Source organism: Phaeobacter piscinae, assembly GCF_002407245.1.
In the GTDB taxonomy this organism is placed as follows: Bacteria; Pseudomonadota; Alphaproteobacteria; order Rhodobacterales; family Rhodobacteraceae; genus Phaeobacter; species Phaeobacter piscinae.
The window spans coordinates 685,770-742,593 of record NZ_CP010681.1 but is presented as its reverse complement, the minus strand read 5'-3'; the positions used below and the strand labels follow the sequence as shown (position 1 = coordinate 742,593).

At 59.5% G+C, this 56,824-nt stretch carries 53 protein-coding genes (2 of these 53 only partly in view); 33 read left to right on the top strand and 20 right to left on the bottom strand.

Annotation, left to right across the window (positions count from 1 at the left end):
• Positions 1-846 carry the final stretch of a monovalent cation:proton antiporter-2 (CPA2) family protein gene (locus phaeop14_RS03385; RefSeq protein ID WP_096788751.1) on the top strand. It extends 1,047 nt beyond the left edge of the window, so 846 of the gene's 1,893 nt are visible here — the last part of the coding sequence; its start codon lies beyond the left edge, outside the window; it ends in the stop codon at positions 844-846.
• Positions 847-918: 72 nt separating this feature from the next.
• Here phaeop14_RS03385 and cobT read toward each other — a convergent pair whose 3' ends face one another.
• Positions 919-1,935 (bottom strand): nicotinate-nucleotide--dimethylbenzimidazole phosphoribosyltransferase, encoded by a 1,017-nt coding sequence (gene cobT / locus phaeop14_RS03380; RefSeq protein WP_040172577.1) that lies wholly within the window; start codon positions 1,933-1,935, stop codon positions 919-921.
• Between the two features lie 99 nt (positions 1,936-2,034).
• On the opposite strand from cobT, the gene cobS reads away from it, so the two are divergent.
• Positions 2,035-2,793: an adenosylcobinamide-GDP ribazoletransferase gene (cobS, locus tag phaeop14_RS03375; RefSeq protein ID WP_040172458.1), complete on the top strand. Its 759-nt coding sequence runs from the start codon at positions 2,035-2,037 to the stop codon at positions 2,791-2,793.
• A 634-nt stretch (positions 2,794-3,427) separates the two neighbouring features.
• Here the strand turns inward: cobS and phaeop14_RS03370 are convergent.
• The 5 genes from phaeop14_RS03370 to phaeop14_RS03350 all read right to left on the bottom strand — a co-directional run bounded on the left by phaeop14_RS03370 (position 3,428) and on the right by phaeop14_RS03350 (position 8,728).
• Complete coding sequence (locus tag phaeop14_RS03370) at positions 3,428-3,940, bottom strand: CarD family transcriptional regulator (protein WP_014873844.1); 513 nt, start codon at positions 3,938-3,940, stop codon at positions 3,428-3,430.
• A gap of 362 nt (positions 3,941-4,302) precedes the next feature.
• On the bottom strand, positions 4,303-4,641 hold the full coding sequence (gene fdxA / locus phaeop14_RS03365) for a ferredoxin FdxA (protein WP_014873843.1): 339 nt from the start codon (positions 4,639-4,641) through the stop codon (positions 4,303-4,305).
• Between the two features lie 64 nt (positions 4,642-4,705).
• The gene (locus phaeop14_RS03360) at positions 4,706-5,071 is read right to left on the bottom strand and encodes an RNA-binding S4 domain-containing protein (RefSeq protein WP_040172575.1); all 366 of its coding nucleotides are present in this window, start codon (positions 5,069-5,071) and stop codon (positions 4,706-4,708) included.
• A gap of 28 nt (positions 5,072-5,099) precedes the next feature.
• Complete coding sequence (locus phaeop14_RS03355; RefSeq protein ID WP_040181484.1) at positions 5,100-8,117, bottom strand: helicase-related protein; 3,018 nt, start codon at positions 8,115-8,117, stop codon at positions 5,100-5,102.
• Between the two features lie 41 nt (positions 8,118-8,158).
• On the bottom strand, positions 8,159-8,728 hold the full coding sequence (locus phaeop14_RS03350; RefSeq protein ID WP_040172452.1) for a tetratricopeptide repeat protein: 570 nt from the start codon (positions 8,726-8,728) through the stop codon (positions 8,159-8,161).
• Between the two features lie 97 nt (positions 8,729-8,825).
• Between phaeop14_RS03350 and phaeop14_RS03345 the strand changes: the two genes are divergently transcribed.
• The 3 genes from phaeop14_RS03345 to phaeop14_RS03335 all read left to right on the top strand — a co-directional run bounded on the left by phaeop14_RS03345 (position 8,826) and on the right by phaeop14_RS03335 (position 12,064).
• Positions 8,826-9,113: an SCP2 sterol-binding domain-containing protein gene (locus phaeop14_RS03345; protein ID WP_040172450.1), complete on the top strand. Its 288-nt coding sequence runs from the start codon at positions 8,826-8,828 to the stop codon at positions 9,111-9,113.
• Positions 9,113-10,075, top strand: coding sequence for an alpha/beta hydrolase (locus phaeop14_RS03340; protein ID WP_096788750.1), 963 nt, complete (start codon positions 9,113-9,115; stop codon positions 10,073-10,075). Before phaeop14_RS03345 ends, phaeop14_RS03340 begins: the two co-directional genes overlap by 1 nt.
• Before the next feature lie 144 nt (positions 10,076-10,219).
• The gene (locus tag phaeop14_RS03335) at positions 10,220-12,064 is read left to right on the top strand and encodes a M3 family oligoendopeptidase (RefSeq protein WP_096788749.1); all 1,845 of its coding nucleotides are present in this window, start codon (positions 10,220-10,222) and stop codon (positions 12,062-12,064) included.
• Between the two features lie 99 nt (positions 12,065-12,163).
• Here phaeop14_RS03335 and phaeop14_RS03330 read toward each other — a convergent pair whose 3' ends face one another.
• Positions 12,164-12,433 carry a DksA/TraR family C4-type zinc finger protein gene (locus tag phaeop14_RS03330; protein WP_040172442.1) on the bottom strand — a complete coding sequence of 90 codons (270 nt, stop codon included), beginning with the start codon at positions 12,431-12,433 and terminating at the stop codon, positions 12,164-12,166.
• Between the two features lie 253 nt (positions 12,434-12,686).
• Here phaeop14_RS03330 and phaeop14_RS03325 point away from each other — a divergent pair, with 253 nt between their 5' ends.
• Together phaeop14_RS03325 and phaeop14_RS03320 are read left to right on the top strand one after the other, a co-directional pair.
• Positions 12,687-13,301 (top strand): glutathione S-transferase family protein, encoded by a 615-nt coding sequence (locus tag phaeop14_RS03325; protein ID WP_096790214.1) that lies wholly within the window; start codon positions 12,687-12,689, stop codon positions 13,299-13,301.
• 51 nt (positions 13,302-13,352) lie between these two features.
• Complete coding sequence (locus phaeop14_RS03320; protein WP_096788748.1) at positions 13,353-13,949, top strand: SDR family oxidoreductase; 597 nt, start codon at positions 13,353-13,355, stop codon at positions 13,947-13,949.
• A 65-nt stretch (positions 13,950-14,014) separates the two neighbouring features.
• Here the strand turns inward: phaeop14_RS03320 and phaeop14_RS03315 are convergent, their stop codons facing one another.
• Together phaeop14_RS03315 and phaeop14_RS03310 are read right to left on the bottom strand one after the other, a co-directional pair.
• Entirely contained in the window at positions 14,015-15,076 is a 1,062-nt protein-coding gene (locus phaeop14_RS03315; protein ID WP_096788747.1) for an ABC transporter ATP-binding protein, read from the bottom strand.
• 18 nt (positions 15,077-15,094) lie between these two features.
• A complete protein-coding gene (locus phaeop14_RS03310; RefSeq protein ID WP_040172432.1) occupies positions 15,095-15,886 on the bottom strand; it encodes an IclR family transcriptional regulator in 792 nt (263 codons plus the stop codon).
• 134 nt (positions 15,887-16,020) lie between these two features.
• Here phaeop14_RS03310 and phaeop14_RS03305 point away from each other — a divergent pair, with 134 nt between their 5' ends.
• From phaeop14_RS03305 to phaeop14_RS03260, 10 genes are all read left to right on the top strand, one after another.
• Positions 16,021-17,271 carry an ABC transporter substrate-binding protein gene (locus phaeop14_RS03305; RefSeq protein WP_096788746.1) on the top strand — a complete coding sequence of 417 codons (1,251 nt, stop codon included), beginning with the start codon at positions 16,021-16,023 and terminating at the stop codon, positions 17,269-17,271.
• A 155-nt stretch (positions 17,272-17,426) separates the two neighbouring features.
• Entirely contained in the window at positions 17,427-18,365 is a 939-nt protein-coding gene (locus tag phaeop14_RS03300; RefSeq protein WP_175304840.1) for a carbohydrate ABC transporter permease, read from the top strand.
• The gene (locus tag phaeop14_RS03295; protein ID WP_040172426.1) at positions 18,365-19,213 is read left to right on the top strand and encodes a carbohydrate ABC transporter permease; all 849 of its coding nucleotides are present in this window, start codon (positions 18,365-18,367) and stop codon (positions 19,211-19,213) included. Before phaeop14_RS03300 ends, phaeop14_RS03295 begins: the two co-directional genes overlap by 1 nt.
• Positions 19,210-21,309 (top strand): alpha-galactosidase, encoded by a 2,100-nt coding sequence (locus phaeop14_RS03290; RefSeq protein WP_096788745.1) that lies wholly within the window; start codon positions 19,210-19,212, stop codon positions 21,307-21,309. Before phaeop14_RS03295 ends, phaeop14_RS03290 begins: the two co-directional genes overlap by 4 nt.
• Positions 21,306-23,021, top strand: coding sequence for an IlvD/Edd family dehydratase (locus tag phaeop14_RS03285; protein ID WP_096788744.1), 1,716 nt, complete (start codon positions 21,306-21,308; stop codon positions 23,019-23,021). Before phaeop14_RS03290 ends, phaeop14_RS03285 begins: the two co-directional genes overlap by 4 nt.
• Positions 23,021-23,791 carry an SDR family NAD(P)-dependent oxidoreductase gene (locus tag phaeop14_RS03280; RefSeq protein ID WP_096788743.1) on the top strand — a complete coding sequence of 257 codons (771 nt, stop codon included), beginning with the start codon at positions 23,021-23,023 and terminating at the stop codon, positions 23,789-23,791. Before phaeop14_RS03285 ends, phaeop14_RS03280 begins: the two co-directional genes overlap by 1 nt.
• Entirely contained in the window at positions 23,788-24,756 is a 969-nt protein-coding gene (locus tag phaeop14_RS03275) for a 2-dehydro-3-deoxygalactonokinase (RefSeq protein WP_096788742.1), read from the top strand. Before phaeop14_RS03280 ends, phaeop14_RS03275 begins: the two co-directional genes overlap by 4 nt.
• Positions 24,753-25,364 (top strand): 2-dehydro-3-deoxy-6-phosphogalactonate aldolase, encoded by a 612-nt coding sequence (locus tag phaeop14_RS03270; protein WP_096788741.1) that lies wholly within the window; start codon positions 24,753-24,755, stop codon positions 25,362-25,364. Before phaeop14_RS03275 ends, phaeop14_RS03270 begins: the two co-directional genes overlap by 4 nt.
• Positions 25,354-26,226, top strand: a complete 873-nt coding sequence (locus tag phaeop14_RS03265; RefSeq protein ID WP_096788740.1) for an SMP-30/gluconolactonase/LRE family protein — start codon at positions 25,354-25,356, stop codon at positions 26,224-26,226. Before phaeop14_RS03270 ends, phaeop14_RS03265 begins: the two co-directional genes overlap by 11 nt.
• An 8-nt stretch (positions 26,227-26,234) precedes the next feature.
• Positions 26,235-28,154, top strand: a complete 1,920-nt coding sequence (locus phaeop14_RS03260; protein ID WP_096788739.1) for a beta-galactosidase — start codon at positions 26,235-26,237, stop codon at positions 28,152-28,154.
• Between the two features lie 58 nt (positions 28,155-28,212).
• Here phaeop14_RS03260 and phaeop14_RS03255 read toward each other — a convergent pair whose 3' ends face one another.
• From phaeop14_RS03255 to phaeop14_RS03245, 3 genes are all read right to left on the bottom strand, one after another.
• Complete coding sequence (locus tag phaeop14_RS03255) at positions 28,213-28,998, bottom strand: ATP-binding cassette domain-containing protein (protein WP_096788738.1); 786 nt, start codon at positions 28,996-28,998, stop codon at positions 28,213-28,215.
• A gap of 1 nt (position 28,999) precedes the next feature.
• Positions 29,000-30,121, bottom strand: coding sequence for an ABC transporter permease (locus phaeop14_RS03250; protein WP_040172408.1), 1,122 nt, complete (start codon positions 30,119-30,121; stop codon positions 29,000-29,002).
• Between the two features lie 62 nt (positions 30,122-30,183).
• Complete coding sequence (locus phaeop14_RS03245) at positions 30,184-31,134, bottom strand: sugar ABC transporter substrate-binding protein (RefSeq protein ID WP_040172405.1); 951 nt, start codon at positions 31,132-31,134, stop codon at positions 30,184-30,186.
• Between the two features lie 225 nt (positions 31,135-31,359).
• On the opposite strand from phaeop14_RS03245, the gene phaeop14_RS03240 reads away from it, so the two are divergent.
• Positions 31,360-32,361 carry a LacI family DNA-binding transcriptional regulator gene (locus phaeop14_RS03240; protein ID WP_040181517.1) on the top strand — a complete coding sequence of 334 codons (1,002 nt, stop codon included), beginning with the start codon at positions 31,360-31,362 and terminating at the stop codon, positions 32,359-32,361.
• Positions 32,362-32,427: 66 nt separating this feature from the next.
• Here the strand turns inward: phaeop14_RS03240 and phaeop14_RS03235 are convergent, their stop codons facing one another.
• From phaeop14_RS03235 to phaeop14_RS03225, 3 genes are read right to left on the bottom strand one after another with little or no spacing between them, the layout of a single operon-like run.
• Positions 32,428-33,585 carry a Gfo/Idh/MocA family protein gene (locus phaeop14_RS03235; RefSeq protein ID WP_096788737.1) on the bottom strand — a complete coding sequence of 386 codons (1,158 nt, stop codon included), beginning with the start codon at positions 33,583-33,585 and terminating at the stop codon, positions 32,428-32,430.
• Positions 33,586-33,596: 11 nt separating this feature from the next.
• The gene (locus phaeop14_RS03230; RefSeq protein WP_040172397.1) at positions 33,597-34,490 is read right to left on the bottom strand and encodes a sugar phosphate isomerase/epimerase family protein; all 894 of its coding nucleotides are present in this window, start codon (positions 34,488-34,490) and stop codon (positions 33,597-33,599) included.
• Between the two features lie 22 nt (positions 34,491-34,512).
• Positions 34,513-35,616 carry a Gfo/Idh/MocA family protein gene (locus phaeop14_RS03225; RefSeq protein WP_193438259.1) on the bottom strand — a complete coding sequence of 368 codons (1,104 nt, stop codon included), beginning with the start codon at positions 35,614-35,616 and terminating at the stop codon, positions 34,513-34,515.
• 119 nt (positions 35,617-35,735) lie between these two features.
• Here phaeop14_RS03225 and iolD point away from each other — a divergent pair, with 119 nt between their 5' ends.
• The 5 genes from iolD to iolG are packed head-to-tail and all read left to right on the top strand — an operon-like array spanning position 35,736 to position 41,288.
• A complete protein-coding gene (gene iolD, locus phaeop14_RS03220) occupies positions 35,736-37,610 on the top strand; it encodes a 3D-(3,5/4)-trihydroxycyclohexane-1,2-dione acylhydrolase (decyclizing) (RefSeq protein ID WP_096788735.1) in 1,875 nt (624 codons plus the stop codon).
• Positions 37,610-38,602 carry a 5-dehydro-2-deoxygluconokinase gene (gene iolC, locus phaeop14_RS03215; protein ID WP_096788734.1) on the top strand — a complete coding sequence of 331 codons (993 nt, stop codon included), beginning with the start codon at positions 37,610-37,612 and terminating at the stop codon, positions 38,600-38,602. The genes iolD and iolC overlap by 1 nt, the downstream gene beginning before the upstream one ends.
• Before the next feature lie 12 nt (positions 38,603-38,614).
• The gene (locus tag phaeop14_RS03210) at positions 38,615-39,472 is read left to right on the top strand and encodes a 5-deoxy-glucuronate isomerase (protein ID WP_040172390.1); all 858 of its coding nucleotides are present in this window, start codon (positions 38,615-38,617) and stop codon (positions 39,470-39,472) included.
• Entirely contained in the window at positions 39,469-40,308 is an 840-nt protein-coding gene (locus tag phaeop14_RS03205; protein ID WP_096788733.1) for a class II fructose-bisphosphate aldolase, read from the top strand. The genes phaeop14_RS03210 and phaeop14_RS03205 overlap by 4 nt, the downstream gene beginning before the upstream one ends.
• Entirely contained in the window at positions 40,302-41,288 is a 987-nt protein-coding gene (iolG, locus tag phaeop14_RS03200) for an inositol 2-dehydrogenase (protein ID WP_096788732.1), read from the top strand. The genes phaeop14_RS03205 and iolG overlap by 7 nt, the downstream gene beginning before the upstream one ends.
• Positions 41,289-41,300: 12 nt before the next feature.
• Here the strand turns inward: iolG and phaeop14_RS03195 are convergent, their stop codons facing one another.
• A complete protein-coding gene (locus phaeop14_RS03195) occupies positions 41,301-42,485 on the bottom strand; it encodes a phytanoyl-CoA dioxygenase family protein (protein ID WP_096788731.1) in 1,185 nt (394 codons plus the stop codon).
• A gap of 86 nt (positions 42,486-42,571) precedes the next feature.
• Here phaeop14_RS03195 and phaeop14_RS03190 point away from each other — a divergent pair, with 86 nt between their 5' ends.
• The 6 genes from phaeop14_RS03190 (at position 42,572) to phaeop14_RS03165 (ending at position 49,200) form a co-directional block, all read left to right on the top strand.
• Entirely contained in the window at positions 42,572-43,609 is a 1,038-nt protein-coding gene (locus phaeop14_RS03190; RefSeq protein ID WP_244905803.1) for a LacI family DNA-binding transcriptional regulator, read from the top strand.
• Positions 43,610-43,835: 226 nt separating this feature from the next.
• Positions 43,836-44,801, top strand: coding sequence for an NAD(P)-dependent oxidoreductase (locus phaeop14_RS03185; RefSeq protein ID WP_096788729.1), 966 nt, complete (start codon positions 43,836-43,838; stop codon positions 44,799-44,801).
• Between the two features lie 183 nt (positions 44,802-44,984).
• Positions 44,985-45,797, top strand: a complete 813-nt coding sequence (locus phaeop14_RS03180; protein WP_040181539.1) for an IclR family transcriptional regulator — start codon at positions 44,985-44,987, stop codon at positions 45,795-45,797.
• 21 nt (positions 45,798-45,818) lie between these two features.
• Positions 45,819-47,129, top strand: coding sequence for a methanethiol oxidase (gene mtoX, locus phaeop14_RS03175; RefSeq protein ID WP_040172376.1), 1,311 nt, complete (start codon positions 45,819-45,821; stop codon positions 47,127-47,129).
• A 71-nt stretch (positions 47,130-47,200) separates the two neighbouring features.
• On the top strand, positions 47,201-47,950 hold the full coding sequence (locus phaeop14_RS03170; protein WP_040181541.1) for an SCO family protein: 750 nt from the start codon (positions 47,201-47,203) through the stop codon (positions 47,948-47,950).
• Entirely contained in the window at positions 47,947-49,200 is a 1,254-nt protein-coding gene (locus phaeop14_RS03165) for a cytochrome-c peroxidase (protein WP_096788728.1), read from the top strand. The genes phaeop14_RS03170 and phaeop14_RS03165 overlap by 4 nt, the downstream gene beginning before the upstream one ends.
• Positions 49,201-49,204: 4 nt before the next feature.
• On the opposite strand, the gene phaeop14_RS03160 is transcribed toward phaeop14_RS03165, so the two are convergent.
• The gene (locus phaeop14_RS03160; protein WP_024098143.1) at positions 49,205-49,660 is read right to left on the bottom strand and encodes an Lrp/AsnC family transcriptional regulator; all 456 of its coding nucleotides are present in this window, start codon (positions 49,658-49,660) and stop codon (positions 49,205-49,207) included.
• Between the two features lie 147 nt (positions 49,661-49,807).
• On the opposite strand from phaeop14_RS03160, the gene phaeop14_RS03155 reads away from it, so the two are divergent.
• Together phaeop14_RS03155 and phaeop14_RS03150 are read left to right on the top strand one after the other, a co-directional pair.
• A complete protein-coding gene (locus phaeop14_RS03155; protein WP_096788727.1) occupies positions 49,808-50,242 on the top strand; it encodes a universal stress protein in 435 nt (144 codons plus the stop codon).
• A gap of 19 nt (positions 50,243-50,261) precedes the next feature.
• A complete protein-coding gene (locus phaeop14_RS03150; protein ID WP_040172368.1) occupies positions 50,262-51,806 on the top strand; it encodes an alanine/glycine:cation symporter family protein in 1,545 nt (514 codons plus the stop codon).
• A gap of 53 nt (positions 51,807-51,859) precedes the next feature.
• Here the strand turns inward: phaeop14_RS03150 and phaeop14_RS03145 are convergent, their stop codons facing one another.
• Entirely contained in the window at positions 51,860-54,217 is a 2,358-nt protein-coding gene (locus phaeop14_RS03145) for a Hint domain-containing protein (protein WP_096788726.1), read from the bottom strand.
• A gap of 407 nt (positions 54,218-54,624) precedes the next feature.
• On the opposite strand from phaeop14_RS03145, the gene mscL reads away from it, so the two are divergent.
• Positions 54,625-55,059 (top strand): large conductance mechanosensitive channel protein MscL, encoded by a 435-nt coding sequence (gene mscL / locus phaeop14_RS03140; protein WP_040172364.1) that lies wholly within the window; start codon positions 54,625-54,627, stop codon positions 55,057-55,059.
• A 129-nt stretch (positions 55,060-55,188) separates the two neighbouring features.
• Positions 55,189-55,995 (top strand): mechanosensitive ion channel family protein, encoded by an 807-nt coding sequence (locus phaeop14_RS03135; protein WP_096788725.1) that lies wholly within the window; start codon positions 55,189-55,191, stop codon positions 55,993-55,995.
• Positions 55,996-56,048: 53 nt separating this feature from the next.
• Here the strand turns inward: phaeop14_RS03135 and phaeop14_RS03130 are convergent, their stop codons facing one another.
• Both phaeop14_RS03130 and phaeop14_RS03125 read right to left on the bottom strand, forming a co-directional pair.
• A complete protein-coding gene (locus tag phaeop14_RS03130) occupies positions 56,049-56,576 on the bottom strand; it encodes a GNAT family N-acetyltransferase (protein WP_040181545.1) in 528 nt (175 codons plus the stop codon).
• Positions 56,573-56,824, bottom strand: partial view of a YtoQ family protein gene (locus phaeop14_RS03125; RefSeq protein ID WP_096788724.1) — the 3' portion only. It continues 198 nt past the right edge of the window; 252 of the gene's 450 nt are visible here — the last part of the coding sequence; its start codon lies beyond the right edge, outside the window; it ends in the stop codon at positions 56,573-56,575. Before phaeop14_RS03125 ends, phaeop14_RS03130 begins: the two co-directional genes overlap by 4 nt.

Below are 56,824 nucleotides of genomic sequence, written 5' to 3'. Positions count from 1 at the left end.
CACTGGCTGTTTACGCTGGGCCTTGCGCAGGCGGGTGAGTTCGGATTTGTCCTGCTGGCATTTTCCCGGCAGCTCAATGTGGTGCCACCCGAACTGTCAGAGAAATTGCTTCTTGTGATCGCGCTATCCATGCTGATCACACCGCTGCTGTTCATCCTCCATGACCTGCTGTCGAAATACAGCAAGGACAGCCCCAAGGAACAGGCCGCAGATGAGATCGACGAAGAAGGTCCGGTCATCGTGGCCGGGATTGGACGCTTCGGTCAGATCGTCAATCGCCTGGTCCGTGCCAGTGGGTTCAATACCGTGGTTCTGGACAGCAACATGGCATCCGTGCAGCTGATGCGGCGGTTTGGCGTCAAGAGCTTCCTCGGTGATCCGACCCGCCCCGAACTGCTGAAAGCAGCAGGTATTGCAAAGGCTAAGGTTCTTGTTGTGGCACTTGACGACAGAGAGGCGGCGCTCAGGCTGGTTGCCCATGCCCGCCGCGGCTATCCGGATCTGCATATTATTGCGCGCGCATTTGATCGCAACCACGTGTTTGAGCTCTACAGGGCAGGGGCGAATGATATCGTGCGTGAGATGTTCGACAGTTCCCTGCGCGCCGGACGCTATGTTCTAGAGCAGATCGGGCTGAGCGAATATGAGGCGGCGCAAGCCGAACAGACGTTCTATGCCCATGATCGTCAGACCGTGCGTGAACTGGCGAGCCTCTGGATCCCCGGAACGCCAACCAGCGAAAACCCGGCTTATATCGCCCGCGCCCGTGAGCTGGAAAAAGATCTGGAAACAGCGTTGCTCGAGCTTGCTGAGGCCAAGAAGTCCTCCGACCAGAAGTCAGCATGACCGCGCCGCTGCGTCGCGCGGCCGGTCAGAAGGCGCTACGGCTAGGTGGTATCGGCGGCATATAGCAACGGCTCAACTGCCGGTAACGCCCGCCTCTTCAAAAGTTGCCATGCCGCTGTGGCACGCGACAGCCGCCCGCAGCACCTGGATGGCCAAGGCCGCACCAGACCCCTCCCCAAGGCGTAGATCCAGCGAGAGAAACGGTGGCTTACCAAGATGGGTCAGCAATGCGGCATGGGCGCTTTCGGCACTCTGGTGACCGGCGACGACATGATCCAGTGCCGCCGGGTGGGTCCGCATCAAGCAGGCGGCCGCCGCACAACAGATAAATCCGTCCAGAATGACCGGAATTTTCATCATGCGAGCCGCGGTCATGGCCCCGGCCATGGCGGCAATCTCGCGCCCGCCGAGGCGGCGCAGCGCCTCAACACCGTCGGTGATGGCCGGGCCGTGCAACGCCACCCCTTCCGCCACAACGCGAGTTTTGTTCGCAAGGCCCGTGTCATCGACACCAGTCCCACGTCCGGTCCAATCCCCGGCGTCACCGCCGAACAGCGCGCAGGCCAGCGCCGCGGCCGGTGTGGTATTGCCTATGCCCATCTCTCCCACCACAAGCAGATCGGCGGAGGGATCAACCGATTTCCACCCGGTTTGCAGCGCGCTAAGTAATTCAGCGCTGTCCATGGCCGCGTCTTTGGTAAAATCCTTCGTTGGCGTTTCCAGATCGAGACTATGGACATCAAGACGGGCGCCCGCCAGCTTGGCCAGCTGGTTGATCGCGGCGCCGCCGTGTTTGAAGTTGGCGACCATTTGCGCGGTCACCTCGCTGGGAAAGGCCGAGACCCCCTGTTGCACGATCCCGTGGTTGCCTGCAAAGACGATCACCTGCGGCGCGCGGATCACAGGACGCTCTGTGCCACGCCAGCTGCCATACCAAATCGCCAAATCCTCGAGCCGCCCAAGCGAACCCGGCGGTTTGGTCAATTGACTGTTGCGTTCGGCCGCCGCCGTTTCAGCCCGTTCATCCACGCCCGGAGCCTGCGCAAGCTGCGCACGAAAGTGATCAAGCGAAAAGAGCGGTGACAGCATGGAAAGCCTCATTGCATCGAAGGGGTCGTCGCAGGTAAAGCGGGTCATCCGTATGTACCGGTTCATCTTGACACCGCAAGCCCTCCGTGAGGCCCGCAAATGCGAAAAAACGACATATCTGGGGTAGATTTTCTGCTTGTGTTGATCTTGTTAACACGGTTGCCCATGCCAGTGTTGCAAAAACAGCGGTTTGCGCGGCATGCGCACGCGACATGGGCATTTCCCTTCGCCGGGGTTGCCGTTGCGGTACCGGCGTGTCTTTCTGCGGCGATCCTGCTTAGGGCGGGCCTGAATCCGATGCTGGCGGCTGGGATTGCGCTACTTATGCAAACGCTACTGACGGGTGCCATGCACGAAGACGGATTGGCGGACACCGCAGACGGGTTCTGGGGGGGCTTCACCCGTGAGCGGCGGTTGGAGATCATGAAGGACAGCCAAATCGGCACTTATGGTGTACTGGCGCTGATCCTGACAATTGGTCTGCGCTGGATGGCCTATGCGGGCCTGCTGGCGGCAGGTGCAGTGTGGGCGCTCTTGCCGGTGGCTATGCTGAGCCGGGCTATGATGCCGGCCGTTATGGCCGCTCTGCCAAATGCGCGCGCCACCGGCCTGTCCTCCGCCGTCGGGCGCCCTCCCTGGCGCAACTGCGGATTGGGGCTGGCGATTGCAACGCTAGCTGCCGTTCTAATCCTTGGCTGGACCGCCTGGGGACCCCTCCTGGCAATGTGTGTTGTGACTGCCGTCATCGCCGCCACCGCCCAGACCAAGATCGGTGGGCAGACCGGAGATGTCCTGGGGGCGACGCAGCAACTAAGTGAGCTTGTCGGACTGCTCTGCCTGACGGCCGCGCTGAGCTGAACGCCTCTATGTATTCAACTCTGTTGATGCTGATCTCTGCCTGCCCGTTACGGTGTTGACGACATCCTGTACCCAAACCAAGGCGGGGCAGCCCACTTTGGTTACAAGTATAGACAACTCGCTGCAGATTAAAGATCACTGCGTCAGCCGTACGAATAAGCCCCCCAACTCTAGAAAGAATACCAACTATATTTCGCCAACAAGCCTCCCCATGGTGAAGACGCTACTGCCAGTGGTTTCAGCCCCGCACCGCTGCCGCAGTTGAGAGGAGTGGATCAGTCTCATTCCCGCAAAATGCAAAAAAGGCACCCCTTCGGGCAGAGTGGTTTCCAAAAACAACCTCAACACAACGATGTGTGCCAACGAGTGGACGGATGAGCCAGAATCTAATGCTGGCGCCCGTTTTAGCTCCGCACGGCCATGCAGATCAGCTAGGCGAGGACTTTTGCCCATTATCCATGGACTCAGTTGTTCGGGGGAATCGTAGGTTGCACAGCCTTGTCAAATCCACGCGGCAACATCAGGTGGGGCTAGAACATAGGCCCAAGAATAAAAGGCCACGCCCTGAGACGCAGCCTTTGTTTTGATTCCCAAAATATACAGCAGACTAGATCAACGCTGTATTAGGTGATGATCACGCTGCAGCGCGGGAGGTCAGCACCTCGTCAACCTGCTTTGCAGCAGAAATTTCATCGCCACCAGACACCGCAGCGACCTCACGTGTCAGACGCTCAAGCGCGGCCTCATAAAGCTGACGTTCCGAATAGCTCTGCTCACGCTGATCATCGGTGCGGTGCAGGTCGCGGACCACTTCCGCGATGGAAATCAGATCACCCGAGTTGATTTTCTGCTCATACTCTTGGGCACGGCGCGACCACATCGCGCGCTTTACTTTCGCCTTACCCTTGAGCGTGGTCATCGCTTTGGCGATCACATCGGGGGAGCTGAGCGACCGCATGCCAATTTCGGTTGCCTTGTTGGTCGGCACCCGCAGGGTCATCTTGTCCTTCTCGAAGGTGATCACAAACAGTTCCAGCGCGAAGCCGGCCACTTCCTGCTCCTCGATCGAAATGATCTGGCCAACGCCATGGGCGGGGTACACAACATAGTCGTCGGGGCGGAATTCAGGCTTCTTCGATTTAGTCATACAGGTCTTTCCTCGCTATGTGCCGATGTCAGGATCGGCTGGGCTGCCACAGGTCCACACGCGCGATGATCCGAAGATCCGCGTCGCAGACATGTCGCAGGAAAACCGCCAACAGACCCGTGCGACATAAGGCGCACAGCCAAGGCGGACATCCGTGATTGGTCATTTGCTGACTGAGTATATCACATTTTTTGCCTTACAAAAAGGCGAGGACCCGTGAAACCTCATGGTGGCGGGCTATCGGACCATAGAAAACACCGCAAAACGGGCTCACCTTCCAGCGCATCCCTGGCAGCAGCGCCAAGAACACCGGAGGTGAGTCGCCGCTCACATGATGCGATAGTCCTGCCAGGAGCCTTGGCTCAGCCGCCTTCGCCTGGAGCCTCGGAGAAATATTTCTCCAGCTTGCCCTCTTCGCCGTCGCGCTCTTCCGCCTCGGGAAGCGGGTCTTTCTTGGAGACGATGACCGGCCACATTTCAGAATATTTGCGGTTGAACTCAACCCATTTATCCATGTCCGGTTCCGTATCGGGGCGGATCGCGTCCGCCGGGCATTCCGGTTCACAAACACCGCAATCAATACATTCATCAGGGTGGATCACCAATGTGTTCTCACCCTCATAGAAGCAATCGACCGGACAGACTTCGACGCAGTCGGTGTATTTGCAGGCGATGCAGTTATCCGTAACAACATAAGTCATGGTTGGCCGAGTCCCGTAGCTGTTTGGCTTGTAGCTAAATCACCGAAGCGCCGGCTTCAAGATGTCAAAACGCACCATCCCGGCGACTAAGATCAAGCGCTCTGCGCTCCTTCTTATCCGGGCGACCTTTTCCCTCGTAGCGCGGGTTGCGCGGCACGGGGTCCTGTTTTTCGGTCAAATCAAAGTACAGCGCCTGTGCCTCTGGGGCTGGTCCGCGCCGTGTTCCGAGGGCTTCGATCCGCACGGTTCGGATGATGCGGCCCTGCGGGAAGGTCAGAACATCCCCGGAAGAGACGTTCTGAGCCGGTTTAGCGATTTTGTTGCCATTGAGACGAAGATGACCACCACTGACCATTTTGGCGGACAGGCTGCGGGTCTTGAAGAACCGCGCCTGCCACAACCATTTGTCAATTCTGATCTTCTCGCTCACCAGCACACACTTTGGTTTCAGCAGCCGATCAATCGGATTGCTTCAACCCCATCAGCGCTGCGGCAAAGGGGTTGTCGGGGTCAATCTGCTTTTCCTTCTTCGGCGGGCGCGCCGAATAGGTCTTGCTGCCCTGATCCTGACGGCCGCCCTTTTTGCCGGGTTTGCCATCACGACCGCCCGGCTTACCGCCGCGCGGTTTACCCTTGCCACGCGGGGCATCACCACCGCGTTTGGCACCGCCACGGTCGCCACCAGCCTCCTGACCACGCCGATTGCCGTTGCGGTTGCCACCGGTCTTGCGAGCGCGGCCCCAGGTGAAGGTATAGAAAACCTCGGTTTCCTGTTCCTCAACCTTCGCATCCGCCGCATCGCCGACAGGTGTCTCAATTTCTGCGGTTTCCGGGATCGGATCGGCAGCAACCGGATCAGCGAGCTCTTCCGCCACAGGCGCAACGCCGGCATCTTCGATCCCGGTGACCTCAACCGGAACGTCAGCAGGCGCGGCCGGGTCGGCGACCACAGCGTCGGTGGTCGCAGCGGTGTCAGCCTCATCCGGCGCAGCGGCAGGCGTGTTCTCAACCTGCTGAGCGGCATCCATGACAGGAACATCGGCTTCGGGCGTACCGGTTTCAGTCACCACGGCATCAACAGCCTTGGCTTTCACCCGCTCGCCCTTGTCAGCCTGGTAGCCAAGCCCCTGCATCAGATCGGCAAACTGCTCCAGCGTCATGCCGGTGATCGACAGCATGTCGGCCTTGGCTTCAAAACCGCCACGGCTGTCTTCGGCCCGCAGCATATCTGCAAGGCGTTCCAGCATATCGATACGGATCATGCGTTCGCCTGCATTGCGATACCCGCACATGGTATCATACCCCTGCGGTGCATCCTTGATGACCGGCACGGTCACCAGACCAGCTGGTGGTGCATCCGGGAACTCCCCCAGACCTTCGGCAAGCGCCCAGAGCACCAGACGCAGGCGCGTCGGCGCCGGCTTCAGCAGCAGCGGCATGAAGATGGTGAACTGGCCAAACCGAATGCCGTGCTTGCGCAGCGCGCCACGGGCATCCTGATCCAGATCCTTCACCTCTTGTGCGACGGCTCCACGCGGCAGAAGACCCAGCCCCTCGACCATGCGGAAGGCAAAGCCACGCGCAAGGCCGGTCAGCTCTTCGTCCCGCTGCAGGTTGAGCAGCGGTTCAAACAGCGCGTTGACCTTGCGGGAGATGAAATGCTGCAGGCGGCGTTCGACTTTCTGAGCGACGTCTGCCCCAGCAGCGTCATCGACAAAAACCTCGATGCGTGGGTTCAGCGGATCTGCGCCGGCCACCAATTTGCCGACAGCATGCTCGCCCCACATCAGGCCGCCCTGATCGGTAAAATCAATTTCAGTATCCGGCGCGTTGTAAAAACGGTCAGCCCGGAGATGGAAATGCGGTGCGAGTGCTTGCAGGGAGGCGGATTTCAACGCCTTTGCCTCGGCGCCCTGAGCGCTCTTGTCCGGCGAGAACCGGAACCCTTCAAGACGACCAACGAATTCACCTTCGACGGTCACTTCACCCTTGTCATTCACTTCGGCCAAAAGGGCCTCCTTCTGTTTGAGCCGGCGCAAAAGCACGGATGTGCGCCGGTCCACAAATCGCTGAGTCAGACGTTCGTGCAAGGCGTCCGACAATCTGTCTTCTACAGCGCGCGTCTCTCCGCGCCAATGACTTTCATCACGGACCCAGCCGTTCCGTTGTGCAACGTAGGTCCAGGTTCGGATAAAGGCCAAACGTTTCGACAATGCGTCAATGTCGCCATCAACCCTATCGATCCGTTTTATCTGTCGTGCCAGCCAATCGTCCGGCACCACACCGGACCCGTGCAGATACTGGAACAAAACGCCCAAAAGGCCAGAATGTTCCGACTGAGAGATGCCGCGAAAATCGGGAACCCGGCAGACATCCCACAGCAGTCGCACAGAGGGGGCGTTGGTTGTCCGCGCCAGAATTTCATCCTGTTGGGAAAGCGATTTCAGCGCGATAAGATCATCCGCTTCGCGTGCACGGACCAGATTCTGATCCTCTGGTGCTGATTCGAGGGAACGGATCAGCGCCTCTACAGTGCCAAATTGAAGCTTGGAGGACCGCCAGTTCAGCTTTTTCAGCGGCGTGAAACGATGCTCCATGATGGCCTGCGCCACACCATCGTCCAGTGGCGGCGCGTCGCCGGTCACCCCGAAACTGCCGTGGCTCATGCCGCGCCCTGCCCGCCCGGCGATCTGCGCCAGCTCATTGGGCGCCAGCTGCCGCATCCGGCGCCCATCAAATTTGGTCAGGGAGGAAAAGGCAACGTGATCAATATCGAGGTTGAGGCCCATGCCGATGGCATCGGTCGCAACCAGATAGTCCACCTCTCCGTTCTGGTATAGCTCCACCTGGGCGTTCCGCGTCCGTGGGCTGAGCGCGCCCATGACCACCGCCGCGCCGCCCTTTTGACGGCGCAACAGCTCAGCGATGGCATAGACATTGTCGATGGAAAACCCGACGATGGCTGTGCGCGCGGGCATCCGGCTGAGCTTCTTTGAGCCAGAATAGACCAGATCCGAAAGCCGCTCCCGGCGCAGAAACTGGACACCGGGGACCAGTGCAGCGATCGGGCCGCGCATGGTATCCGCACCCAAAAACAGTGTCTCCTGCGTGCCTCGCGCCCGCAGGAGACGGTCAGTGAACACATGTCCGCGTTCCGGATCAGCGCAGAGCTGAATCTCATCTACCGCCAGAAAATCACAGCCCATGCCCTCGGGCATAGCCTCAACCGTGCAGATCCAATACTGCGCACGTGGCGGAACGATCCGCTCCTCCCCGGTGACCAGCGCCACCACAGAGGGGCCGCGGGCCGCCACCACCTTGTCATAAACCTCCCGCGCCAAAAGACGGAGCGGAAATCCCATGACACCGGTGCGGTGCCCCAACATGCGTTCGATTGCATAATGCGTCTTGCCGGTGTTGGTCGGTCCCAGAACCGCCAGGACCCGGGAGGTCCCGGAACTCTGCATGCCTGTCATGATAGTGCCCTCAACGCCCGAACCGCGCTCAATTGCCCGCTTTACAGCTCTTTGCCTTCGACTGTGGTCTTCAGCCGATCAAGCGCGCTGGTTATCGCCTCGTGATGCGGATGTATAGCCTGCGCCCTCTGGTAGGCCTCATAGGCGTTTTGCGGATCATTGAATTGTTCGAACATCGCTCCCAGCGCAAAGATCGCGTTGTAGTCATTAGGGTTCAACATCAGCGTCCGCTCCAGATCCGCCACCGCAGGCCCGAAAAGCCCCGCAGTAAAATAGGCCCGCGCACGTTCATACCAACCGGTCGCAAATCCGGGCGCGTGATCGGTCAACGCGGTCAGATGCTCAATGGCAATGCGGGTGTCGCCCCGCTCCAGAGCGTCCTTGCCTCGTTTCAGCAAAAGGTCCATCGCCGGAGAACCACTGCTCCCCCAAAGCGCCTGCAATGACCTGTCTAGGCCAATCGCCTCGCCCGGGTCGGCCTGGGCCAGCGCCGCAAGCAATCCCGCCTCATCCACGGGGTCCTCAGCGCGCGCTTGCAAAGGCACGGAAAACAGGACTGTCAAAGACGTTGCCGCCACGATAGCTTTGAGATTGGAGAATTTTGCAACCATGATGGGTTAAGTGTAACCGCGCAGCCCGCGTTTTCCAGAGCCTGGGGGCCTTCCCTCACATAAATTTGCGGCTGCGGACCAAATATGAGGACTGAACATGAGCGAAACGCTGACCCAAGCAGCAGAAACGCTGAACGAAAAAATGGACGGCGGCTTTGATGGCTCCGCCAAATTCGACATCACCGGCATGGGCACGATCATGCTCGACCAGAACGGTGCACGCGTCGCTGACGAAGAGGCCGAAGTCACCATGACTGCCGACGCCGAGACGTTCCAGTCGATCATCGAAGGGGAACTGAACCCGACCACAGCCTTCATGAGCGGAAAGCTGACCATTGATGGTGACATGGGCACCGCGATGAAACTGGCATCGGCGATGGCCTGATGGACGCGCACCTGATGGATCTGACCCCCGCCCCATTCTTTGCCGATATCGCGCGAGGACCCGACGGCGGGCAGGCCCATTGGGTAACCACCAGCGATGGCCTGCGCATCCGCGTGGGCCATTGGCGTCCGGACGGCGCCGAAAAAGGCACGTTGCTGCTGTTTCCGGGACGCACCGAATACATCGAGAAATACGGCGCCGCTGCCCAGGACCTGGCCGACCGCGGCTATGCTACATTGGCGGTTGACTGGCGTGGCCAGGGGCTTGCCGATCGGATGCTGCCCGAGCGCCTTCTGGGTCATGTCGGGGCGTTTCGCGATTTTCAGAAAGATGTCGACGCTGCGGTGAATCTGGCAGAGCGACTGGCGTTGCCGAAACCTTGGTTTGTTCTTGGCCACTCCATGGGCGGGGCCATCGGGCTGCGCGCCGTGATGGAGGGGCTGCCGGTGAAGGCCTGTGTGTTTTCCGCCCCGATGTGGGGCATTCAGATTCCCCCGGCCCTGCGCCCTGTGGCGCGGTTGCTCAGCGCGATGGGCGACCGGTTCGGCATTGGCGCGATGCGGACCCCGACAACCACCCTTGCCCCTTATGTGCAGGCCAGCCCGTTTGAGGGCAATTCGCTCACCAATGATGCGGAGATGTATCGTCTCATGCAGGATCAGCTGGCGGCACAGCCGGATCTGTCGCTCGGCGGGCCGACGGTGCGGTGGCTGGGTGAGAGTCTGCGTGAATGCGCCGACCTTGCAAAAATGCCCTCTCCCGCGCTGCCCTGCATCACCTTCCTCGGGACGCAAGAACAGATCGTCAACACCGCTGCCATCCATGATCGCATGGCCCGCTGGCCCGGCGGGGAACTGGATCTGGTCAAGAACGCGCAGCACGAGGTGATGATGGAAGGGGCTGACACACGCCGCAGCATTTTCGACAAGATGACCCGGTTGTTTGACCAATACGCCGACTAGGCTGCCCTGTGCCGTAAGATTGGATCAGAGCGCACCGCCCTGATGCTGCGCATAAATCACTGCAACACGCAGGGCGGTTGCTTGTGATCCCCTGCCCTCGCGCTTAGATGTCGAAGCAGACATAAAACAGCCTGAGGTGCCCTGATGATCAACGCTCCCTTCCTTGACCGCGACCTGATGCGAGACGTCAACGCCAATGCCACAGGTGGGGCCGGGCCGGACGGGCTGGGCAATCTGCCCGAATGGGACCTCAGCGATCTCTATACCTCCGAGGATGCGTCGGAGCTGGACCGGGACCTGGCCTGGCTGGAAGGGGAATGCGCAAGCTTCGCGGCTGATTACGAGGGCAAGCTGGCTGATCTGGATGCTGATGGCCTGCTCAATTGTGTCCTGCGCAATGAAAAGATCAACGCGATTGCTGGCCGGATCATGTCCTTTGCCGGATTGCGGTATTACCAGCTGACCACCGATGCGGGTCGCGCGAAGTTCATGTCCGACATGCAGGAGAAGATCACCATCTTCACCACGCCGCTGGTGTTCTTCACGCTGGAGATCAACCGGCTTGAGGACGCCGTGCTGGACGGCCACTTCGCCGCCAACAGCGATCTGGCCCGCTACAAACCGATCTTTGACCGGATCCGTGCGATGAAGCCTTATCAGCTGTCGGATGAACTGGAGAAATTCCTGCATGACCTGGGCGTTGTGGGCGATGCCTGGGAGCGGCTGTTTGACGAGACGATTGCCGGTCTGACCTTCACCGTGAATGGCGAAGAACTGAACATCGAGGGCACGCTCAACCTCTTGACCGAGCAGGATCGCAGCAAGCGCGAGGCCGCAGCGCGGGAGTTGGCGCGGGTCTTCTCCGACAACATCAAGATCTTCGCCCGCGTCCACAACACCCAAGCCAAGGAAAAGGAAATCCTCGACCGCTGGCGCGGGATGCCGTCGCCGCAAATGGGGCGCCACCTCTCCAACCACGTCGAGCCGGAGGTCGTGGAGGCGCTGCGCGAAGCCGTTGTTGCCGCCTATCCAAAGCTGTCGCACCGCTATTATGAGTTGAAGCGCAAATGGCTCGGTCTGGACCGCATGCAGGTCTGGGACCGCAATGCACCGCTGCCGATGGAAACCTCGCGCACCGTCAACTGGGACGAAGCCCGCAAAATGGTGATGGACGCCTATAGCGCCTTTGACCCGCGAATGGGCGAACTGGCCGAGCCGTTTTTTGACAAGGGCTGGATTGATGCGGCCGTGAAACCGGGTAAAGCGCCCGGCGCCTTTGCGCACCCGACGGTGACCGACGTGCACCCCTATGTGATGCTGAACTACCTTGGCAAACCGCGCGATGTGATGACCCTCGCACATGAGTTGGGCCACGGCGTGCATCAGGTGCTGGCAGCAGATCAGGGCGAGATGCTGTCGTCGACACCGCTGACACTGGCCGAAACCGCCTCGGTCTTTGGCGAAATGCTGACCTTCCGCAAGATGCTGGAAAACGCCAAGGATAAGACCGAGCGCAAGATCCTGCTGGCAGGCAAGGTCGAGGATATGATCAACACTGTCGTGCGCCAGATTGCATTCTACGATTTCGAGTGCAAACTGCACGCCGCCCGCGCCGAGGGAGAGCTGACACCAGACGATATTAACGCGCTGTGGATGTCAGTGCAGGCCGAAAGCCTTGGCGAGGCCTTTGACTTCATGGAAGGTTACGAAACCTTCTGGACCTATGTGCCGCATTTCGTCCATTCCCCGTTCTACGTCTACGCCTATGCCTTTGGCGACGGGTTGGTGAATGCCCTCTATTCGGTCTATGCCGAGGGGGCTGAAGGATTTGAAGACAAGTATTTCGAGATGCTGAAGGCCGGTGGATCCAAGCACCACAAGGAGCTGCTGGCGCCCTTTGGCCTTGATGCATCTGATCCCACGTTCTGGGACAAGGGATTGAGCATGATCTCCGATATGATCGACGAGCTGGAGGCGATGGAGGACTGATCCTCACGCACATCACCGAACGAGGACTGATCCTCACGCACATCACCGAACAAAGAAAGGGCGTGGTCAATCGGCTGCGCCCTTTGCTTTTTGTCGGCGTTATTTGAGCTGACTGTCCTTGCTGCCACGCCGGTTGATACCACCCCGCGCGCTGTAGGCGCTGTCGCGATCCTGCTGGCACTCGATACAGAGCTTCACTCCCGGAATGGCCTTGCGACGCGGCTCCGGGATCGGTTCCTCGCAATCGGCACAATGGGTGAGGCTTTCGCCCATCGGCGCAGGCCGAGACTTGAGACGCGCTAGCTCGTCACTGATCGACGCCTCGATCTGCTCGCTCACCGCGCCATCGCGCGCCCATCCTCCAGCCATGGTCCATCTCCTCTCGTAAGGCTACATCGTACCACATCCGGTAGGCATTTGCTGCAACTGCCCCTGATGTGATGCGATCGCTATGGGTGAAACACCTGACTGGGCATGCTGGTTCCACTCTCAATTACTTCGCTGTGCAGCTGCGGCAGGCCTCAGGAACAAAATCGCGACCCCAACCGTTGGATACACAACGGCGGCAAAAATGGCCGCCGTTCCTTTTGCGACCGACACCCCCTGTAAGGAGACGCCGCCCATGCTGACGATACATTGCCTCGCCTATTCGCGCGCAATCCGCCTGATCTGGCTGATGGAAGACCTGGGGCAACCCTACACTGTCGTCACCTATGACCGCACCGCGTCCTTCAGGGCGCCCGAAAGTCTCGCCAAGGTACATCCGCTGGGCAAATCCCCCGTGATCGAGGATGGCGACACCATGATCGCGGAATCCGCAACCTGCTTGCGCTACATTACCGACCGGTACGGAGATACGCATCATCATCCCTCTCCCGGCAGCGCAGAGGCGGTGCATCACGAGGAACTGCTCGACTATGTCGAAAGCTCCTTCGCCGAAGTTGCCATGGGCCTGCTGCTGCCTGCCCTGAAGGGTGAAGAGGCCACCGACGAGGCCAACCGTGCTATGGCTCAACACCTTGACTATCTTACCCAGAAGCTGCCCGAACAGGGGCTGCTGTTTGGCGACACCGCCACACTGGCAGATATCCAGTTTTCCTACATTCTCGCCAATTTGGCGGCTATCGGCGCGCTAGAGGACGCGCCTCGGGTGGCGCGCTATTGGGCCGATCTGCAGCAACAGCCCGGCTATCAAGCCGCAGTGGCCAAGGTGGGGCCGATGGCGCCCTCGTTCTGAGCCGCCAGCTACCGATCACCAAAATTATTCACTGGAACTAAGGAGATCACCATGCAAGTTCTCGTAGCCGGCGCCACCGGCAATACTGGTCGCCGGGTCGTTGAAAAACTCCAGCGTCTCGGCCACCACCCAATCGCCCTGATCCGCGAAGGGTCCGACACAAGCACCTTGCCGCGCGGCACGACCACCCGACACGGAGACCTCATAGATCTGCCTGCAGAGGCCTGCGATGGGTGCGATAGCGTCGTTTTTGCAGCTGGGTCCGGCGGGGACACCTCGGCGGAGATGACAGACAAAGTAGACCGTGACGGCGCAAAGGCCTTGATTGATCTGGCCAAACACGCAGGCGTCTCCAAATTTGTCATGCTCAGCTCCATTGGCGCGGATGATCCTGACCCAGACAGTGATCTTGCCCATTATCTGCAGGCCAAACATGACGCCGACGAACACCTGATGCGATCTGGCCTGGACTACGCAATCCTGCGTCCGGTCCGACTGACCGATGGCGAAGGAAATGGTGACATGCTGTTCGGTAACGATGTGGATCCCGGAGGTGTCGCAGCGCGTGGTGATGTTGCTGCTGCGCTTGCCGAAGCGGTCAGCAACCCGGCATGGACAGGCAGGACCATGCGGATGCAATCGCTGTAATCACAGAGGGTCGGCCGTGGATTGCGAAATGCCCGGGGCGCTGAAGCTCCGGGTTTTTCTCCTTTTTATCGCAGGCGCTGTTCTGTTGCTTCATCAAAGACATAGGCATCCGCATCGTTAAAGCCCAAGGCAACGGCGGTCCCCTCCGGCAAGGCTTCGACACCACGGGTTTCAACGATTAGCTTTTCACCGGTTGGCGTGCTTAGATAGTCGTAGGACACACCGCCAAGTCGCTCCCTGAGGTCCAGAACCAAGCTGCTGTCCGCGGCTGTCACGCTCAGATGCTGCGGACGCAGACCCAACAGCACCTTGCTGCCATCTGCTGGCAAGGCCACTGAGGTCGCAACCCGACGGTTTTCAAGCGCAGGCACAACGACACCGTCACCCTGCACGGTCCCTTGCAGGAAGTTCATGCTGGGCGAGCCGATAAAGCCCGCGACAAAGCGATTATCAGGGTCTGCATAAAGCTCCATCGGGCTGCCGACCTGCTCCACACGTCCAGCGCGCAGCACCACGATCTTATCCGCCAGTGTCATCGCTTCGACCTGATCATGGGTCACATAGATCATCGTCGCGCCGATTTCCTTGTGCAGGCGCGCGATTTCAACACGCATGTCGACCCGCAGTTCGGCGTCAAGATTGGACAGCGGTTCGTCGAACAGAAACACCTCAGGCCCCCGCACGATCGCACGGCCAATCGCAACCCGCTGACGCTGACCACCCGATAGGGCCTTGGGCTTGCGTTTGAGATAGTCGTCCAGCTTCAGGATCCGGCTGGCTTCGGCCACTTTCTCCCGGATCTTCTCCTTGGGGTGACCGTTCATCTTGAGGCCAAAGCCCATATTGTCCTCCACCGTCATATGCGGGTAAAGCGCATAGGACTGGAAGACCATCGCAACGCCGCGATCTGCCGCGTCAAGGCGGGTCACTTCCCGATCGCCGATATGAATATTACCGCTGCTGGTTTCTTCCAGCCCAGCAATCATCCGCAACAATGTCGATTTCCCGCAGCCCGAAGGACCAACGAAGACACAAAATTCGCCGTCGTCAATGCTGAGATCCACATCATGGATCACCTGCACATCTCCATATTTCTTGACGGCCTTGGCCAAAGTGACCCCTGTCATGCGTCTTCTCCCCTTGGGTTAACTTGGAAATTGCCAGGTCTCGGCAGCGGTTGCGATGTCCTTGGCCGTTTGCAGCAGCGCCGGGCGCAGGGCTGTCAGCCCCTCCAGCGACTGACGTTGCAGCGATGATGTGATCGACAGCCCGCCCATCACCTTGCCCGCCTCCGACAGGATCGGGGCGGCAATGCAGATGATACCCGGTTCATGCTCTTCCCGATCAAAGGCCACACCATCACGGCGGATCTCGGCAAGCTCGGCCAGCAGCGCCTCAGGTGTTGCAAGGGTGTGCGCGGTGTGGGCAAAAAACGCCTGTCTGCGAATGGCGTCGGCCTGTGCATCGGCTGACAGATGCGCAATCATGGCCTTGCCAACACCGGTGCAATAGCCCGGCCCGATCTTTCCGGCCTGGCTGAACATTTCAATCGGCGTTTCGGCATTACGCTTGTCAACATAGAGCACCTGCCCACGATCAAGCTGCGCCAGATGAATGGTTTCCCCGACGTCTGCAGACAGTTGATCCAGATAGGGACGGGCCACAGGTGCCAATGCGCTTTGCCGCCACGCAGCATGGGCCAGCCGCACTAACCGAAGGCCCGGCGCGTAGGTCTGATTGGTTTCGTCATAGGCCAACATCCCCTGATTGGTCAGGGTCTGGACCAGCCGGTACAGCGTTGCTTTCGGGTGGTCGGATGCGGCCAGCACCTCGCCAAACCGCATCGGGCGGCCAGCCTCGGCGATCTGATCCAGCACCGCCAGCGCCTTGCCGACGGTACCATCCGCCTCTCGTGATTGGGGCGCAGCTTTCGCCATCACTGTCCTTTCTCTGACCGAACCCAGCCGATGTAACTGTTGACATCCTTAGCCGAGCGCGTTCATAGTTTCAATAGTTGGAATTTGGTTCCACTATATGAAACCAAAGAACCTACGTCAACAGGGAGGACGTCATGAAGACTTTGAAAGGAACGGTTGCGGGTCTCGCTCTCAGCCTTGGCCTGGCCACTGCGGCACAGGCTGAATTGAGTGGCACGCTCAAGATTTTTTCGGACATGTCCAATCCTGCGCCCCGCGCAGTGATGGAGCAGATGGCGGAGGAATTCGACGCCATGCATCCCGATCTGTCAGTTGAACTGACCGTGATCGACCGCGAAGCCTATAAGACACAGATCCGCAACTTCCTGTCGGCGAATCCGCCCGATGTGGCCAACTGGTATGCCGCGAACCGTATGCGGCCCTACGTCTCCGCCGGCCTCTTCGAGGACATCAGTGATTTGTGGGCAGAACCTGAAATCGCCGATGCGCTGGCCTCCACCAAAGGTGCGATGACGCTGGACGGCAAGCAATGGGGCGTGCCCTATACCTACTATCAGTGGGGTGTCTACTACCGCGAAGACATCTACAATGAGCTCGGTCTCGAAGAGCCCAAGGACTGGGCAACCTTCAAATCGAACTGCCAGAAGATCCTCGATTCGGGACGCAAGTGCTTCACCATCGGCACCAAGTTTCTGTGGACCGCAGGCGGTTGGTTTGACTACCTGAACATGCGCACAAACGGCTACGACTTCCATATGGCGCTGACCAACGGCGAAGTTGCCTGGACCGATGACCGCGTGAAGCAGACCTTCGCCAATTGGCGCGAGCTGATCGACATGGGCGCCTTCATCGACAACCATCAGTCCTACAGCTGGCAGGAAGCCCTACCGTTCATGGTCAAGGGCGAGGCCGCGGCCTATCTGATGGGCAATTTTGCCGTGGCGCCGTTGCGCGAAGCGGGCCTTGGCACGGATCAGCTGGACTTCTACCAGTTCCCCAGCATCAACCCCGATGTCGAGCTGGCAGAGGACGCGCCAACGGACACCTTCCACATTCCGTCCGGCGCACAGAACAAGGAAGCCGCACGCGCCTTCCTGCGCTTTGTCGTGTCAGCTGACAATCAGACCAAAATCAACGGTGGCGCAGCCCTTGGCCAGTTGCCGGTCAACTCAGGCTCCTCCGTCGATGATGACGAGATGCTGAACCAGGGGTTTGAGATGCTGTCGTCCAATTCCCCCGGTGGTATTGCCCAGTTCTTCGATCGCGATGCGCCTGCCGAAATGGCCTCGGTCGCGATGGAAGGGTTCCAGGAGTTCATGGTGTTCCCGGACAATCTGGATGACATCCTGAACCGGCTGGAGAAGGCACGCGAGCGGGTCTACTGATCAGCGCCATTTTCCCAAACAGCAAGGCCGACAGTCGCCGGCCTTGCCCACCTCATGAGTTCCCGGCGCCCTGACGCCAGATCACCATCCGCCTGTCGGGATCCGTGACCAAACCACGCTACTGACGATAACAAGAGAGATTTCCCGTGGCCGAGATGAACCTCGCTCCAGAAACCGGATCGTCTGCCACCTCACCCGGTGTCAGTGACAGCTGGCTCAGGCGCAACCGGCAAGCCCTTGCGCCTTGGTTGTTTCTCGCACCCGGCGTGATCTTCTTTCTGTTTTATGTAATTTTCCCAATTCTGCAGAGCTTCAACCTATCGTTTTATCGCTGGGACGGTCTGGGTGACCCGCAGTTCATCGGGATGGAAAATTACCGGGAATTGATGGATGACCGCGCCTTTGAGGTCTCTCTCTGGAACAATCTCAAATGGCTGCTGCTTTACCTCCTTGCGATCCCGGCAGGCCTGTTCATCGCCTTGTTCCTCAATCAGACTGTGACAGGTATCCGCCTCTACAAATCATTGTTCTTCTTTCCGTTTGTGATCAGCCAAGTGGTTGTCGGGTTGGTGTTCAGCTGGTTCTATGACCCCACATTCGGCCTCCTTAATCAGGTGTTGGCCTGGGTCGGCCTTGGTCCGATCAATGTGCTGGGTGATCCGACGCTGGTGACCTATGGCATTATCATTGCCGGCCTCTGGCCCCAGACAGCCTATTGTATGATCCTCTACCTCACTGGCCTCAACGCGGTTGACCCCGAACAGGTCGAGGCGGCACGTCTGGATGGCGCAAAAGGCGCCAAAATGCTGTGGTATGTGATCATCCCGCAGCTGCGTCCGGCGACCTTCGTGGCGTTTGTCGTAACCATCATCGGCGCGCTGCGCAGTTTTGACCTCATCTCAATCATGACCAACGGTGGCCCATTTGGCTCAAGCCGGGTGCTGTCGTTCTATATGTTTGAGAAGGCGCTGTCCGAATATGGCTTCCGCATGGGCTATGGCGCGGCCATTGCTGTGGTTCTGTTCCTGATCATGCTCTGCTTCATCGCCTATTTCCTGTGGTCCATGTACCAAGACGACAAAGGGGCCCGCTGATGTTTCCGAAACCCATTCAGAACAGCTCGCGCGCGTGGCAGACAACCTATCAGGCGCTGGTCCCGGCGGCCCTTATCATGTGGCTGCTGCCACTGATCGCCGTGGCGATTTTCTCGATCAAGCCAGAGGCCGATTTCACCACAGGCAATTACTGGGGGGTGCCGTCATCCTTCGAAGGGATCAGCAATTATGGCCGAGTCTTCTTTGGTTCCGACATGCCGCGCTATTTGCTCAACTCTGTCCTGATCACCGTCCCTACCGTGATCGGCGCAGTCGCCCTGTCCTGCATGACGGGCTTTGCGCTTGGCGTGTATAAATTCCGCGGCAATCTGTTGCTGTTCTTTATGTTTGTGGCGGGCAACTTCGTCCCGTTTCAGATCCTGATGGTGCCAGTGCGCGATCTGACGCTGGACATGGGGCTTTACAACACGAAGACGGGTCTGGTGCTGTTTCACATTGCCTTTCAGACCGGGTTCTGCACGCTGTTCATGCGTAACTTCATCCGCGCCCTGCCTTATGAGCTGATAGAGGCGGCCCGCGTCGAAGGTGTCGCGGAATGGCGGATTTTCTGGTTCGTGGTCCTGCCGCTGATGAAGCCGGCAATTGCCGCGCTCAGTGTGCTGATCTTCACCTTCATCTGGAATGACTACTTCTGGGCCGTTGTCCTGACGCAGGGCGCCGAGAGTCAGCCCGTCACAGCAGGTATCACATCATTCAACGCGCAATACCGCGCGGCCTACCATCTGATGAGTGCGGGCAGCATTGTCGCGGCGCTGCCGCCGGTTGCGATGTTTTTCCTCATGCAGCGCCACTTTATCGCCGGTCTGACTCTGGGGGCCGTGAAGTGAGCACGATCACCGGTATCCGCTGTTGGACGCTTCAGGATCAGAGGCAAAGCCTGATTCTCGCTGCCCATGGCACAGATTTGGCAGAGATCATCTACTGGGGGCCGCGCCTGCCGGATGGGACTGATCTGGAGATGCTTGTTGCCGCCGCGCGCATGGATGTGACGGGGGGCATGCTGGATGCCGTGCCGCCGCTGTCGATCTGCCCCGAGGCCCGGCGGACCTTTCCCGGACAGCCGGGTCTGTCGCTCACAGACAGCACAGGCAATGCGCTGCTGCCGCGCTTCGCGTTTGATCGAGCGGAAGAAGGCGACCTGAGCCTCATCCTACATTACCACGACGCCGACAACGGTCTTCATTATCAGGCGATGTTTGAACTAACGCCCACAACCGGCATGATCCGTGCGCAGGCCTCGCTCGCCTCCAAACAGCCGATCAGCGTGAACTGGCTCTCTGCACCAGTCTTTCCGGGGCCTCAAAACAGTCACGAGATGATCGATTTTCATGGTCGCTGGATCGGGGAGTTTCAGACCAGCCGGACACCCTGGAGCGCCGGCGCGAGGCTCAGGGACAATCCCACCGGTCGCACCGGGCATGAATATTTTCCCGGCCTGATCGTGCCCTGCACAGGCGCCACAAACAGCCAAGGATCCGCCTACGCTTTTCACTACGGCTGGTCCGGAGGCCACAAAATGCTGGCTGAGGAACTGCCTGACGGACGGCGCCAGATCCAATGGGGACATGCAACCGGCAGCCGACGCGCCCCCGGCATCAAATTTGAAACAGCGCCACTATATGCAGTGTTCTCGGATCAGGGGATAAACGGTTGCGCCGTTGCCTTTCAGCGTCATCTGCGTGACGAGATCCTGCAGCCCCCTGCCCCTACGCGTCCGCGACCGGTGCATTACAACTGCTGGGAAGCGGTCTATTTCGACCACGACCACGCCACGCTCTGCGATATTGCAAGCCGGGCCGCAGCATTAGGAGCCGAACGGTTCGTGCTGGACGACGGTTGGTTCGGCAAACGCGATGACGATACCAGCTCCCTCAGCGACTGGACAATCGATGCGCGCAAATATCCCGATGGGCTGATGCCCCTGATCAACCATGTTCATGCAGAAGGCATGACATTCGGCATCTGGTTTGAGCCGGAAATGATCAACCCGGACAGCTATCTGTTTCACGCCCACCCCGACTGGGTTCTGGGCGATCCTGATCAGGTCCTGGGCCGACAACAGATGGTGCTGAATATCGCCCGACCAGAGGTTCAGGCCTATCTCTACGAGCGCATCTCAGCCGTACTTTGCGACCATCCCATCGACTATGTGAAATGGGATCACAACCGTGTGCTACCAGAGCCAGACAGCGCGCAGGCTGAGGCGATTTATGCATTTTTTGACCGACTGCGGGCAGGCTTCCCCTCGGTGGAATTTGAGAGTTGTTCATCCGGTGGCGGGCGTATCGACTTTGGCATTCTGTCGCGCACCCATCGCGTCTGGCTCTCTGACAGCAACGACCCGTTGGAGCGGCTGCGGATCCAGCATGATGCAGCACTTTTCCTGCCTATGGTCGTGACGGGCAGTCACGTCGGTCCACGTCAGTGCCACACCTCCGGTCGCATAACCGATATCCGCCTCCGTGCCTGGGTCGCGGCGCAGCGGCATATGGGCTTTGAAATGGACCCGCGAGAGCTGAGCGTGGATGAGGCCAAGGTCCTGCGCGATGTCACCAACTGGTGGAAAGATAACCGGTATTGGACCGAGCGGGCGGATATTCTGCGCCTCGACAGTGACGATCCGGCAGTGATCGCAGAGCTGCAACGCGCTGAGGATGGCAGTCGGTTTGTCGCCTTTGCCGGCCTCTCAGAAGCCAGTGCACAGATCCTGCCCCGCCCGCTGCGCCTCACTGGACTGGATGCGGATGCGACCTATGAGATCCGCCTGCTGAACCGCGACGACGCCCCCGGCCTGTCGCGTGGCTCGCCACTCCTGAAAACCGAAAACGCCCGCCTCAGCGGCCAATATCTGATGCACCAAGGGATCACCCTGCCCTGGACCTTCCCACAGTCGATCTGGGTGATTGAAGGAACACGCCTATGACCAAAGACAGACGAAATCGCGCCTGGTACGGCAAACTGGACAAAGACGGATTTATCCACCGCAGCTGGATGAAAAATCAGGGGTTTCCCGATCACGCCTTTGACGGCCGTCCGATTATCGGGATTTGCAACACATGGTCCGAGCTAACGCCCTGCAATTCCGGCCTGCGCGATCTCGCCGAAGGGGTGAAGCGCGGCGTTTGGGAGGCGGGCGGGTTCCCTGTGGAATTCCCGGTGATGTCGCTGGGCGAAACCCAGATGAAGCCAACCGCGATGCTGTTTCGTAATCTCCTCGCGATGGATGTGGAAGAGTCGATCAGGGCCTACGGTATCGATGGTGTTGTCCTGCTTGGCGGTTGTGACAAGACGACCCCCGGCCAGCTGATGGGCGCCGCCTCGGTTGATCTGCCCGCGATCGTGGTCAGTTCCGGGCCGATGCTGAACGGGAAATGGCAGGGCAAGGATATCGGCTCTGGCACGGATGTATGGAAATTCTCCGAAGCGGTGCGCGCGGGGGAAATGACGCTACAGGACTTCATGGCGGCAGAATCAGGCATGAGCCGGTCCAAGGGCGTCTGCATGACAATGGGCACGGCCTCCACCATGGCGTCCCTCGTTGAAGCGATGGGGATGAGCCTGCCAACAAATGCCGCCCTGCCTGCAGTGGATGCCCGTCGCATGGCGCTGGCGCATCTGACCGGCAAGCGGATCGTCGAGATGGTCGAGGAGGATATCAAACCCTCCGACGTGCTGACCCGTGATGCCTTCATCAACGCGATCATGGCAAACGCAGCAGTTGGCGGCTCTACCAACGCGGTTGTTCACCTCCTGGCGCTGGCTGGCCGCGTTGGCGTTGAGCTATCGCTGGATGACTTCGGCCTTGGCAGTGACATTCCGCTTCTGGTGAACTGCATGCCCTCGGGCAAATATCTGATGGAAGATTTCTGCTATGCTGGCGGCATGCCGGTTGTGCTGAAACAACTGGCCGACAAGGGGCATTTGCGCAGTAACATCACTGTTCTGGGCGGCGATATCATGGCCTATGCTGATGGAGCTGAGTGTTTCAACAACGACGTCATCAAGAGCTTTGATAACCCGGTAAAACCTGCAGCCGGCCTGCGTGTTCTGCGCGGTAATCTCGCGCCCAACGGTGCCATCGTCAAGCCCTCAGCCGCGACCGATCATCTGCTGGAGCACGAAGGCATCGCCCATGTGTTTGAAACTATCGAAGACATGAAAGCCAACATTGACCGCGACGATCTGCCGGTCACCAAGGACAACATTCTGGTGCTGAAAGGCGTTGGCCCCAAAGGCTATCCCGGCATGCCCGAGGTCGGCAATATGCCGATCCCGCGTAAACTGGTCCGCGAAGGGGTGCGTGATATGATCCGCATTTCCGATGGTCGCATGTCCGGGACGGCCTTTGGGACAGTTATTCTGCATGTCTCGCCAGAATCACAGGCTGGCGGCCCCCTTGGCTTGGTGCAGACCGGCGATCGGATCCGGGTCAGCGCCCAGAACGGTACGCTGGACCTTCTGGTTTCGGACGAAGAGCTGACCGCGCGGCGGGAGGCCTGGCAGCCGGACCCGCCGCATTACACACGCGGCTATGCAAAACTCTATGTCGACAGCGTGCTTCAGGCCGAAAAAGGCGCTGACCTTGATTTCCTCGTGGGCAAAGATACCCGCCCCGTCACTCGGGAGAGCCACTGATGAGCGACACTGCAATCTTTCCGGACCTGAAGGGGGCTTCGGTTTTCATCACTGGCGGCGGTTCCGGCATTGGTGCCGCGCTGAGCGAGGGGTTCCTGCGTCAGGGCGCCAAGGTCGCCTTTGTCGGACGGTCTGATGCCTCTGCTTTTGTTGCGCGCATGGAGGCTGAGACAGGCAACCGTCCCTTGTTCATCCAATGCGACATCACCGATATCCCTGCCCTGAAGTCCGCGATTGAGCAGGCGGCAGAGGCGCATGGCCCAATCACCACGCTGGTGAACAACGCCGCCAATGATCAGCGCCACGCCACATCGGATGTTGACGAAGAGTTTTGGGACTGGGCGCAGGCGATCAATCTCAAGGCCTATTTCTTTGCCTGTCAGGCGGTATTGCCGGGGATGCAGGCCGCAGGTAGTGGCTCCATCGTCAACTTCACCTCCATCAGCTACATGATGGGAAACAGCGGCTACCCTGCCTACACAACTGCAAATGCAGGCATAAATGGGATGACCCGGAGCCTCGCCCGCGAGTTCGGGCCTGACCGTGTACGGATCAATGCCTTGGCGCCGGGATGGGTGCTCACGGATAAGCAGCTGGATCAATGGGCAACGCCAGAGGCACTTGCGGCCCATCTGGAACGCCAGTGCCTGAAGGACCATCTGGCCCCTCAGGACATTGTCGGCTCCACCTTGTTCTTGGCCTCTGCAACAAGCCGCATGATCACCGGCCAGACTCTGGTGGTGGACGGCGGGGTTGTGGTGACGGGATGACAGCTCCGCCCGACCTCTCCCCAGATAGAACGTCAGACACATCTGCACCTGCATGGATCGCGGCAGACTGGGGGACAAGCCAGTTGCGGCTTTGGGTGATGGATGCCCGAAATCAAGTGATCGCCCGCCTCACCTCTGACCGTGGCATGTCACGGCTGTGCCCACAGGACTATGAACCAACACTTCTGGACCTCTTGGGCGATCATCTCCCAACGGGCGAAGACAGCCCGCTCCCCGTTATCTGCTGCGGAATGGCAGGCTCACGTCAGGGCTGGGCCGAGGCCCCCTATGCCAGCGCACCCTGCCCGCCGCCAGGCATTGCCGAGGCCACCCAGCCGGCCATCACGGATCCACGCCTCGCGGTCTATTTGCTGCCTGGCATCAAAACCACGGATCCGGCTGATGTCATGCGCGGAGAGGAGACCCAAATCGCAGGGTTTCTTTCCCAAGGCAGCAACCAACAGGAAACCCAGGTCATCTGCCTGCCCGGCACCCACAGCAAATGGGTCAGGCTTGATCAGGGGCAGGTCACCAGTTTCTCCACCTTCATGACCGGTGAGATGTTTGCCCTGCTCCGGGGACAGTCCGTGCTGCGACACTGCGTATCTGAGGAGGGTTGGGATGACGCCGCTTTTACCCAAGCCATCAGTGAGAGCCTCGCAGCTCCGGCCTCGATCTCGGCGCAGCTGTTTCGCCTGCGCGCAGATGCGTTGCTGACCGGCCAGCCACCAGAAACCGGTAGAGCCCGCCTGTCGGGCCTGTTGATCGGGGCCGAGCTTGCAGCGACCCAAAACGACTGGTCACACCAACCTATCACCATACTGGGCACCGATATGCTGGCTCGCTGCTATGAGACAGCCCTGTGCGCGCTGGGGTGCGTCCCCCAGCGCGTTGACGGCGAAACCCTGACCCTTGCCGGCCTCTCAGCCGCCTATGACCAATTGCAAAAGAGCCAAACTCCATGAGCCGAAATATTATCGCCATCCTGCGCGGCCTGCGTCCCGACGAGGCACGCCCGATGACCGATGCCCTGATTGCCGCAGGTATCACCAAGATCGAAGTCCCGCTGAATTCTCCTCAACCCTACGACAGCATCGCCGCCATGCTGGATCAGGCGAAGGGGCGCGCCACAGTCGGTGCAGGTACTGTGCTCGATACCGGTGCGGTTGCTCAGCTCTCAGCCATGGGGGCGCAGATGGTGGTGTCGCCCGACTGCAACCCGGATGTGATCCGCGCGACGAAAGCGGCAGGTCTGTTGTCCTATCCAGGGGTTTTTACCGCGTCAGAGTGTTTCTCTGCTCTCCGTGCCGGAGCGGATGGACTGAAATTCTTCCCCGCCTTCAAACTGGGATTGGACGGGTTTTCGGCGTTGAAGGCGGTATTGCCAATGGATGCTGAAACCTATGCTGTGGGCGGTGTCGGTCCTGACGACTTCTCAGCGTGGCAGAGGGCTGGCATAACCGGTTTCGGCATGGGGTCCTCTCTCTATAAACCCGGCCGCTCAGTCGAAGACGTCGCCCGTCTTGCGGCAGAAACCGTTGCGGCCTACGACGAGACCTTTGATGGCAAATGACCCAAAAATCCATGCAGCGGCGGCTCAGGTCCTCAGCGAAACCCGCTGCACCCTTGGCGAAGGGCCGTTGTGGCACCCGACCCGCAAGCAACTGTTCTGGTTCGATATCCTCGAAAAGCGGCTGTTCAGCGTTGTTGGGGAAAAGGAGATCCACTGGCAGTTCGACGATTGCGTGTCCGCCGCTGGCTGGGTCGATGAAACGACACTGATCATGGCCAGCACCAGCGCGCTCTGGCGGTTTGATATCGAAAGTGGCGCGCGGATCCATCTGGTAGATCTGGAGGCAGATCAGCCGCTGACCCGCTCGAACGATGGTCGGGCAGACCCCTGGGGCGGGTTCTGGATCGGGACTATGGGCTATAAGGCTGAGTTCGGTCTGGGCGCGATCTATCGCTACTACCGGGGCGAGCTGCGCCAACTGATAACAAACCAGACCATCACCAATGCGATCTGTTTTGCCCCAGACAAATCCTGCGCCTATTTCACCGACACCAAGACGGGCAAGATCATGCGGCAGCCATTGGCAGCAGAGGACGGATGGCCGATTGGCGAACCATCAGTGTTTATCGATCTTAGCGACGAAGATTTCGGCCCCGATGGCGCCATTGTTGACACGGAAGGCCGGTTCTGGAACGCGCAATGGGGGGCAGGCCGTGTCGCGGTCTACACCCCAACGGGAGAGCTGACAGCAATCTATCCGGTCCCGACCGCGCAGGCCTCCTGCCCAGCCCTGGGCGGGGAAGACCTGTCAGACTTGTTCATCACCACCGCCGCAGATGGGCTGAATGATCCGGCAGCGGGCAAGACCTACCGCATTCACACGACGGCCAAGGGCCAGCGCGAACACCGCGTCATTCTTTGAGGACCATCATGCAGCGCACGCTTGGAACCTGCTATTATCCCGAACACTGGCCTGAATACATCTGGCAGGGGGACGCCGCACGCATGGTCGCGGCGGGGCTCACCTGGGTCCGCATTGGCGAATTTTCCTGGTCTCGGATCGAGCCTACCCGCGGTGATCTGCAATGGGACTGGCTGGACCGGGCCATCGACACTTTGGTCGCGGCCGGATTGAAGGTGGTACTGGGCACCCCGACCGCAACGCCGCCGCGCTGGATGGTGGACCGCCACCCTGACATGTTTGCGCTGGATGCTGATGGCAAATCGCGCGGCTTCGGTTCGCGTCGCCACTATTGCTTCAGCCACCAGGGATACCGCGCAGAGGCCCGGCGGATCGTCACACTGATGGCGGAGCGCTATGGACCCGGCGAGCGCATCGCCGCCTGGCAGACGGACAATGAATACGGCTGCCACGAGACCACGATCAGCTACTCTGACGCAGCCCGTGTGGCATTCGTGCGGTGGCTGGAAGAGCGGTACGACGGTGACATTTGCGCGCTGAACAGCGCTTGGGGAAATGTGTTCTGGTCGATGGAGTATGATCGCTTTAACCAGATCGGGCTGCCGAACCTCACCGTGACCGAACCGAACCCGGCCCATATGCAGGCGTTCCGACGGTTTTCATCAGACCAGGTTGTCAGCTTCAACCGCGATCAGGTGGAGATCCTGCGCGCCCATTCCGACGCGCCGATTGCGCATAATTACATGGGACGGGTGACCGACTTTGACCATTACAAGGTCGGAGAGGATCTGGAGATCGCCAGTTGGGACAGCTACCCTTTGGGCTTTCTTGAGGACCGGGTCGGTGCCAGCGCAGCAGATCAGCGCCGATATGCGCGACAGGGTGACCCGGATTTTCAGGCCTTTCACCATGACCTCTACCGTGCTGTGGGGCGTGGGCGCTGGTGGGTGATGGAACAGCAACCCGGCCCGGTGAACTGGGCGCCCTACAATCCTGCGCCCCTGCCCGGCATGGTGCGATTCTGGACCTGGGAGGCCTTTGCCCATGGCGCGGAGGCAGTTTGCTATTTCCGCTGGCGGCAGGCGCCTTTTGCGCAGGAGCAACTCCATGCTGGGTTGCTGCGTCCCGATAGTGCAGAGACCCCCGCCATCTCCGAGGCACGTCAGGTGGCTGAGGAATTAGCAAACGCGGGTGAGGTTGCACCATCGCAGGCTCCTGTCGCGCTGATCTTCGATTATGACGCAGAATGGGCCTGGCAGGTGCAGCCGCATGGTCAAGGTCTGAGCTACTTCGACCTTGTGCTGGATCACTACCGTGCCCTGCGTCGCGCGGGTCTGTCTGTTGACATCATCCCGCCGACCCGAAGTGATTTCACCGGATATGAGCTGATCCTTGCCCCCGGCCTGATGCACCTCCCGGATGACCTGCGAAAGGCACTGGCCGAGGCGGCAGGTCTGCGTCTTTATGGTCCGCGTACAGCGGCGCGGGATGAGGATTTCAAGATCCCAACCGCCCCGTTGCCGCCCGCTCTTCAGGGGCTGGATGTGGTCATCGCAGCGGTCGAAAGCCTCCGACCGGATATGCCGCTGCCACTCGCAAACGGCGATGGCGCGGTTGTCGGCTATCTGGAAACGCTGGAGGGTGAGGCGGATGTTCTGATCGAAACCTCAACCGGTCATGCGGTCGCTGTCGCTGCGGGCAATCAGGTGTATTGTGCCGGCTGGCTGGATCCGGCGGGCCTGGACCGCTTGGTCACAACGCTCTGCGCCCGCGCGGGCGTGACCATCCGCAAAATGCCCGAGGGTGTCCGTATGCGACAGACCGCGACGGAGGAATTCTGGTTCAACCATCTCGCCGAGCCGGTAGAGACCGAGGTCGGCACGCTCCCGCCCGCAGGTGTTCTGCGCAGGGCACGCCAAGAGGTCTAAAACAAAAGCCGCCGGAACCTGCGCCCCGGCGGATTTTTTCAATGAATCTGGTATCGCCTCAGACTGTGCCGCCAAGGCTTCCCTCAAGCGTTGCCAGCTCCTGCCCGCCTGCCATCATATCCTGCAGCTCCTCGGCAGAGATTTCGCCGCGCTCTGCTGTCCCGAGGGTCTGGCCGCGGTTCAGCACCGTGAACCGGTCGCCAACGGCCAGGGCATGACGCACGTTGTGAGTGATGAACACCACGGCCACCCCCTGCTTGCGTACCTTGTCGATGGTGGCAAGCACATTGGCGGTCTGGCGCACACCCAGCGCCGATGTCGGCTCATCCAGGATCAGCACCTTCGCGCCGAAATGCACCGCACGGGCGATGGCCACAGTCTGACGCTCCCCCCCCGACAAGGTGCCAACAGCCTGATCCGGCCCACGCAGGTTGATACCCATCTTGCGCATCTCTTCCATGGTGATGCGATTGGCATAGTCATGATCAAACAGCTTTAGCGGACCGATCTTGCGGATCGGCTCATTCCCCATGAAAAAGTTGCGGCTGACCGACATCAGCGGGATCATCGCGAGATGCTGATGCACAGTGGCAATCCCTGCGGCAATTGCATCACGAGGATCCGCAAAATGCAGCGGCTGACCTTCGAACAGGATGTCGCCCTTGGTGGGTTTATGCACCCCGGACATGGTTTTGATGAAGGTCGATTTCCCGGCGCCATTGTCGCCAAGCAGGCAGTGGCATTCTCCAGGGAACACATCAACCGAGACACCGGCCAGCGCAATCACGCTGCCAAAGTGCTTTTCGATGCCCTGCATGCGGATCAAGGGTTGAGACGTAGTCATATCAGCGCTCCCCTGTGATAACGCGGCGGATATAGGTGTTGAGGATGACTGCAAACAGCAGGATCAGACCGAGGAACACCCGGAACAGAGAGCTTTCAACCCCGGCAAAGAACAGCCCCTGCTGCACCACGCCAAAGATCAGCGCACCGAGCGCCGCCCCCAGAACCGAGCCATAGCCACCGGTTAGGAGCGCGCCACCAATCACCACCGCGATGATGGCTTCAAATTCTTTCAGCAAGCCACGATCCGACCCGGCGCCGCCAAACTCCATCACCTGACAGGTTGCAAAGACGGTCGCGCAGAAAGCTGTGAACATGAACATCAGGATTTTCACGCGGTTGACAGGCACCCCGGAGTTCCGCGCAGCCTCAGCGTCACCGCCCGCCGCAAAGATCCAGTTGCCAAACCGTGTTTTGGTCAGGATGACATGACCAACGATCACCAGCAGAATAGCCCAAACGATGAGCATGGGCAGCCCCTCGACCACCGGCTGCCCCTTGCGGGTGCCGCGTTCAAAAACGGCGATCCAACCGTTGTCGCCCAACCACTGGAACAGGCCGGTCAGAATTTTACCTCCGAACAGTGCCGCCATCCAATCGCCCTCGGCGGCGTCAGCCACCCCGCCAATGATCGTCTTACGTTCAATGGTCTGCGGCAAATAGATTGCAAAGCCGCGCAGGATGAACAGGAAGGCCAGCGTGACAATGAAGCTGGGCAGCCCCGTGCGCACCACGATAAATCCATTCAGCGCACCAATGGCTGTGGCGATTGCGAAGGTCACCAGAATAGCCAACCAGACCGGCCAGCCCAGCGTTACGCTGAAAATGGCGATCAACATTCCCGCGAACCCGATCATGGACCCGACCGAGAGATCAAACTCGCCCGCGATCATCAGCAGGCAGGCCCCAACTGCGATGATCATGAACTGGGCGGAGATCTGGCTCCAGTTCATCACGCCCTGGCTGTTGAACATGCCGCTGTCACCAGCAAAAATAAGGAACATCGCGAATACGGTGATGGTGCCGATAATGCCGCCCAATTCGGGTCGGATCATGGCTTCGCGGAATTTCGAACGGGTTTTGATCCGCTCGTCTTCCGCAAATTGGGTAGGTGCGTCAGACATAGTGCTCTCTCTGAAATAAGGGGCGGCTGATGTGTCTCAGCCGCCCGCACTTGGGGAGATTATTACCGGTACTCGCCCGCGAACTCTTCGACCTTTTCCAGGCCGTCCTTGGTTACAAAACCAGGGCCAGAGTTGATGTTGTTGCCGGGCAGCACGCCGTAGCGGTGGTAGTTGGTCAGAACCACGACCGGCAGATAGGCCTGCAGGAACGGCTGCTGATCAATCCCCCAGTTGATGACACCGGCTTTCAGACCTTTGACGATTTCCTCACCCAGATCGAAGGTGCCGAAATAGATGTCGCCAGCCATGCCGTTTTCTTCCAGCGCCAGCAGGGTTGGATCCGCCGAGGTCGGACCGAGTGTCAGAATCGCATCAGTTTCCGGGTTGGTGTTGAGATAGGCCAGAACGCGGTTCTTGATTTCCGCCGGATCCTGTCCGCTGTCGATCATCTGATCGCCGAGATCCACACCCAGCCCGTCGGCAAAGCCCTGACAGCGTTCTGTTGAAGATGGCGAACTGATGTAGTGGTTCACGCAAAGAAAGCTGCCGACACCGTCCGCTTTGGCGCGCATACCCGCCGCATGGCCTGCGTCATATTCTGGCTGACCAACATACATCAGGGCGCCGACTTCGCGGGCCTGATCCGGGGTGCCGGAGTTCATGATGATCACATCCACGCCGCTGTCCACGGCTGCTTTGATCGGGCCGGACAGCACATCATAGTCGGACAGGGTTGTGATGATGCCGTTGGGCCCTGAGGCCGCGGCCTGCTCAATGATCCGCGCCATATCGGCGAGGTCACCGGTCGGCGGGTTGCGGTATTCCACCTCCACGTTCATCTGCTCGCCCGCCAGGGCGATCCCGTTCTTGATGGTGTTCCACCAGCTGTCGCTGTCGGGGGCGTGGCTGACGAGGATGTATTTTTCACCCTCGGCAGAGGCTGTTGTTGCCAGCATCATCGGCGCCGCTGCAACCGTTGTTGCGAGCATAAATGTCTTGAAGATTGACGTCATTCTTTCCTCCCAAAGTTTTACCGTCACGATCGCGTCCGGGCGGTCCCATTCGCGTCGGGGATCAGAATAACCACGAATCGATTTTTTTTGCAACCGGTTGCAATTTGTGGCAGCATTTTTTCTGCTGAACTCGATTTGGATCCGCGATAGATAATCTGATCCGGTGCGCAGCCGGTTGCACAGGTGGATGGGCCCCAGATGGCCCGGACAAGAGGAAGACCAGGAATGGCTGTAACGTTAAAAGATGTGGCAGAACGGGCGCAGGTCTCACGATCAGCGGTGTCGCGCACATTCACCGATGGCGCATCCGTCTCCGAAAAAATGCGGCGCAAGGTCGAGAAGGCCGCGCAGGAACTTGGCTACAGTCCAAACGCATTGGCCTCCTCTCTGACAACCGGACGCACCAAACTGATTGGCCTTGTCTCCAACAACTTTCACAACCCGATTTTCCTTGAGGTCTTCGATCGGTTTACGCGCCGCCTGCAGGATCGCGGCCTGCGGCCACTGCTGGTCAATCTCTCTGACGAAACCGATCCCGAAAACTCGGTCCGGATGTTGCGACAGTATTCCGTGGATGGTGTAGTCGTAGCCTCTTCGACTCTCCCGCCAGGCTTTGCCAAGGCATTTCGCGATGCGGGTGTGCCGGTGGTGCACAGTTTTGGCCGCTCGTCCTCCACCCCGCAGGTACATGTCGTGGGGATCGACAACGTCGAATGCGGCCGGATGGCTGCACGCACGCTTGTAGCCCGCGGATACAAAACGGTCGCTTTCATGGGCGGCCCGCAGACCGCAACCTCAACTCAGGACCGTTGCAAGGGCTTCACATCGGAGATGGAAACCCGTCCAGATGTCACAGCAACACATAGTTTCGCCGAGGATTACTCCTTCGAGGCGGGCCGCCGTGAAATGCTGCGCCTGCTTCGAGATGAACCGGCTGAGGCCTATTTCTGTGGTGATGACGTCTTGTCGATTGGGGCGCTTAGTGCGATCCGCGAAAAGGGCCTGCAGGTGCCGCAGGACATCGGAGTTATCGGCCTCAACGACATGGAGATGGCACGGTGGGAAAATATTGATCTCACCACCATCCACCAGCCGATTGAGCAGATCGTCAATTCTTCGATTGAACTGGTCACGGCGATGCTGGATGAACCTGATCGCTATCCAGAGGCCCGTATTTTCCCCTGTCATGTGGTAGAGCGCGGAACCCTGCGACCGCAAAAAACCTGAACCACCCGGCATCGAAGAAGGGCGCCAGAAAACCGACGCCCCTGCCCAGCTTCAGTTCAGGCTCAATCAGCGAAACATAGGTGGGCGCGCATCCACCCAAGCCCCGTCTGTCGCGCCGCTCTCCGCGACTGCAAAAACCGCCGCCATGGAGCGTAACCCGTCTTCCGCACGCGGGTAGAGATCCGCGGCAGGATCGATTGGGCGCCCGGCTTTTTCAGCCCTAATCGCTTCTGCCAAATCACTGTAAATATTGGCAAAGGCCAGCGGCATCCCCTCGGCATGACCGATGGTTACACGACTGGTGCGATCTGCCTCGGGGCTGAGATTATCCTCGCCACGCTCAATCACCTGCAGCCGCTCACCGAGGGGCATCCAATAAAGCTGGTTTGGCTGCTCCTGCGACCAACGCAAGCCACCAGTCTCTCCAAACACCTGCAGAGTCAGCCCGTGCTGGCGTCCGATCGCCACCGATGAAGTCCAGAGCCGCCCGACAGTCCCGCCATCAAAGCGCATGTTCACCATGGCGTCATCTTCCAGAACCCGGCTCTCAATACAGCTGACCGTATCAGCTGACAGGCGTTCCACCTCCTGACCAATGACAAAACTCGCCATATGCAGCGCGTGAATACCACAATCCGCGAACTGGGCAGAGACCCCGGCCTGAGCGGGATCGTAGCGCCAACGCACCCGCGGATTGTCTGCATCAGCCGCATCCGCATGGTGGCCGTGGGCGAATTCAGCCTTAACAAGCCGGATCTTGCCAAGGTCGCCGCGCGCCACCATTGCCTTCATATGACGGACCAGGGAATAGCCGGAATACCCATAGTTCACGGCGCAAATCTTGCCCTTCGTCTTGGCAATCTTTACGATTTCCTCGCCTTCTTCCACAGTCATCGTCATCGGCTTTTCGCAGAGCACGTGAAAGCCAGCTTCCAGAAACCTCTTGGTGATCTCAAAGTGCGTGGCATTGGGGGTTGCGACAGTGACCAGATCAACCCGATCCGCGCGATTGCGCTCCCCCTCCAGCATCTCCGTCCAGTCACCGTAGGCGCGGTCCGCCGCAAGCCCCAGCCGCTGACCATAGGCACGCCCCTCTTCTGGGCGATGATCCAAGGCCGCCGCCGCGAAATCGAAGGCACCATCCAGTCCTGCGCCCAGACGATGAGCCGGTCCGATCTGGCTGCCTTCGCCGCCACCAATCATGCCCCATTTCAGTTTTGCCATGGTGCCGCTCCCTAGTTGAAACCGATAGATTCGAGGTATTCGCGATTGGCCCGCGCATCACCAACGGGGTCAGGATCCAGCGTCGGGTCGCAATCCTGCTCCACCGTGCACCAGCCAGAAAATCCAGCATCAACAAGCAGTTGCCGAACGGCTGGAAAATCAACGTCGCCCTCGCCAAGATTGCAGAAAATCCCCTGCCCACAGGCATCGTAGAAATTTGTCCGCTTGGCGATCACATCTGCCTTCACCTTGGGATCGATGTCCTTGAAGTGCATATAGCTGATACGATCCATATGCCGTTTCATGAAGGCAACCGGGTCAAATCCGGCATAGGAATGATGGCCAGTATCGAAACAGATCTTCAGGATCTTGTCGTCAACTTCATCCAGCAAACGCTCCAGCTCCGGCTCAAAATCCATGAACCCCGCGGCATGGGCGTGGATGCCGACGGTCAGACCGTATTCCTCGGTCCCGATCTGGGCCACTGTGGCCAGCCGGTCGCGGAAGGCCGACCATTCTGCTTGGCTCATCTGTTCAGCCTCCGCCGCGCGACCAGCAGTCGGCGCGCGGCGCGGCGAGATGGAATCGATCAGAACCAAATGTTCCGCACCATGCGCCTTCAGCGCCTTGCAGGTGCGATGTGCCCCGTCCAGGACGTCGTCCCATTGATCAGGATCATGGAACGCCCGGAACACCACGCCGCCAATCAGTTCCAGATCATGCTCGGCCAGCGCATCCCGCAGAATTGCGGGATCTTCGGGCATGTAGCCCACAGGCCCCAACTCAATCCCCTTGTAGCCGGCCTCGGCGCAGTCCTTCAGAACGCTGCGCCAGTCCGGGTTACGGGGATCCTGTGCAAACTCTACCCCCCAGGAACATGGGGCATTGCCAATTCTGATCGTCATTTTGCAGTGCTTTCTTAGATATTTAGAACGTTGATACGGTTTGCCAGGACCGCTTCTTTGAGGCGGCCATGGCTGCAGCAATCACCTGATTTACCGCCATCCCATCCTCAAATGTCGGCCAAACCGGTGTCTGTGTTTCGATCGCGCGCAGGAAATCCCGCGCCTCAATCAGGATCTGATCCTGATACCCGGTGCCATGCCCCGGCCCCTGGCAAAACGGCAGATAATCGGGATGTGCAGGGCCTGTGAGGATCTTGCGAAAGCCGCGGGTGGCCTCGTCGCCCTCGCTGAGATAGAGCCACAGCGCGTTCTGATCCTCTTGATCAAAACGGATCGCCCCTTTTGTTCCCGTGATTTCATAAGCATAGCCCATCTTGCGACCTGTCGCGATACGGCTAAAGAACATCTGCCCCATCGCCCCATTGGCAAAACGGCACATCATCTGCCCCTGGTCGTCATTGGTGACACGGCCACCGGGGCGGTCCGTATGAACGGTCTCAACCTCTGCGATGAGTTCAGTGATCGGCCCGATCAGCGCCATCGCACCATTGATCATATGCGGCGCCAGATCGCCCATAGTCCCATTGGCTTCGCCCTCCGTGCGCCATGTCGCGGGGGCATCGGGATCGGCGTAGAAATCTTCGGTATGTTCGCCACGAAACCAGGTCACCTCTCCGATCACACCATCTGCAATCAAACGCCGCGCATATTGGCTGGCAGGGGTTCGAATGTAGTTGAACCCGACCATATTGGGACAGCCCGATGCCTCCGCCGCTGCCACCATGGCACGACTATCAGACAGCGATGCACCCAGCGGCTTTTCGCAAAAAACAGGTTTGCCCAGCGCAAAGGCTGCTTCTGCGACGATACGATGGGTCTGCTGCGGGGACGCGATGACGATCGCCTCGACCTTGGGATCGTTGACCAGCAGCTGCCAGTCGTCCGTTGCGCGTTGAAACCCATAAGCCCGCCGGTACCGCTCCGCACTGGCTGGGGTCGTGGCGCAGACCATTTCCAGACGCGGGCGCAAAGCAGTGTCAAACACCGCCCCCACCGCAGCCATCGCGACGGCATGCGCTTTGCCCATGTAGCCCCCGCCGAGAATTCCGATACCGATTTCGGTCATTCTGGCCTCCCAACCCATCAATTTCAATTTGCAACCGGTTGCAAAACTTGTATCTTGGGATTCGACATCTCGCAAGATCAAATCGACCCGACCACAGACCATCCCAGGGATCCCTGCCTATGACGACGCCGCCAAAAACGATTAAGCTGACCACCGCCCAAGCCATCATCCGATGGCTGTCCAATCAGTTCATTGAGATTGACGGCGAGGAGTTACGCCTGTGCGGAGGTGGTTTCGGCATCTTTGGCCACGGCAATGTGACCTGCCTCGGCGAAGCGCTCTATGAGGCGCGCGATGCGCTGCCGCTATATCGGGGTCAGAACGAACAGAGCATGGGCTTTGCGGCAGCTGGATATGCCAAGCAGTGGCTGCGCCAACGGTTCATGTTCTGCACAGCCAGTGCTGGCCCAGGTACATCAAACCTTCTGACCTCCGCGGCGCTGGCCCATGCCAACCGCCTGCCGATGCTGATGCTCTGTGGCGACACGTTCCTGACTCGCCTGCCGGATCCGGTACTACAGCAGATGGAGAACTTTGACGATCCGACCTTAGGTGTAAATGATGCCTTCAAGCCCGTGTCGCGCTATTGGGACCGCATCACCCATCCCGCCCAAATCATCCAGTCCCTGCCCGCTGCGATCGCCACCATGCTGGATCCCGGCGACTGCGGCCCCGCCTTCCTTGGCCTGCCGCAGGACGTGCAGGGATGGACTTATGACTACCCCGAGGTTTTCTTTGAGAAGAAAATCCACCGCATTCGCCGCATCGCACCGGATTCGGCCGAAATCGCAGATGCTGCCGAAGCCCTACGTGGCGCCAAACGCCCGATGATCATTGCTGGCGGTGGTGTGCAATACAGCCGCGCCGTGGCCGAGCTGACCCGCTTTGCCGAAACACATCAGATCCCGGTTGTTGAAACCATCGCCGGTCGCGCCAACCTGCGTGACACCCATCCACTGAATATCGGTCCCATCGGAGTCACCGGATCGGACAGCGCCAATGCGATTGCCGCCGAGGCAGATGTGATCCTAGCGGTTGGCACACGATTGCAGGATTTTACCACCGGATCCTGGACCGCCTTTGCGCAGGACGCCCAATTCATCTCGATCAACGCAGCACGCCATGACGCAGGCAAACACCGCGCATTGCCGGTTGTCGGCGACGCCCAGCGCGGGCTTCTGGCACTTAGTGCTGCAAGCAGTGACTACAAGGCGCCGGACAGCTGGGTCGCCCGTGCCCAGGAGAGCCGCCGTAGCTGGGTGGCCTATGTCGCAGACAACGTCTCTTACGGGGACAACCGGCCCAATTCCTATGCGCAGGCCATCGGTGTTGTGAACGCGCTCTGCAATCCGAAGGACCGTGTGGTCGCGGCGGCTGGCGGGCTTCCGGCGGAAGTCACCGCCAATTGGCGCACATTGGAGCCCGGCACAGTTGATGTTGAGTTCGGCTTTTCCTGCATGGGTTATGAAATTGCCGGCGCCTGGGGAGCTCGCATCGCCCAGTCTGAGCGAGAGCCTGATCGTGACACAATCGTCTTTGTCGGCGACGGCTCCTACATGATGTTGAATTCTGACATCTATTCCAGCGTGCTCAGCCAGAAGAAGCTGATCATTCTGGTCCTGGACAACGGCGGCTTTGCGGTCATCAACAAGCTGCAGAACAACACGGGCAACACCAGCTTCAACAATCTGCTTGAGGATTGCCCCACCATACCTGAAGCCTTTGGCGTGGATTTTGCCAGTCACGCGGCCTCGATGGGGGCACTTACCGAAACCGCCGCCAATCCGGCAGAGCTGAGCGAAGCGTTCAAACGCGCGCAAGGCAACAATCGGACAACCGTCATCGTGATGAAGGTTGACGCCTATGAAGGCTGGACCACCGAAGGCCACGCCTGGTGGGAGGTTGGCACGCCGCATATCACCAAGGATGACAAGGTGCGCGAGGCCCATATCGACTGGGAGTCCAGCCGCATCAAACAACGGCGGGGCGTGTGATGAATCAGCCAAGCAAGGCCAGCTCAGATCTGGCAGGCCGCAATTTCCTCGTCCTTGGTCGGGTGGGTATGGATCTGTGTCCAACCCCTGATGGCACCGCCACGGCTGATGCACAGGACATGATGGTCGCCATGGGTGGCAGCAGCGCCAATATCGCCGCAGGTCTGGTCAAAATGGGATGCAGCGCCGCTCTGGTCACCAGCGTTTCTGATGATGCGGTGGGGTGGTACTGCCTCAACCAGTTGGATCACTACGGTGTTGACCGGACTCACGTGAAACGCATCACCGGTGAATATCGGACCTCTCTGGCGGTCTATGAAAGCCGGGTCGAGGATCACCAGAGCGTCATCTACCGCAACAATGCCGCCGATTTCCAGATGACCGTCGCAGATGTGGAGGCGGTGGATTACAGCCAGTACAGCGCGTTGATCACCGCCGGCACAGTTTTTGCGGCCGAGCCGTCACGCAGCGCCACCTTCCGCGCCTTTGAATTGGCGCGCGCGGCCGGGCTGCCGATCATCTTTGATGTGGACTACCGCCCTTACAGCTGGCCCTCGCCTGAGGTTGCGGCGGATGTCCTGTCTCGCGCAGGCGCCATGTCCGATATCATTGTCGGCAATGATGAGGAATTCGGCTTTATGGCCGGTGGCATCGACAAAGGCCTCGCCAAAGCACGGTCGCTGGCGCACACCTCAGCCTCCATCGTCGTCTATAAGATGGGACCCGAGGGCGCCGTCACCTTTGCCGATGGCCAGGAGACCCGCACCGGTATCTACCCCGTAGATGCGCTAAAACCGACCGGCGCCGGCGACAGTTTCATGGCCGGTTTCCTCGCCTCACTCTCCGAAGGGCGTCCGATGAAGGATGCCATTCTGCGCGGCTCAGCCTGTGCCTCCGTCGTGGTGGCCAAACCCGGCTGCGCCCCCGCCATGCCCGACCTTGCCGCGCTGGAGGCGTTTCTTGCAACGCACCCCGGCGCCACCGAAATTTGAAAGGACCCGCAAATGCATATCGCCCCTCATGACAACCAGAACAAAGCCATTGTCGATGCTGACAACGCGCTTGTTCCGCTGAACTATTTCAACATCGTCAAACTGACCAAGGGCCAGACCTTTGAGTATCAGGTGCCCGGCTATGAGACCTGCATCGTTCCGGCCACCGGCACCGTAGACATTGAGGTCGAGGGCCTGAGCTATGCTGGCATCGGCACCCGCACCGCCGACGTCTGGGATGGTGAGCCGGAAGGCGTCTATATTCCCGTCGGGGCCAAGGTGACCATCACCTGCACAACGGATGCGACCGAAACCTTCATCGCGGGCGCCAAATACGACAAGGTGCTGGAACCATTTGACGTGCGCGCCGACGGTATCGATCTGGTGCAATACGGTTCTGACGACACCAAGACCCATCGTAAAATCAAGCATATCTTGGGCCAGAAACAGCACGACAAGGTCGGCCGCTTGCTGGTGTCAGAACTGTTCACCGTGGGACAGGGCGGCTGGTCCGGCTTCCCGGCGCACAAACATGATACCGACCGCAAAGATGCGGATGGCAACATCATCGAGACACGCCATGATGAGACCTATAACTTCCGCTTCCGTCCCAACCATGGCTCTGGCGTGCAGATCCTGCAACGCGAAGAGGGCAAGCCGGGGGACGCCTACCAACTGATGGATGGCTCCACGATCATGATCGACAAGGGGTATCACCCCTGCGCTGTGATGCCCGGATATGAGATGTATTACTTCACCATCCTTGGCGGTCTAAGCCAGCGCAGCCTGATCCAGTACTTCCAGCCCACCCATGCCTATCAGGTCGAAACCATCCCCGGCATCAAGGATATGGTGGCTAAGTTCAAATGACCCTTGCAACATTGGCTGACGTCCTGCAGCCAGCCCTGCGCAATGGCTATGCCGTTGCGGGGCTGGTCACACTGGGCTGGGAAGACATGCGCGCCTATGTGGCCGCCGCTGAGGCTGAAGGCGTGCCGGTCATCCTGCAAGCAGGCCCGTCCTGCCGCGCCCATACTCCGCTGCCGATCTTAGGCAAGATGTTTCGGCATCTGGCCGAAAGTGCATCGGTTCCTGTGGTCGCCCATCTGGATCATGGCTACACCTTTGAGGACTGCCGTATCGCCATCGACAGCGGCTTTACCTCAGTGATGTTCGACGGCTCGCGCAATCCGCTGGATCAGAATATCTCCGAAACCGCAGCCATCGTAGAGATGGCTCATGCTGCAAATGTCTCCTGCGAGGGAGAGATCGGCTTTGTCGGGTATTCCGGCGGCGAGGGGTCAGCCGGTACCGACCCGGAAGAGGCCCGGCAGTTCGCGCAGGATACCGGCGTCGATGCGATGGCGATTTCAGTTGGCAATGTGCATCTGCAACAGGACAAGGAAGGCGGGCTGGATATCGACCGCATCCGCGCCATTGAGGCGATCACCGAAGTGCCGCTGGTCATCCACGGCGGTTCCGGCGTACCAGTCGCGCAGCGCAAAATGCTGGCGCGCCAGTCGCGCATCTGCAAATTCAATATCGGCACCGAATTGCGCATGGCCTTTGGGGCCGCATTGCGCGATGCGGTGAATAGCGATCCGGACCGGTTCGACAGGGTCAGCATCCTGTCCGAAACCCACGATCCGGTCGTTGCTGCGGCGCGCAGCGTTCTTCGCGCCTTCAAGGGAGAGACACAATGTTGAATATCGGCCTTTTGGGCTGCGGGCGCATCGGCCAGGTCCATGCGCGCTCTGTCGGGCAATTGGACGGGGTGCGCGTCACTGCGGTTGCAGATGCGATGCCGGATGCCGCGAATGCACTGGCCAGCAAGATCGGCGCGGATGTGCGCGAGGCCTCCGCGCTAATCACCAGCGCGGACGTCGACGCGGTCGTTATCGGCACCCCAACTGATACGCATTACGACTTGATCCATCAGGCTGCGGCTGCAGGAAAAGCAATATTCTGCGAGAAGCCCGTCGATATGTCCGCCGACCGCATTCGCGATTGCCAAACGGCAGTGGCCGAGGCGGGAGTTGCCTTTCTAACAGCGTTCAACCGTCGTTTTGATCCGAATTTTGCCAATCTTCAACAACGCCTGCGGGCCGGTGAGATTGGCGATGTGGAGATCGTCTCGATCCTATCACGTGACCCGTCCCCGCCGCCGGTCAGCTATATCAAGACCTCTGGTGGCCTGTTTCGCGACATGATGATCCACGATTTTGATATGGCGCGTTTTTTGCTGGCCGAGGAACCGGTGCAGGTCTTTGCGGTTGGCTCAGCGCTGGTCGATCCCGCCATTGGCGAAGCAGGCGATGTGGACACAGCCGCCGTTACGCTGACCACGGCCAGCGGCAAGATCTGCCAAATCTCCAACTCCCGGCGGGCTACATACGGCTACGACCAACGGGTGGAGGTGCATGGCTCCAAGGGGATGCTCCGCGCGGCCAATATGTTGGAAAACACGGTGGAAGTGGCCGGAACCAACGGTTTCCAGACCGCCCCTGCGCAGCACTTCTTCCTTGAGCGCTACGAAGCGGCCTATCGCAACGAAATGGCGCGATTTGTCGAGGCCGTTCAGGCAGGTACCACGCCCTCCCCCAGCATCGACGACGGCCTGCGCGCCCAGATGTTGGCCGATGCCGCCGCCCAATCGCTTGAGGCGGGGGCACCAGTCGCGTTGTAAGCGATCAGATCCTTATGCCTGGCGGCGCAAGTCCTGTGCCGCCAGCGCCTTGTTGAAACGCTCGGATGTCCAACCCTCGGTAAGGGCCTGATGAAACAGCCCGGCCTGCGTTTGTGGGGCCAAACCGCCCACCGGCGGGTCCCGGTCCAGATTGGTTGGAAAAGAATACCCTTCTGCGCAGGCTGCAATTGCTGCGGCCTGATCAGCGTCCGTCATGGCGCCCTCACGCTTCAGCCTGGCCAGCGCCGGGAAAAGCCGCTCCGACATGCCGCGCCGGTCCACAGTCTCCATTGCGCGGCCAAAGGCAGACGAAACCTGCAACAGGTTCGCCATCCGCTGAACATCCTTTGATCGGTTGGCTCCTGCGGCATGAAACAAAGCCGGATTGAAGAACACGGCATCACCCTTTGCCAGAGGCAACTGCACACAGTGCTCTTCGAAATAGGCCCGGAAGTCCTCGCGCCGCCAAGCTGCGTAGCCCGCACGGTATTGTTGCGAAAACGGCAGCAGCTTGGTCGGGCCGCTCTCCACCGGCATATCGGCATGGGCCACCGCCCCCTGCAGCGTCAAAACCGGCGATAGGTCATGCACATGGGCCGGATACTGCGCGGAGGTTTCCGCTGATTGAAAGCCCAGATGATAGTCACGATGCGCCTGCTGGGCAGCTCCGCCCGGACGCACCAGATTGATTTGCGCCGTCATCTGGTAGTTGGGTCCAAGCCAGGCCTCGCAAACGGCCGCGATTGATGAGTTGCCAAAATAGCGCGCGAAGACATCAGGCGAAGCTTCGCAGAGCTTTTGGAGCGCATTCCAAATCCGGTCATTTGATCCCGCTGCAGCGAAATGGTCCGCCCCGCCGCCATTTGCCAGCCGCTCCTGTGAGATGATTTCGTCGAAGACAGCGCTTGCGGCATCAATCGGAGCCACGTCCTGATAGGCACCTTGTAGCACCAGAACACCCGCCCCGTATCGCAATCCCTGCGCCCATTCTGCCATCAGATGGCGGCGCGCCTCTGGCGCGCTGAGCATCGCCTTAAGGGCTGCCATGTCATAGATCGGGATATTCTTCTCAATCTTGTCGGCAAGCGGAACCTGGTCGGGTGTCAGTTCCCGTTGAACCTGCGCGGTGAAGTCACTCAACGCGCATCCATCAGGATCAAAATAGGCCTGCCCCATCGGTGTCGCAGCAGTTGTCATCTGGGCCTCCTCCCTACTGTCTCTGGCTATGAGATTGCCGGGTCGGGCGCTTGTGGTCAGCGCGCAAATCCATCAAAAATACATCAATGAGCCATCCTTTCCCGATCAAGGATATCGCCCGGCAATCTGGGCTGAGCACGGCAACTGTGGACCGCGTTCTGCACGCACGCGCCAATGTCAGCCCCCGCAGCCAGGCGCGCGTTCGCGCAGCCATCGCCGAACTGGAGGGACAGGAACAACAACTCTCAGCACGGGGGCGGCGGCTCTACTTCGACGTTGTGGTGGAAGCACCCGAACGGTTCAGCCGGGAAATTCGGCACGCAACTGAGGCGGTCCTGCCCACCATTGGCCCCGCGGTGATCCACACGCGGTATAGTTTTCGCCAGATCATGTCCGCGCCTGACTGCGTTGCTCTGCTTCGTCAGATCCTCAAACGTGGCAGTCACGGGGTGGTGCTGAAGGTGCGGGATCTGCCTGAGATTACCGCGATGGTCGCTGAGTTGGACAGAAAGCGCATTCCGGTTGTCTGCGCCTTTACCGACCTGCCAGGGAGTGTTCGCCGCGCCTATTGCGGTCCGGACAACTACGCGGCCGGCCAGTCAGCGGCCTATATGATCGACAAATGTCTGCCGGACAGCGCTCCATCCGGAGCAACCATCCTGACCACACTCAGCCAATTGGCCTTTCACGGCGAGGCTCAAAGGCGACGTGGCTTCCTAAGGTTGATGTCAGAGCGCCGCCCTGATCTGCGGCTGATGACAGTTTCAGCCGGGGCCGGGCTCGCGTTCGAGACCCGAGCGGTGCTGCAGGAGCAACTGTCCGCTCCGGGCCTTGGGCCGATATTGGGCGTCTATTCAATGGGCGGGGCCAATCGCGCCATATCGGAAAGTCTGCAAAGTTATGGTCACCGCCCGCGCGCCTATGTCGCTCATGATCTGGATAGTGAGAACCGAACACTTTTGCGACAGGGAAACATTACCGTTGCCTTGCAGCACGACATTGCCAGAGACATGCGCAATGCCTTCCTCAACTTGCTCCACGCCAACCATATCCTGAAGACGCCACCCGTCGCGACTCAGAGCCGCATGTCCATGGTCACGCCCTTTGATTGTGCTGAAAACTGATCGGGGGATGCTGTTTCTGCGCGCATCTCCCCTCAGAAATAAAATCGCCATCTGGCGGGTTTCGGTGGCGCCAAGCCGCATATGACCTTTTGACTACTCACTCCAACTGGGGACCTGTCAGAGCTGCGCGCCGAACAGCTATTTTTCACTCCAAGAACTGCAATTTTTGTTCCTCTTTGCCTTGGTTCTTGGAATGCTCCTTGAAACAGCCAGCAGGGAGAGCGGCATGAAAGTAGGATTTATCGGCCTCGGAAACGTTGGTGGCAAGCTGAGTGGCAGCCTGCTGCGCAACGGCATTGATCTCAGCGTTTATGACCTGAATGCCGCGCTGGTTACGAGGGCAGCGGAGGCCGGTGCCACGGCAGCCAAGGATCCGGCGGAGCTGATGCGCAATTGCGACGCGGTGATCACCTGCCTGCCCTCGCCCACAGCCTCCGATCAGGTCATGCAACAGATGCTACCGGAGATTGGGCCCGGCAAAATCTGGATGGAGATGTCCACGACGGATGAGGCAGAGGTCAAACGCCTTGGTACCATGGTCGAACAGGCGGGGGGAACCGCTGTAGACTGCCCCGTATCCGGTGGCTGTCACCGGGCGGACACCGGCAATATCTCGATCTTCGCCGGCTGCGACCGTGAAACCTTTGACCGGATCGCGCCGCTGCTGAAAACCATGGGGCGGCGAATCCTGCACACAGGGCCAATCGGCTCAGCCTCGGTCCTGAAGGTGATCACCAACTATCTGGCAACCGCCAATCTTCTGACCTGCTGCGAGGCTTTGGTGACCGCGAAGGCCGCTGGAATGGATCTCAACACCGCCTATGAGGCGATCAAGATTTCCTCCGGCACCTCCTTTGTGCATGAAACCGAAAGTCAGGTGATCCTGAACGGATCCCGCGATATTTCCTTCACCATGGATCTGGTCTCGAAGGATATTGGCCTGTTTCAGGCCGTTGCTGATCGCCATGACGTGCCGTTGGAGATCAACCCTCTGATGATCGAGATCTTCAAAGACGGCGAGGCCCGATTTGGCAGCCGGGAGCTGTCCCCAAACATCATCAGACGGCTGGAAGAGGCCACCGGCCTGAAGATCACGGCCCCCGGGTTTCCGTCTGAGATGACGGATGATGAGCCTGAGGAACCCGGTTACGAGGTCATCCCCACTGGTCGCGCTGGCGGCGCGGGCCAATAAACCCTCTGCGCTGCCCTCTTGAAAGGCGGCGACCTACCGCCACCATCTGCCCTGCGGCCAGCCCCGATCCGCGTGACCTGTCGCGCGTATCAGGGCCTGCGCCCATAGCATAAGGTTGTGAAACCTCTTGCCAGACTCAATTTTCCCGAATTACGATACAAGTGTCCGTATTTTGGGAATCGCATGCAGGACCGACAGATCCTTCTTCTGGAAGCGGTAGCCTCCTCCGCCTCACCGGTAAGCGCAAGCGAGCTGGCCCAGATGACAGCGACCCCCCGTGCCAGCCTTTATCGCCATATCGCCGCGCTGCTAGAATGCGGCTTTCTGGAAGAAACCGAGACCGGCAGCCGGTATATTCTGGGACTGCGGTTCATCAAGATCGCGCTGACGGGAAAGTCCGACACCCATGTCATCAACGCGGTCTCTGCCGTGTTGCAGCGGGTGGTGAAGGATCTGGGAGAGACCGCGTTTCTGGCGCGCTATCGCGGCGGTCGCGTTGATCTTATTCATACGCAGGTCCCGGCGGATCCCTCGGTTCCTTATATCTATCCAGGGTTAGGGGTCCGCCCGGTTCATGCCTGTTCTTCGGCCAAGGCAATTGCCGCCTTTCTCGCGCCGGAGCTTCAGCAAGACCTGATCGACACGTTGCCGGTGCGCTTTACCGACAAGACACGCACTGAGCCGGAGCAGATTGCCCGCGAGTTACAGCAGGTGCGTCGCTATGGTTATGCCACCTGCGATGGTGAGATTGACAACGGGGTCACCAGCGTTGCGGTGCCAATCATTGTCGACCGGCTTGGCGCCATTTTTTCGATGGGAGTGGTCGGTCCAACCAGCCGTATCACACCTGCCATCCAGCCCAGAATTTTACCCATTCTCACAAAACAAGCCATTCATGCCGCCGCGGCCATTCAACATTGCTCGGTCGCTCATGCGGAAACCACAAATGCCAATTCACTGGCGGCGGCACAGGAAAGGGCCAGCCAACCACATTGATTTTTTGAAGGGAGAGAGAACATGAACAGAAGAGAATTCGGCGGATTATCCGCCGCTGCGCTGGCCATGGCCGGTCCGTTTCGCGCCTTTGCGGATGAGACCTGTCAGTCCCCTTATATGCCCAAGATTACGGGTCAGGAAGAATTCGTCTACGTCTGGACCCTCGGAGTGGAGGGAATGGGCGACGAGCAAGACAAGATGGTGACGGTTGACCTGCGCCCCGACTCGCCAACCCGCGGGGAGGTCATTCACAGTCTCTCAGTCGGCGGTAGGAACGAGGCCCATCATGGCGGCTTCTCAGCTGATCGCCGTTATTTCTGGACTGGCGGGCTTGATACCAATCGCATCTTTATCTTCGATATTCACAGCGATCCTGCAGCGCCCAAGCTGCATAAGGTGATCGAGACATTTGTTGCGGATTCCGGCGGTGTGGTTGGTCCCCACACGTTTTTTGCCCTGCCCGGTAGCATGATGATCACCGGGCTGAGCAATCAGGACGACCACGGCGGCCGAACGGCGTTGGTCGAATATAATGATGACGGAGACTACGTCGCCACCTATTGGATGCCCACTGCTGATGACATGCAAGGGGCCGTCGCGGTCGATGGCGCGGTTGCGGATGGTTATGGCTATGACATTCGCGCCCTGATCCGCAAGAACGTGATGCTCACCTCGTCCTTCACGGGATGGTCAAACTACATGATGGATTTCGGGCAGATGCTGCAGGACGCCGAAGCGATGAAACGCTTTGGCAACAGCATGGTGCTCTGGGATCTGCACACCCGTCAGCCGCGAAAAGTGTTCAACGTGCCTGGCGCGCCGCTCGAAGTGCGCTTTCCCTGGGGGCCAAATGCCAACTACGCTTTCTCAACCACAGCACTCACCTCGCAGCTCTGGCTGATCTATGAGGATGACGATGGCGAATGGCAGGCCAAATCGGTGGCAGACATCGGCAACCCCGAGGATATCCCGCTGCCCGTCGACATCTCCATCGCCGCCGATGATCAAACGCTTTGGGTCAATTCTTTCATGGATGGAAAGACCCGGCTGTTTGATATCTCCGACCCGCATAACCCGGCACAGATCTATGAGAAAACCATTGATCGACAGGTCAATATGGTCAGCCAGAGCTGGGACGGCAAACGGGTCTATTTCTCCTCTTCCTTGCTCGCCAATTGGGACAAGAAGGGCGAGGACGATGTGCAATACCTGAGGGCCTACAACTGGGACGGCAAAGAATTGGTCGAGGATTTCAACATCGACTTTTATGCCGCAGGCTTGGGTCGCGCGCACATCATGCGCTTTGGCAGCGCCGCGCTCTATTCCGCTTAAGAGACTGCTTTGGGGCGGTATGCTGCCGCCCCGATCTCCCCTCGCGGACCTCACCTTGCCGGAGGAACTCCATGCGCAAGAAAACTCTCGCCGTTTCCATAGCCGCTGCTGCGGTGGTGCTGACAGGTGTCGTGGCCCTGGCCGGAACCTGGCGCCCTGCGGATCTGATGGCACGGTTGACGCCCGCTGCATTGCGGGCCACGCCCGCCCGCCTTTCGGAGGTATTCCCAAGCGATCCCGCCTTCCAGTTCAGCCCGCCGGAACCTGGATCTTATCGGCTGAACCGATTGAAACCTGCACCGGATGGCACGGTGCTGACTGCTGATGGCACTAGGGATCGGCTGCACCAACTGATCGATGGCAAGATCACGCTGATCAGTTTTGTCTATCTGACCTGCGGCGATATTGATGGCTGTCCGCTGGCCTTCTCGACGCTTTATGACATTCACGACGCCAGCGCACAGCTTCCGGATCTGCGACAGGAGGTTCAACTGATGACCATCAGCTTCGACCCAGAGCGCGACACGGTCGAGGCCATCGCGGCCTTCGCGCATCCAGTAAGCAGCGATCCTGCCAGTGCCCATAAACTGGATTGGCAGGTGCTGACCACGCCGGATGCCGCAGCGTTACAGCCCCTGTTGGACGGGTTTGGGCAGGTCGTGGACCGTGGCGGCGCAGACGACCAGATCAACCATCTGCTGCGCATGTATCTGGTCGACCGTCATGGCATGATCCGCAATGTTTACGGGCTGGGTCTGATCGACCCGCGCCTGTTGATGACCGATGTGGAAACGCTGCTACTGGAAGAGGCCAGAGAATGATCGCCCTCCCCCCGCGTCTGCGACGTTGCATATTGCTCAGCGCAGCCGCTGCGCTTTCGCTGATTGCCGCCGCGCCGAGAGCGTTCGCCGACGGCGATATCGTTGCACGGCCAAGCGATCTGCCGGTGCAAATCTCAGCTGACAGCTGCCCACAGCCCGCCGATGAGCACTGGGCGGAGAGAGCCGCCAAACGCAGTCTGACACCGCAGCTGGGTCTGCCACCTTTGGTCTACCCGGCGGACAATCCTCCGACAGCAGCGCGGATTACGCTGGGGCGGCAGATCTTCTTTGACCGCGCGCTGTCGATCAACAACACCATGTCCTGCGCAATGTGCCATGTGCCGGAGCAGGGGTTTGCCAACTGGGAGCTCGCGACTTCGGTCGGCGTGGAAGGGCGCAGCGTGAAACGCAACGCGCCAAGCCTGATCAATGTGGGCCTGCTGAACCCGCTGTTTCACGATGGCCGCGACCCCATGCTGGAAACCCAGTTTATCGGGCCCCTCACCGCCCGAAACGAGATGGCCAACCCATCTGCAGGACGGGTCGTTTCCCACCTTCAAACCGACAATGCCTATGACACCTTGTTTCATGAGGCGTTTGGGGCGCCCGCCTCGCTAGACCGGATTGGCATGGCGCTGGCCGCCTACCAACGGGCGTTGACCGTCGGCAACAGCCCGTTTGACCGGTGGTTCTATGGCGGCGAGCAAGCTGCGGTGTCACCCAGCGCAAAACGCGGGTTCAAACTGTTTCGCAACAAGGCGGGATGTGTGTCCTGCCACAGCGTTGGCCCGAAGGATGCACTCTTCACCGATCAGCAGTTTCACGACACCGGATATGGTCAGATGCGGGAGTTGGAACGCCAAAATCCCCCGGAAACCCTGCCTGTTCAGGTCGCACCCGGCGTGATCCATCATGTGGACTATGACCTGGTCCGCGCGGTCAGCGGCCCACAGGATGCTGATCTTGGGCGCTATGAGGTGACCGAGGACCCGCAGGACCGTTGGCGGTTCCGAACGCCAATGCTGCGCAACCTCGGTGTCTCGCCCCCCTATATGCACGACGGCGGGTTCAGCACGCTGGCTGAGGTGATTGACTATTACGACAGCGGCGGTGCGGGGCTGCCGGGTCAAGACCCGCGTGTGCGATCACTCGGCCTGAGCGACCGGGAGAAATCTGATCTTTTGGCGTTTCTCAGCACTCTGACCTCTTCGGGACTGGATTGTCTGGTCGCGGATGCCCGCCAGCCATGAAGCGCTAATCCAGATGGTAGCCGCGAAACTCCTTCACGGTGGACACCCCGAGCAGCGTCTTCATCTGCGCAACCGACGGGATCTCCGACAATCGGTTGCGATAGAGTTTCTCGTAAGCATCCGTATTGCGCGCAGCGACGCGCATCAGATAGTCAAATTCCCCTGAAATCAAATGACACTCCAGCACCTCTGGCATATGTGAAATGGCATCTTCAAACGCCTGAATATTCTCCCGCTGCTGGCTGACCAGCTTGATCTCGATAAAGATCTGCAGCTCAAGACCAACCTTCTTGCGATCCAGCCGCGCGGCATAGCCTTCGATCATGCCATTGGCTTCCATCATCTTGACACGACGATGACATGCGGACAAAGACAGCCCAACTTTTTCAGACAGCCGGGCCATTGAGATCTGACCGTCCTGTTGCAAGGCGGAAAGAATGCGCGAATCCAGCAAGTCCATCGGAATTTTTCCCAGTAGTTAATCGTTATCCGCACATTTTTCCGAAATTTTCCCAATACGCAAGGAAATCGAGAACCTTTCCTATCAACAACGTCTTAAAATTGAGACACTTCGTCACAGGGATGACGTGAACCAAGGGAGGGGCAGATGGCCTCAAAAATCGTAGTTGGCTACGACGGCAGCACAAGCGCGCGCACCGCGCTCAACTTTGCGCTGGACGTGGCAAAGGCACAGGGCGGCAGCATTGTTGTCGCGCATGTCCTGGAATGGTCACCGTATTCGTTTCTGTCCGCCTCCGAGCTGGCAGAGCGCCACAAACGCCGCACCGAAGAGCTGGAGCGCGCCGAAACCGCATTGATTCAGCCGCTTCTCAAGGACCTGGAAACCAGCGGCGTGGATGTCACTGCCACGGTGAAATACGGCAATATCGCCGAAGTGCTGGTGTCCATCGCCAAATCCGAAGGCGCCAATCACATCGTTATCGGACGCACCGGCCACTCCGCGCTCTCGTCGCGGCTGTTTGGTTCGGTTGCAGGCAGCCTGGCGCAGGCTGCGCCGGTTCCGATCACCATTGTCCCATAACTGATCGACAGGGGTCATCATGAACACTCTCTCAAAAGCGGCTGCTCTGGCCGTCCCCGGCGCCCTCGGGCTGTCGGGCCCGCTGATGGCACAGACCATCGACGAAACGGTGAATGAGCTGTTTGCCAGCTCCACCGGATGGTTTGTCAATTTCATCTTCAGCCCGTTCCCCGGCACCAGCTTTCCCTGGATCGTTGCGTGGCTGGTGATCGCGGCAACCATTTTCACCATCTACTTCGGACTGATCCAGTTCCGCGCCTTCCCACATTCGATTTCCTTGGTCAAAGGCGACTATTCGGATCCGAATGACGCTGGCGAGGTGAGCCATTTCCAAGCGCTGGCCACGGCTCTTTCTGGCACTGTCGGCCTTGGCAATATCGCCGGTGTTGCGGTTGCCGTTGGCATCGGTGGTCCCGGTGCGACATTCTGGATGATCCTCGCAGGCCTGATGGGCATGGCGTCGAAATTCACCGAATGTACGCTGGGTGTGAAGTACCGAAATGAATACCCCGATGGCACCGTCTCCGGTGGTCCGATGTACTATATGACCAAAGGTTTTGCCGCACGGGGCCTGCCCGGTGGTAAGTTCATGGCGGTTCTTTTCTCGATCTTCTGTATCCTCGGCGCCTTTGGCGGCGGCAACATGTTCCAGGCCAATCAGGCACATGCGCAGCTGACCAATGTGCTTGGCGACTATCCCGGTTGGATCACCGGCGTCATCTTTGCCGGTGTGGTCTTCGCCGTGATCATCGGCGGCCTGAAATCCATCGCCAGTGTCACCGAGAAGGTGGTGCCGTTCATGGGTGTCCTTTATGTGCTGACCGCACTTGTGATCATCTTGCTGAACTTCGACAAAATCGGCTGGGCCTTTGGCCAGATCTTCGACGGTGCCTTTACCGGTCTCGGCGTTGCAGGCGGTATGGTCGGGGCGCTGATTCAGGGCTTCAAACGCGCGGCCTTCTCCAACGAAGCCGGTGTTGGCTCGGCAGCGATTGCCCACTCCGCGGTGCGGACCAAAGAGCCGATCACCGAAGGTTTCGTATCGCTTCTGGAACCTTTCATCGACACTGTGGTCATCTGCACGATGACAGCACTGGTGATCATCATCACCGGTCAGCTGGTCAGCGATCCTGAAACCGGTCTCTATGTGCTGAACGAAGCAGGCAGCGCCATCCAGACCGTGGATGGCAACTCCGGCGTGGCACTGACATCTGCGGCGTTCTCCTCCGCATTTGGCTGGTTCAAATACATCTTGGCCATCGCAGTGATCCTGTTTGCTTTCTCCACGATGATCAGCTGGTCCTATTATGGCCTCAAGGCCTGGACCTTCCTGTTTGGTGAAGGCAAGACCACTGAACTCGTCTTCAAGCTGATTTTCTGCGCCTTCGTCGTCATCGGCGCCGCAGCCAGCCTGGGTCCGGTCATCGACTTCTCCGATGCGGCGATCTTTGCCATGGCGGTCGTCAATATCGTGGCACTCTACTTCCTGATGCCCATCGTCAAAGGCGAGCTGAACAGCTATCTGGCACGCCTCAAAACGGGCGAAATCAAAAAGTACCAGTAACGAAATCGACCCGGCTGCGAATAGTGGCCGGGTCCTCCTCTCCTATTGGGGTCTTACCTGATATTGCCGCGGCCTGAGGACAACAGCACACGTGCCTCGTGGCTGCGCAGAGAACGCCGCGCCGTTGGGAATGCGCGCCCCATGCTCTCCAGCTCCGGGAACAGATGGCACAATTCGGACCGCTGGGCCGCATCCATACCCGACAGCGTCAGATCGCCCGGCTGGAAGCTCTCGCTCCAGGCGCCATCCACACAGATAATTTCATGCTGATCAAACAGCAGATGGATGTATGTTACGTCCATTGTCCGCGCACGACGGATATCGCGATCATTGAGCAGATGCACCGCCGCCACCAACACCTCATTTGACCCGAACAGCAATTCGGCGCGGCTTCCGGTCAGCAACATCCGATGCTGCGGTGACACCATCAGATCCCGGTTCGGCACAGGTTCGCCACCATCAGAACCCAGCGCACCTGCTTCGATGAGGATGGGTTGGAACTGCGGGCGCCGTGCAAGATCGTTGTTGGTCACGATCCGGCGCGCGGTCCAGCGCAAGGTCTGCGGTCCGCCATCGCGCGTCACCACCCGGTCGCCCACCTCAAGCGCTTCCACCGGCACTGCGCCACCGGGGGTCAAAACGAGGCTGCCCGGGGTGAAACAGGGAATGACCTCTTCGATATTGGAGAACGTCAGCCTGCTGACAAAGTCCCCCTGATCATTTCGGACCTCAACCCGTCCGTCTTCCCGGTCGGCACTGGTGTAGACCACACGCGTGTCGCCCAGCGCGCGCAGCTCACTGATATCCAGGCGGTCATAGTCATCGCCACCTTCGCCGCCATCAACGACGTCTCCGGCCCCACCAACAAAGAAATCCCGATCGTCGTCACCGTATAGGCTGTCAGCGCCAGTTCCGCCGATCAGCGTATCAGCCCCGCTGCCGCCTTCGATGATGTCATCTTCGCTGCCGCCATCAAGCGAGTCACCACCCGCGCCGCCGCTCAGCCGGTCATATCCCTCGCCCCCCAGCAGCGTGTCATTGCCAACGCCACTGTTCATCACATCGTCGCCGCGACCGCCTTCCCCGTAGAAGGATGATCCGGCGGAGCTTCCGTCCAGAAAATCATTGCCATCGTCGAGGAAAATGCGATCGGAATCCTCATAGACACCGATGAAGGCCAGATCGTCACCATCGCCGCCGTGGATCTCATCATTGCCCTGGCTGCCCGCCAGAATATCGTTCCCAGCACCGCCCCAGACGGTATCCGTTCCCATGCTGCCGATCAGCGTGTCATTGCCATCTTCGCCATAGATCAGGTCATCCTGGTCACGGCCAAAGACATGGTCGTCGCCGTCACCGGCATAGATCAGATCATTGCCATAAAGCCCTTCGAGCCGATCATTGCCGTCCCCACCATAAAGCGTGTCATCGCCGTAGCCTGCGGTGATGGTGTCGTCGCCATCGCCGCCCAAGAGAAGATCGTTGTCGTCGCCACTGCTTAGTGAATCGTTGCCGCCACCGCCTTCCAGCGTGTCGCGCCCGGCGCCCCCCTCAAGCGTGTCACCGCCGCGGCCGCCTTGCAGCAGGTCATTGCCGACGCCGCCTTGCAGCAGGTCACGTCCGCCACCGCCAGAGAGCGTGTCGTCGCCGGCGCCACCGTCGACGGAATCATCACCCGCACCGGCATCAACGAAGTCGTCCCCCTCACCGGCCAGAACTGTATCGTCGCCACCCCCGGCCACGATCACATCATCCTGAGAGCCGTCAGCTGCATCCCCGCTGTCGACACGATCCCCTTCGGGGTCGCCCAGATAATCGATATCAATCCTCTCGCCTGCATCCGTGCCTTCCACGACATAGTCGAGTGCGGGCGGAATGGAGAAGGTGAAGTCCGACAGCCCGGCACCACCGGAGATCGGCGCATCGCTGCCATTGTCAAAAGTCACATCCAGCTGCGAAATCGGCCCGTCAATCGCGACGCCGATATTGGCAGCTGTGCTGCCCTCCCCTTCGATGGAGACTGTCCCGTCAGCATTGATCGTCACCTGATGGTGGGTCACGCCGGTCAGTCCCGCAACGACCTGTGCCGCAGGGATCAGAACGCCGCTGGCATCCAGAACCCGCAGGGTGAATTTGTCGTCATGGGAGCTGCCGTTGGAATTCACATGCTGCAGTTCAAACCGCAAATCGCTCACCGGGTTGGAGAAACCATAGCTTGCGGTAATCGGCTCGCTGACACCAAAGGCACCGAAATCGGACACCTGGTAGCCGCTTTGCGAGCTGTCCCAGCTGCCCGGCGTGAATGTCCCGGTCACGACCGTGGAATTGCCGCCGTCGCTAAGCGTTGTTGAACCGTTCTGCGCAGCACCATTGGCACCGGTCAACCAGATCGCATTGTCAAGAGTGGCCATGTCTCGCGTCTACCTCGTGCCTAACACTCACCCCGCAAAAAAGCCTGCGGACACTTCGCCGCCGCCTCATCTGACGGAGCCGCCCGATGTGTTGTTTCGTCCCATGACGCGACCAGCCCATGTGCGAACAGGTCACAACACATCTCTTACGGAACAATTAACCTGCAAAGACGCCCGACGCGGGACCAGTCTGGGGTCAGCGCAAGTCCATTTTGCGTTGAGAATGTGGCGATGGGCACAACCAGCAGCGCCTCCACCAGTGGTTCAACGCACCACCCCCTCGAATTTCCAACGCAAAATCAATAGCCTTGGCCGCAAAAACCGGACTAGACTGCGGACACGCAGCGCGCGGTTGTACGCGCACAACTGCTCAAGAACAAAGTGGTTCGTTAACGGGGACAAGTAGCATGCTTCAGGAATTTAGAGCCTTCATTGCTAAGGGCAATGTGATGGATATGGCGGTGGGTATCATCATCGGCGCAGCCTTTACGGCAATCGTAAAGAGCATGGTCAGCGATCTGATCAATCCGATTATCGGTGTCTTTACCGGCGGTGTCGATTACACCAACTCCTATCTCGTATTGGCGGGGGATGTGCCGGATGGTGCCACTTTGGAAGCCGCGCGCGAAGCCGGGGCCGCCGTGTTCGCCCACGGCGCCTTTTTGATGGCCGTCATTAATTTCCTGATCATTGCTTTCGTGGTGTTCATGCTCGTGCGCTATGTCAATCGGCTTAAAGACGCCACCTTCAAGCAGGAGGACACCGCCCCGGCCGAGGAGGCCCCCGCTGGCCCAACCGAACTGGATGTGCTGTTGGAAATCCGCGACTCCCTGAAACGTTGATCTGCTGCAGTGTAATCCGCGGGTGACAGCCCTGCCGGGTCCGCCTATGCCCGCAGCGAACACACCGGCGTCCTCCTGTAGCCGGTGATGGGTATTTCTATGAGATCGTGACAAGGACCAAACAACACTATGGAACAATGGATTGAACAGCTGGGTGCCCTTTGGCCCCTGCTCATCAGCGCAGCCAAAGCGTTGGTCGTACTGGTTGTGGGCTGGATCGCAGCCGGTGTGATCAGCGGTGCAGTACGTCGTCGCATCAACGCCACCCCGCACCTTGACCAAACACTCGGCAACTTTGCCGCCAGCGCAGTGCGTTGGGTGCTGCTGGCCATCGTGCTGGTCGCCGTTCTGGGCATATTCGGGATCGAAGCCACCAGCCTGGTTGCAATGCTCGGCGCTGCAACGCTTGCCATTGGTCTGGCCCTGCAGGGCACACTGAGCGATCTGGCTGCCGGGGTGATGCTGGTCATGTTCCGCCCCTATAAGCTGGGCCAATACGTTGATATTGGCGGCACCTCGGGAACAGTGGTGGATCTCAACCTTTTCGTGACGGAGCTGGTGACACCTGACAACGTTCAGATCATCATCCCCAATGGCCAGGCCTGGGGCGCGATCATCACCAACTACTCGGCGCATGATACGCGTCGCGTTGATATGGTATTCGGCATCGACTACGGCGACAGCGCAGACGCGGCCAAAGAGATCATCCTGGATCTCGCGAACACAGATGCGCGTGTCATGGCAGATCCCGCCCCTTGGGTGCGGGTTACCAATCTCGGCGACAGTTCGGTCGATCTGACAGCGCGCCTGTGGTGCGAGGCGGCCGACTATTGGGAGCTGAAATTCGCAATGACGCAAGCGGTCAAGGAAGCCTTCGACGACAAGGGGATCTCAATCCCCTATCCCCATAGCGTCGAAATCAAGAAAGAGGCCTGATCCGGCAACAGCCGCCCCGCCAGATCTGTGGGGCGGCTTATTCGTCACATCGGTCAACGCGTGATCGTGCGCGTCATCACCAAAGTCGGCTCCCCACGATAAAGCGCATCGTGGCTGGGCTGATACCCAAGTTTCTTGGCAACTTTTACCGAAGCTGCATTTTCTGGGTCCAGAAGACAGCAGGTACGCTCCCATTGCGTGGCCTCCGCAGCCCATCGATGCATCCGGTCAACCGCCTCTGTTGCCAACCCTTTCCCGTGGGCTGCAGGCATAAGGGCCCAACCAGCCTCCGGTACCGCGCCAATCGGTGGATCAATGTCACGGTGATAATCCGCAAACCCTGCCGCCCCGATATAGCGCCCGTCCTCTTGCAGCGTCACCGCCCAATAGCCAAAGCCAAGGGCCTGCCAGTGACCGATGTAGCGCAACAACCGGGTCCAGGTTTCTTCGCGGCTGGCTGGGCGACCGATTGTGTGACGCACCACCACAGGATCCATCCACAGCGCCAGCAGCGCCTCGAAATCATCCAGCTGGTGCGGTCGCAGACGCAGGCGGTCCGTCGTCAGAGTTGGACCTGTCACGCAGGCAGGCTCCCCTTCAGCACGTAGCGCAGGATTTCGACAACTTGCGCTGGCTCCTTCGCCACGGCCAGTGCGACCGCATGAACCTCTTTCAAGGCATGCTGATGCTCATCCTGTGACAGCACGATCAACGATTTACCAAGCGCGGCCGCATAACCGGCATCAAAAGCCGCGTTCCACTGTTTATACTTTTCACCAAATCGCACCACGACGATATCGGCCTCTTCGATCCCCTTGCGGGTCCGGAT

Excerpts from the sequence above, each read along its gene's own strand:
- phaeop14_RS03170 (WP_040181541.1), top strand. The coding sequence starts at position 47,201 with ATGCGCAAGAAAACTCTCGCCGTTTCCATAGCCGCTGCTGCGGTGGTG.
- phaeop14_RS03235 (WP_096788737.1), bottom strand. The coding sequence starts at position 33,585 with ATGGCAAAACTGAAATGGGGCATGATTGGTGGCGGCGAAGGCAGCCAG.
- phaeop14_RS03285 (WP_096788744.1), top strand. The coding sequence starts at position 21,306 with ATGACCAAAGACAGACGAAATCGCGCCTGGTACGGCAAACTGGACAAA.
- phaeop14_RS03345 (WP_040172450.1), top strand. The coding sequence starts at position 8,826 with ATGAGCGAAACGCTGACCCAAGCAGCAGAAACGCTGAACGAAAAAATG.
- phaeop14_RS03260 (WP_096788739.1), top strand. The coding sequence starts at position 26,235 with ATGCAGCGCACGCTTGGAACCTGCTATTATCCCGAACACTGGCCTGAA.
- phaeop14_RS03210 (WP_040172390.1), top strand. The coding sequence starts at position 38,615 with ATGCATATCGCCCCTCATGACAACCAGAACAAAGCCATTGTCGATGCT.
- phaeop14_RS03185 (WP_096788729.1), top strand. The coding sequence starts at position 43,836 with ATGAAAGTAGGATTTATCGGCCTCGGAAACGTTGGTGGCAAGCTGAGT.
- phaeop14_RS03280 (WP_096788743.1), top strand. The coding sequence starts at position 23,021 with ATGAGCGACACTGCAATCTTTCCGGACCTGAAGGGGGCTTCGGTTTTC.
- mscL (WP_040172364.1), top strand. The coding sequence starts at position 54,625 with ATGCTTCAGGAATTTAGAGCCTTCATTGCTAAGGGCAATGTGATGGAT.
- iolG (WP_096788732.1), top strand. The coding sequence starts at position 40,302 with ATGTTGAATATCGGCCTTTTGGGCTGCGGGCGCATCGGCCAGGTCCAT.
- phaeop14_RS03370 (WP_014873844.1), bottom strand. The coding sequence starts at position 3,940 with ATGACTAAATCGAAGAAGCCTGAATTCCGCCCCGACGACTATGTTGTG.
- iolC (WP_096788734.1), top strand. The coding sequence starts at position 37,610 with ATGAATCAGCCAAGCAAGGCCAGCTCAGATCTGGCAGGCCGCAATTTC.
- phaeop14_RS03195 (WP_096788731.1), bottom strand. The coding sequence starts at position 42,485 with ATGACAACTGCTGCGACACCGATGGGGCAGGCCTATTTTGATCCTGAT.
- phaeop14_RS03330 (WP_040172442.1), bottom strand. The coding sequence starts at position 12,433 with ATGGCTGGAGGATGGGCGCGCGATGGCGCGGTGAGCGAGCAGATCGAG.
- phaeop14_RS03295 (WP_040172426.1), top strand. The coding sequence starts at position 18,365 with ATGTTTCCGAAACCCATTCAGAACAGCTCGCGCGCGTGGCAGACAACC.
- phaeop14_RS03315 (WP_096788747.1), bottom strand. The coding sequence starts at position 15,076 with ATGACAGGGGTCACTTTGGCCAAGGCCGTCAAGAAATATGGAGATGTG.
- phaeop14_RS03320 (WP_096788748.1), top strand. The coding sequence starts at position 13,353 with ATGCAAGTTCTCGTAGCCGGCGCCACCGGCAATACTGGTCGCCGGGTC.
- phaeop14_RS03165 (WP_096788728.1), top strand. The coding sequence starts at position 47,947 with ATGATCGCCCTCCCCCCGCGTCTGCGACGTTGCATATTGCTCAGCGCA.
- phaeop14_RS03150 (WP_040172368.1), top strand. The coding sequence starts at position 50,262 with ATGAACACTCTCTCAAAAGCGGCTGCTCTGGCCGTCCCCGGCGCCCTC.
- phaeop14_RS03160 (WP_024098143.1), bottom strand. The coding sequence starts at position 49,660 with ATGGACTTGCTGGATTCGCGCATTCTTTCCGCCTTGCAACAGGACGGT.
- phaeop14_RS03325 (WP_096790214.1), top strand. The coding sequence starts at position 12,687 with ATGCTGACGATACATTGCCTCGCCTATTCGCGCGCAATCCGCCTGATC.
- phaeop14_RS03240 (WP_040181517.1), top strand. The coding sequence starts at position 31,360 with ATGGCTGTAACGTTAAAAGATGTGGCAGAACGGGCGCAGGTCTCACGA.
- phaeop14_RS03205 (WP_096788733.1), top strand. The coding sequence starts at position 39,469 with ATGACCCTTGCAACATTGGCTGACGTCCTGCAGCCAGCCCTGCGCAAT.
- phaeop14_RS03275 (WP_096788742.1), top strand. The coding sequence starts at position 23,788 with ATGACAGCTCCGCCCGACCTCTCCCCAGATAGAACGTCAGACACATCT.
- phaeop14_RS03350 (WP_040172452.1), bottom strand. The coding sequence starts at position 8,728 with ATGGTTGCAAAATTCTCCAATCTCAAAGCTATCGTGGCGGCAACGTCT.
- iolD (WP_096788735.1), top strand. The coding sequence starts at position 35,736 with ATGACGACGCCGCCAAAAACGATTAAGCTGACCACCGCCCAAGCCATC.
- phaeop14_RS03190 (WP_244905803.1), top strand. The coding sequence starts at position 42,572 with ATGAGCCATCCTTTCCCGATCAAGGATATCGCCCGGCAATCTGGGCTG.
- phaeop14_RS03250 (WP_040172408.1), bottom strand. The coding sequence starts at position 30,121 with ATGTCTGACGCACCTACCCAATTTGCGGAAGACGAGCGGATCAAAACC.
- phaeop14_RS03155 (WP_096788727.1), top strand. The coding sequence starts at position 49,808 with ATGGCCTCAAAAATCGTAGTTGGCTACGACGGCAGCACAAGCGCGCGC.
- phaeop14_RS03230 (WP_040172397.1), bottom strand. The coding sequence starts at position 34,490 with ATGACGATCAGAATTGGCAATGCCCCATGTTCCTGGGGGGTAGAGTTT.
- fdxA (WP_014873843.1), bottom strand. The coding sequence starts at position 4,641 with ATGACTTATGTTGTTACGGATAACTGCATCGCCTGCAAATACACCGAC.
- phaeop14_RS03310 (WP_040172432.1), bottom strand. The coding sequence starts at position 15,886 with ATGGCGAAAGCTGCGCCCCAATCACGAGAGGCGGATGGTACCGTCGGC.
- phaeop14_RS03225 (WP_193438259.1), bottom strand. The coding sequence starts at position 35,616 with ATGACCGAAATCGGTATCGGAATTCTCGGCGGGGGCTACATGGGCAAA.
- phaeop14_RS03300 (WP_175304840.1), top strand. The coding sequence starts at position 17,427 with ATGAACCTCGCTCCAGAAACCGGATCGTCTGCCACCTCACCCGGTGTC.
- phaeop14_RS03270 (WP_096788741.1), top strand. The coding sequence starts at position 24,753 with ATGAGCCGAAATATTATCGCCATCCTGCGCGGCCTGCGTCCCGACGAG.
- cobT (WP_040172577.1), bottom strand. The coding sequence starts at position 1,935 with ATGCTGTCACCGCTCTTTTCGCTTGATCACTTTCGTGCGCAGCTTGCG.
- phaeop14_RS03265 (WP_096788740.1), top strand. The coding sequence starts at position 25,354 with ATGGCAAATGACCCAAAAATCCATGCAGCGGCGGCTCAGGTCCTCAGC.
- phaeop14_RS03180 (WP_040181539.1), top strand. The coding sequence starts at position 44,985 with ATGCAGGACCGACAGATCCTTCTTCTGGAAGCGGTAGCCTCCTCCGCC.
- phaeop14_RS03135 (WP_096788725.1), top strand. The coding sequence starts at position 55,189 with ATGGAACAATGGATTGAACAGCTGGGTGCCCTTTGGCCCCTGCTCATC.
- phaeop14_RS03335 (WP_096788749.1), top strand. The coding sequence starts at position 10,220 with ATGATCAACGCTCCCTTCCTTGACCGCGACCTGATGCGAGACGTCAAC.
- mtoX (WP_040172376.1), top strand. The coding sequence starts at position 45,819 with ATGAACAGAAGAGAATTCGGCGGATTATCCGCCGCTGCGCTGGCCATG.
- phaeop14_RS03145 (WP_096788726.1), bottom strand. The coding sequence starts at position 54,217 with ATGGCCACTCTTGACAATGCGATCTGGTTGACCGGTGCCAATGGTGCT.
- cobS (WP_040172458.1), top strand. The coding sequence starts at position 2,035 with ATGCGAAAAAACGACATATCTGGGGTAGATTTTCTGCTTGTGTTGATC.
- phaeop14_RS03340 (WP_096788750.1), top strand. The coding sequence starts at position 9,113 with ATGGACGCGCACCTGATGGATCTGACCCCCGCCCCATTCTTTGCCGAT.
- phaeop14_RS03245 (WP_040172405.1), bottom strand. The coding sequence starts at position 31,134 with ATGACGTCAATCTTCAAGACATTTATGCTCGCAACAACGGTTGCAGCG.
- phaeop14_RS03355 (WP_040181484.1), bottom strand. The coding sequence starts at position 8,117 with ATGACAGGCATGCAGAGTTCCGGGACCTCCCGGGTCCTGGCGGTTCTG.
- phaeop14_RS03305 (WP_096788746.1), top strand. The coding sequence starts at position 16,021 with ATGAAGACTTTGAAAGGAACGGTTGCGGGTCTCGCTCTCAGCCTTGGC.
- phaeop14_RS03255 (WP_096788738.1), bottom strand. The coding sequence starts at position 28,998 with ATGACTACGTCTCAACCCTTGATCCGCATGCAGGGCATCGAAAAGCAC.